The organism is Gluconacetobacter tumulicola (genome assembly GCF_014174215.1).
Lineage (GTDB): Bacteria > Pseudomonadota > Alphaproteobacteria > Acetobacterales > Acetobacteraceae > Gluconacetobacter > Gluconacetobacter tumulicola.
This window is the reverse complement of sequence record NZ_JABEQL010000006.1, coordinates 57672-115342: the sequence shown is the minus strand read 5'-3', so window position 1 is coordinate 115342 and position 57671 is coordinate 57672. Positions and strand designations below refer to the sequence as shown.

The 57671-nt window shown below is 63.4% G+C and carries 47 protein-coding genes and 2 pseudogenes (1 of these 49 only partly in view); 31 read left to right on the top strand and 18 right to left on the bottom strand.

Features of this window, described 5'->3' with window-relative positions; all coding sequences use genetic code 11:
• A protein-coding gene (locus HLH29_RS06500; protein ID WP_456305428.1) for a DUF6504 family protein crosses the window boundary here: on the bottom strand, positions 1-190 show its beginning. 1274 nt of this gene lie to the left of the window's left edge; the window shows 190 of its 1464 coding nt (coding positions 1-190); its start codon is at positions 188-190; its stop codon lies beyond the left edge, outside the window.
• Positions 165-956, bottom strand: coding sequence for an ImuA family protein (locus HLH29_RS06495; protein WP_182965133.1), 792 nt, complete (start codon positions 954-956; stop codon positions 165-167). The genes HLH29_RS06500 and HLH29_RS06495 overlap by 26 nt, the downstream gene beginning before the upstream one ends.
• Before the next feature lie 217 nt (positions 957-1173).
• On the opposite strand from HLH29_RS06495, the gene HLH29_RS06490 reads away from it, so the two are divergent.
• Positions 1174-3246: an ATP-dependent helicase gene (locus HLH29_RS06490; protein WP_338030188.1), complete on the top strand. Its 2073-nt coding sequence runs from the start codon at positions 1174-1176 to the stop codon at positions 3244-3246.
• 27 nt (positions 3247-3273) lie between these two features.
• Here HLH29_RS06490 and HLH29_RS06485 read toward each other — a convergent pair.
• The 10 genes and pseudogenes from HLH29_RS06485 to HLH29_RS06440 all read right to left on the bottom strand — a co-directional run.
• Positions 3274-3474 (bottom strand): annotated as a pseudogene (locus HLH29_RS06485) (TOBE domain-containing protein); the annotation flags it as partial.
• A gap of 35 nt (positions 3475-3509) precedes the next feature.
• Complete coding sequence (galE, locus tag HLH29_RS06480) at positions 3510-4508, bottom strand: UDP-glucose 4-epimerase GalE (RefSeq protein ID WP_182965131.1); 999 nt, start codon at positions 4506-4508, stop codon at positions 3510-3512.
• An 85-nt stretch (positions 4509-4593) separates the two neighbouring features.
• Entirely contained in the window at positions 4594-6057 is a 1464-nt protein-coding gene (locus tag HLH29_RS06475) for a mannose-1-phosphate guanylyltransferase/mannose-6-phosphate isomerase (RefSeq protein ID WP_182965130.1), read from the bottom strand.
• A 312-nt stretch (positions 6058-6369) separates the two neighbouring features.
• A complete protein-coding gene (locus tag HLH29_RS06470) occupies positions 6370-7437 on the bottom strand; it encodes a glycosyltransferase family 8 protein (protein WP_220791399.1) in 1068 nt (355 codons plus the stop codon).
• Between the two features lie 200 nt (positions 7438-7637).
• On the bottom strand, positions 7638-9221 hold the full coding sequence (locus HLH29_RS06465; RefSeq protein ID WP_182965129.1) for a lipopolysaccharide biosynthesis protein: 1584 nt from the start codon (positions 9219-9221) through the stop codon (positions 7638-7640).
• The gene (locus HLH29_RS06460; RefSeq protein ID WP_182965128.1) at positions 9209-10423 is read right to left on the bottom strand and encodes a glycosyltransferase family 4 protein; all 1215 of its coding nucleotides are present in this window, start codon (positions 10421-10423) and stop codon (positions 9209-9211) included. The genes HLH29_RS06465 and HLH29_RS06460 overlap by 13 nt, the downstream gene beginning before the upstream one ends.
• Positions 10420-11697, bottom strand: a complete 1278-nt coding sequence (locus HLH29_RS06455) for a glycosyltransferase (protein WP_338030187.1) — start codon at positions 11695-11697, stop codon at positions 10420-10422. The genes HLH29_RS06460 and HLH29_RS06455 overlap by 4 nt, the downstream gene beginning before the upstream one ends.
• A gap of 17 nt (positions 11698-11714) precedes the next feature.
• Entirely contained in the window at positions 11715-12863 is a 1149-nt protein-coding gene (locus HLH29_RS06450) for a glycosyltransferase family 4 protein (RefSeq protein WP_182965127.1), read from the bottom strand.
• A complete protein-coding gene (locus HLH29_RS06445; protein ID WP_182965126.1) occupies positions 12850-15081 on the bottom strand; it encodes a GumC family protein in 2232 nt (743 codons plus the stop codon). The genes HLH29_RS06450 and HLH29_RS06445 overlap by 14 nt, the downstream gene beginning before the upstream one ends.
• A gap of 8 nt (positions 15082-15089) precedes the next feature.
• A complete protein-coding gene (locus HLH29_RS06440) occupies positions 15090-15794 on the bottom strand; it encodes a sugar transferase (protein WP_246373872.1) in 705 nt (234 codons plus the stop codon).
• A gap of 1070 nt (positions 15795-16864) precedes the next feature.
• Here HLH29_RS06440 and HLH29_RS06435 point away from each other — a divergent pair.
• Positions 16865-18814, top strand: a complete 1950-nt coding sequence (locus HLH29_RS06435) for an AfsR/SARP family transcriptional regulator (RefSeq protein WP_182965125.1) — start codon at positions 16865-16867, stop codon at positions 18812-18814.
• Positions 18815-19153: 339 nt separating this feature from the next.
• Here HLH29_RS06435 and HLH29_RS06430 read toward each other — a convergent pair whose 3' ends face one another.
• Entirely contained in the window at positions 19154-20029 is an 876-nt protein-coding gene (locus HLH29_RS06430; RefSeq protein ID WP_182965124.1) for a glycosyltransferase family 2 protein, read from the bottom strand.
• A 19-nt stretch (positions 20030-20048) separates the two neighbouring features.
• Positions 20049-20918 carry a glycoside hydrolase family 16 protein gene (locus tag HLH29_RS06425; RefSeq protein ID WP_182965123.1) on the bottom strand — a complete coding sequence of 290 codons (870 nt, stop codon included), beginning with the start codon at positions 20916-20918 and terminating at the stop codon, positions 20049-20051.
• Between the two features lie 231 nt (positions 20919-21149).
• Here HLH29_RS06425 and HLH29_RS06420 point away from each other — a divergent pair, with 231 nt between their 5' ends.
• The 3 genes from HLH29_RS06420 to HLH29_RS06410 are packed head-to-tail and all read left to right on the top strand — an operon-like array spanning position 21150 to position 24649.
• Positions 21150-22643, top strand: coding sequence for an O-antigen ligase family protein (locus HLH29_RS06420; protein WP_182965122.1), 1494 nt, complete (start codon positions 21150-21152; stop codon positions 22641-22643).
• A gap of 53 nt (positions 22644-22696) precedes the next feature.
• Positions 22697-24013, top strand: a complete 1317-nt coding sequence (locus HLH29_RS06415; RefSeq protein ID WP_182965121.1) for an outer membrane beta-barrel protein — start codon at positions 22697-22699, stop codon at positions 24011-24013.
• A 45-nt stretch (positions 24014-24058) separates the two neighbouring features.
• The gene (locus HLH29_RS06410; protein WP_246373870.1) at positions 24059-24649 is read left to right on the top strand and encodes a polysaccharide biosynthesis/export family protein; all 591 of its coding nucleotides are present in this window, start codon (positions 24059-24061) and stop codon (positions 24647-24649) included.
• 145 nt (positions 24650-24794) lie between these two features.
• Here HLH29_RS06410 and HLH29_RS06405 read toward each other — a convergent pair whose 3' ends face one another.
• Both HLH29_RS06405 and HLH29_RS06400 read right to left on the bottom strand, forming a co-directional pair.
• On the bottom strand, positions 24795-25832 hold the full coding sequence (locus tag HLH29_RS06405) for an alpha/beta hydrolase (RefSeq protein WP_182965120.1): 1038 nt from the start codon (positions 25830-25832) through the stop codon (positions 24795-24797).
• A gap of 38 nt (positions 25833-25870) precedes the next feature.
• The gene (locus HLH29_RS06400) at positions 25871-26068 is read right to left on the bottom strand and encodes a hypothetical protein (protein WP_182965119.1); all 198 of its coding nucleotides are present in this window, start codon (positions 26066-26068) and stop codon (positions 25871-25873) included.
• An 89-nt stretch (positions 26069-26157) separates the two neighbouring features.
• On the opposite strand from HLH29_RS06400, the gene HLH29_RS06395 reads away from it, so the two are divergent.
• The 21 genes from HLH29_RS06395 (at position 26158) to HLH29_RS06295 (ending at position 52835) form a co-directional block, all read left to right on the top strand.
• Complete coding sequence (locus HLH29_RS06395; RefSeq protein ID WP_246373886.1) at positions 26158-26688, top strand: hypothetical protein; 531 nt, start codon at positions 26158-26160, stop codon at positions 26686-26688.
• Between the two features lie 475 nt (positions 26689-27163).
• On the top strand, positions 27164-30334 hold the full coding sequence (locus HLH29_RS06390) for an efflux RND transporter permease subunit (RefSeq protein ID WP_182965118.1): 3171 nt from the start codon (positions 27164-27166) through the stop codon (positions 30332-30334).
• Positions 30327-31526: an efflux RND transporter periplasmic adaptor subunit gene (locus HLH29_RS06385; RefSeq protein WP_182965117.1), complete on the top strand. Its 1200-nt coding sequence runs from the start codon at positions 30327-30329 to the stop codon at positions 31524-31526. The genes HLH29_RS06390 and HLH29_RS06385 overlap by 8 nt, the downstream gene beginning before the upstream one ends.
• Positions 31516-32928 carry an efflux transporter outer membrane subunit gene (locus tag HLH29_RS06380; protein WP_182965116.1) on the top strand — a complete coding sequence of 471 codons (1413 nt, stop codon included), beginning with the start codon at positions 31516-31518 and terminating at the stop codon, positions 32926-32928. Before HLH29_RS06385 ends, HLH29_RS06380 begins: the two co-directional genes overlap by 11 nt.
• Before the next feature lie 67 nt (positions 32929-32995).
• Positions 32996-33412, top strand: coding sequence for an NADH-quinone oxidoreductase subunit A (locus HLH29_RS06375; RefSeq protein ID WP_246373868.1), 417 nt, complete (start codon positions 32996-32998; stop codon positions 33410-33412).
• A gap of 2 nt (positions 33413-33414) precedes the next feature.
• Positions 33415-34056: an NADH-quinone oxidoreductase subunit B gene (locus HLH29_RS06370; protein WP_182965115.1), complete on the top strand. Its 642-nt coding sequence runs from the start codon at positions 33415-33417 to the stop codon at positions 34054-34056.
• A 12-nt stretch (positions 34057-34068) separates the two neighbouring features.
• Positions 34069-35850 carry an NADH-quinone oxidoreductase subunit C/D gene (gene nuoC / locus HLH29_RS06365; protein WP_182965114.1) on the top strand — a complete coding sequence of 594 codons (1782 nt, stop codon included), beginning with the start codon at positions 34069-34071 and terminating at the stop codon, positions 35848-35850.
• Positions 35837-36331 carry an NADH-quinone oxidoreductase subunit NuoE gene (gene nuoE, locus HLH29_RS06360; RefSeq protein WP_182965113.1) on the top strand — a complete coding sequence of 165 codons (495 nt, stop codon included), beginning with the start codon at positions 35837-35839 and terminating at the stop codon, positions 36329-36331. The genes nuoC and nuoE overlap by 14 nt, the downstream gene beginning before the upstream one ends.
• Positions 36328-37623, top strand: coding sequence for an NADH-quinone oxidoreductase subunit NuoF (gene nuoF, locus HLH29_RS06355; RefSeq protein ID WP_182965112.1), 1296 nt, complete (start codon positions 36328-36330; stop codon positions 37621-37623). Before nuoE ends, nuoF begins: the two co-directional genes overlap by 4 nt.
• Positions 37624-37636: 13 nt before the next feature.
• A complete protein-coding gene (gene nuoG / locus HLH29_RS06350; protein ID WP_182965111.1) occupies positions 37637-40342 on the top strand; it encodes an NADH-quinone oxidoreductase subunit NuoG in 2706 nt (901 codons plus the stop codon).
• A complete protein-coding gene (gene nuoH / locus HLH29_RS06345; protein ID WP_182965110.1) occupies positions 40339-41295 on the top strand; it encodes an NADH-quinone oxidoreductase subunit NuoH in 957 nt (318 codons plus the stop codon). Before nuoG ends, nuoH begins: the two co-directional genes overlap by 4 nt.
• A 14-nt stretch (positions 41296-41309) precedes the next feature.
• Positions 41310-41822 (top strand): NADH-quinone oxidoreductase subunit NuoI, encoded by a 513-nt coding sequence (nuoI, locus tag HLH29_RS06340; protein ID WP_182965109.1) that lies wholly within the window; start codon positions 41310-41312, stop codon positions 41820-41822.
• A 14-nt stretch (positions 41823-41836) separates the two neighbouring features.
• On the top strand, positions 41837-42364 hold the full coding sequence (gene nuoJ, locus HLH29_RS06335; RefSeq protein WP_182965108.1) for an NADH-quinone oxidoreductase subunit J: 528 nt from the start codon (positions 41837-41839) through the stop codon (positions 42362-42364).
• Between the two features lies 1 nt (position 42365).
• Positions 42366-42677, top strand: coding sequence for an NADH-quinone oxidoreductase subunit NuoK (gene nuoK, locus HLH29_RS06330; RefSeq protein ID WP_182965107.1), 312 nt, complete (start codon positions 42366-42368; stop codon positions 42675-42677).
• A 4-nt stretch (positions 42678-42681) separates the two neighbouring features.
• Entirely contained in the window at positions 42682-44532 is a 1851-nt protein-coding gene (nuoL, locus tag HLH29_RS06325) for an NADH-quinone oxidoreductase subunit L (RefSeq protein ID WP_182965106.1), read from the top strand.
• The gene (locus HLH29_RS06320) at positions 44529-46031 is read left to right on the top strand and encodes a complex I subunit 4 family protein (protein ID WP_182965105.1); all 1503 of its coding nucleotides are present in this window, start codon (positions 44529-44531) and stop codon (positions 46029-46031) included. The genes nuoL and HLH29_RS06320 overlap by 4 nt, the downstream gene beginning before the upstream one ends.
• Positions 46028-47488 carry an NADH-quinone oxidoreductase subunit N gene (locus HLH29_RS06315; protein WP_182965104.1) on the top strand — a complete coding sequence of 487 codons (1461 nt, stop codon included), beginning with the start codon at positions 46028-46030 and terminating at the stop codon, positions 47486-47488. Before HLH29_RS06320 ends, HLH29_RS06315 begins: the two co-directional genes overlap by 4 nt.
• A 113-nt stretch (positions 47489-47601) precedes the next feature.
• A complete protein-coding gene (locus tag HLH29_RS06310; RefSeq protein ID WP_182965103.1) occupies positions 47602-48060 on the top strand; it encodes a CBS domain-containing protein in 459 nt (152 codons plus the stop codon).
• A gap of 312 nt (positions 48061-48372) precedes the next feature.
• Positions 48373-51018 (top strand): TonB-dependent receptor plug domain-containing protein, encoded by a 2646-nt coding sequence (locus HLH29_RS06305; RefSeq protein ID WP_182965102.1) that lies wholly within the window; start codon positions 48373-48375, stop codon positions 51016-51018.
• 404 nt (positions 51019-51422) lie between these two features.
• A complete protein-coding gene (locus HLH29_RS06300) occupies positions 51423-52361 on the top strand; it encodes an FAD-dependent oxidoreductase (RefSeq protein WP_338030189.1) in 939 nt (312 codons plus the stop codon).
• Positions 52362-52364: 3 nt separating this feature from the next.
• The gene (locus HLH29_RS06295) at positions 52365-52835 is read left to right on the top strand and encodes a c-type cytochrome (protein ID WP_182965101.1); all 471 of its coding nucleotides are present in this window, start codon (positions 52365-52367) and stop codon (positions 52833-52835) included.
• A 114-nt stretch (positions 52836-52949) separates the two neighbouring features.
• Here the strand turns inward: HLH29_RS06295 and HLH29_RS06290 are convergent, their stop codons facing one another.
• Positions 52950-54140: a pyridoxal phosphate-dependent aminotransferase gene (locus HLH29_RS06290; RefSeq protein ID WP_182965100.1), complete on the bottom strand. Its 1191-nt coding sequence runs from the start codon at positions 54138-54140 to the stop codon at positions 52950-52952.
• A 282-nt stretch (positions 54141-54422) separates the two neighbouring features.
• On the opposite strand from HLH29_RS06290, the gene HLH29_RS06285 reads away from it, so the two are divergent.
• Both HLH29_RS06285 and HLH29_RS06280 read left to right on the top strand, forming a co-directional pair.
• On the top strand, positions 54423-54773 hold the full coding sequence (locus tag HLH29_RS06285) for a hypothetical protein (protein WP_246373864.1): 351 nt from the start codon (positions 54423-54425) through the stop codon (positions 54771-54773).
• A gap of 177 nt (positions 54774-54950) precedes the next feature.
• A complete protein-coding gene (locus HLH29_RS06280) occupies positions 54951-55130 on the top strand; it encodes a hypothetical protein (RefSeq protein WP_182965099.1) in 180 nt (59 codons plus the stop codon).
• A 354-nt stretch (positions 55131-55484) separates the two neighbouring features.
• On the opposite strand, the gene HLH29_RS06275 is transcribed toward HLH29_RS06280, so the two are convergent.
• Positions 55485-55829 carry a hypothetical protein gene (locus HLH29_RS06275; RefSeq protein ID WP_182965098.1) on the bottom strand — a complete coding sequence of 115 codons (345 nt, stop codon included), beginning with the start codon at positions 55827-55829 and terminating at the stop codon, positions 55485-55487.
• A 421-nt stretch (positions 55830-56250) separates the two neighbouring features.
• Here HLH29_RS06275 and HLH29_RS20040 point away from each other — a divergent pair, with 421 nt between their 5' ends.
• From HLH29_RS20040 to HLH29_RS19430, 3 genes and pseudogenes are all read left to right on the top strand, one after another.
• Entirely contained in the window at positions 56251-56715 is a 465-nt protein-coding gene (locus HLH29_RS20040) for a P-type ATPase (protein WP_408871946.1), read from the top strand.
• A pseudogene (locus tag HLH29_RS20035) lies at positions 56609-56953 on the top strand (hypothetical protein); the annotation flags it as partial. The gene HLH29_RS20040 and the pseudogene HLH29_RS20035, both read left to right, overlap by 107 nt.
• Positions 56901-57578 carry an HAD-IC family P-type ATPase gene (locus HLH29_RS19430; protein WP_220791398.1) on the top strand — a complete coding sequence of 226 codons (678 nt, stop codon included), beginning with the start codon at positions 56901-56903 and terminating at the stop codon, positions 57576-57578. The pseudogene HLH29_RS20035 and the gene HLH29_RS19430, both read left to right, overlap by 53 nt.
• Positions 57579-57671 lie beyond the last annotated feature (93 nt).

Genomic DNA, 57671 nt, shown 5'->3' with positions numbered 1-57671 from the left:
CACGGTCCCCCTGCGGATCGGCCTCCATGATGGTCAGGTCGGGATGAAACGCCTGCGCCTTGGCCACCAGCGTACCAGGACGCAACCCCGCCTTGCGGGCGGCAAGATCGACCGAGAGCACGACCCGGCTCCGCCCCTCGCGGCCAACCAGCGCCAGCGCCGCGTCAGGCGCGGGCGCGCCGTCGCCCAGCCTCTTCCTGACCCTGTCCGTCGGCCAGAATGGCAGGTAGAGCGAGACGATTCGCGACACGGGCGCTTTGGGCAAGCCTCCCTTCTCCATCGCAGGCCTCCACGTCGAAAACGGCTTCGTCCCCAGCCCGGGCCCGAATCAGCTCCAGCCTCCAGCGCGGCCGCCCCACGCCCGGCACCGGCAGGGCAACGGATGGCAGCACCGACACCCGCCAGCGCGTGACGCTGGCCGTCGGCTGGCCGAAATCGGCCGCCCCGGTCGGATGCCGCCACCGCCGGATCGCGATACCCAGCGCGCCCGACGTCTCGGCGGCCAGTTGCAGGCGGCGCGAGGCCGTCATCGACAGCCGCGCCACTTCGGCCACCACGGCCCCCAGCCCGCCATGCCGCAGCCCCTCTTCGAAACAGGCCAGCACATCGACCTCCGATCCCGCCTCGACATAGATGACCCGCCGCCCCGACAGCCCAACCTGCATCAGGGCCGGCGCGAAGACATCCTGTCGGCTGACGATCCACAGAATCCTGCCCCGCGTCCGGGCCGCGATCCCGGCCGAAAACTGGCCGGCGGCCGCGGCGTGCTGGGCATCGCACCCACCGCCCGCCACCTCATGCAGCGCCCCCAGCGTCAACCCGCCGCCCGGCAGGCGGCTGTCGATCTCCTCCAGGCCGAACGGCAGGACCGCCCGCCTGCGCCCGGCCCCGCCTTCCAGACGGCTGATCTGCTCCCGCAGCACCTCCAGCGCGGAACGGGGTTCGGGTGCGGGCATGCGGCAAGACAGTCCATCCATGATATCCCGACCGAGGCTTCCCAATCGGCGGCCAGGTAAATATGTTCCCTATTTGTTCCATATCAGGGGTCGGCGTCAACGACTTTCCAGACGGCCCCCGACATTTGATCCGCATTTGATCCGCGTCGCCCGATGGCGGAAACTATAGACACCCAACAGGGAACACCCTCATGTCCGGTGGGTTATGGGAGCAATCGTGGGCGACGGATATCTCGACAGGCTGAATGACGCGCAACGGGCCGCCGTAACGCATGGAGTCGCGCAGGGCGCGGCACCTCCGGCCGCCCCCCTGCTGGTCATCGCCGGGGCCGGCTCGGGCAAGACCAATACGCTGGCCCACCGCGTCGCGCATCTGGTCGTCAACGGCGCCGATCCCCGTCGCATCCTGCTGATGACCTTCTCCCGCCGCGCCAGTGCCGAGATGGCGCGGCGGGTGGAGCGTATCTGCGGCCAGGTGCTGGGCGACAGGGCCGGCGCAATGGCCGACGCACTGACCTGGGCCGGCACGTTCCACGGCATCGGCGCGCGGATCATCCGCGACCATGCCGAACAGCTCGGGATGGACCCGGCCTTCTCGATCCATGACCGCGAGGATTCCGCCGACCTGATGAACCTGACCCGGCACGAACTGGGTTTTTCCAAGACCGAAAGCCGCTTCCCGACCAAAAATACCTGCCTGGCGATCTATTCCCGCGTGATAAATGCCGAACAACCGCTGGGCGACGTGCTGCTGAAACATTACCCATGGTGCGCAGGCTGGCAGGAACAGCTTAAAACCCTGTTCGGCGCCTACGTGGCGGCCAAGCAGGCCCAGAACGTGCTGGATTATGACGATCTGCTGCTGGTCTGGGCACAGATGATGGGCGATCCGGTGCTGGCGGCCGAAATCGGCGGCACCTGGGACCATGTGCTGGTCGACGAATATCAGGACACCAACCGCTTGCAGGCCACGATCCTGCTGGGCATGAAGCCCGATGGCACAGGCATGACCGTCGTCGGCGACGACGCCCAGAGCATCTATGCCTTCCGGGCCGCGACGGTGCGCAACATCCTCGATTTCCCGTCCGCTTTTCCCATTCCGGCGACTGTCCTGACCCTCGACCGGAACTACCGCTCCACCCAGCCGATCCTCGCCGCCGCCAACGCGGTGATCGAACAGGCGTCCGAACGCTTTGCCAAGAACCTCTGGACCGACCGGGAATCCGACGCCCTGCCCCGCCTGGTCTGCGTGAAGGACGATGCCGACCAGGCCCGCTATATCGTCGAACGCGTGCTGGAAGAGCGGGAACAGGGTACGGCGCTGAAGCAGCAGGCGGTACTGTTCCGGACCTCGCACCATAGCGGGTCACTGGAAGTCGAACTGACCCGGCGCAACATCCCGTTCGTCAAGTTCGGCGGCCTGAAATTCCTCGACAGCGCGCATGTCAAGGACGTGCTGGCCATGCTCCGTTTCGCGGAAAACCCGCGCGACCGGATGGCCGGGTTCCGGGTGATGCAGCTTCTGCCGGCCGTCGGCCCGACCTCGGCCCGGCGGGTACTCGACGCCATGCAGGACGCGGCAGACCCGATCGCCGCCCTGATGCAGGCCAGGGCGCCGGCCCGTGCGGGCGAAGGCTGGGCCGGGTTTGTGGAAACGATGCACGGCCTGGGCAACCGATCCGCCGGCTGGCCGTCCGAAATCGGCCTGATCCGCCATTGGTACGAGCCGCATCTCGAACGGCTGCACGAGGACGCGACCACCCGCCTGGCCGACCTGCTGCAACTGGAACAGATCGCGGGCGGCTACCCCTCCCGCGAGCGGTTCCTGACCGACCTGACGCTGGACCCGCCGGATGCGACCTCGGATCAGGCCGGCGTGCCGCTGCTCGATGAGGATTATCTGATCCTCTCCACCATCCATTCCGCCAAGGGGCAGGAATGGAAGAGCGTCTTCGTGCTCAACACCGTCGATGGCTGCATCCCCTCCGACCTCGGCACCGGCGAGACCGAGGAAATCGACGAGGAACGCCGCCTGCTCTACGTCGCCATGACGCGGGCAAAGGATTCCCTCGACCTGATCGTGCCGCAGCGTTTCCATGTTCGCGGACAGCACGGCATGGGCGACCGCCATGTCTATGCCGCGCGAACCCGCTTCATCGACCGTGAAATGCTGCCGCTCTTCGAAACGCGCGCCTGGCCGCTCGTCACGCCAGAGGACGAAAAGCGCCAGGACGCGGCAAAACATGTCCGCATCGACATGGCCGCACGGCTGCGCGGCATGTGGGGGTAGAACCGGCCGACGCGCCGCGCCCCATTTGCCCACCATCACGTCCGATGCCTTGATGACGGCATAGGCTTCGTCACCCACGGCCAGGGCAAGCTCGTCGATCGCTTCGTTCGTGATGGCCGAGGTGATCACGACGCCTCCGCCGACATCGATCGTCACATGCCCGGTGGTCTGGCCCTTGGTCACAGCCGTGACCGTGCCCTTGATCTGGTTACGTGCGCTCAGTTTCATGCCGCCCCCCTTGCGCCCTGTCCGCGCCGCACCGATTACACGCCGCCATAACCATTGGGGTGGCTCAAACGCCAGCGATAGGCCGTCTCGACGATCTCGTCGAGCGCCACGAAACGCGGCGCCCAGCCGGTTTCCCGGCGCAGTCGCTCGGCCCCGGCAACCAGCCGCGCCGGGTCACCCGGGCGACGGGGGGCCAGATGCCAGGGGACGACGCGTCCGGTCACGCGCTCGACGCTGCGGATCACCTCCATGTTCGAATGGCCGCACCCGGTGCCGACATTATAGACCACACTCCGGTCCTGGATGGCATCCAGCGCCGCCAGATGGGCGTGAGCCAGATCCGTGACATGGATATAGTCGCGGATGCAGGTTCCATCCGGCGTCGGATAATCATCGCCGAACAGGTGCAGCGCGTCCCTGCGCCCCAGCGCCGCGTCGATCACCAGCGGGATCAGATGTGTTTCGGGGCGATGATCCTCACCGATCCGCCCATCCGGATCGGCCCCGGCGGCATTGAAATAGCGCAGGCACGCACTGCGCAATCCATGAATCCGGTCGGCCCAGAGCAACGCCCGCTCGACCATGTGCTTGCTTTCGCCGTAGGGAGAGCCGGGAATGATCGGCGTCTCCTCGGTAATCAGCGCATCATCGGTCTGGCCGAACAGGGCGGCGGTCGAGGAGAAAACGAAGCGTTTCACGCCATGGCGGATACAGGCATCGATCAGCGTAAAGCCCAATCCCGCATTGGCTTCCATGTAGCGTAGAGGGTGCTGCATGCTCTCGCCAACCAACGACAGCGCCGCGAAATGCAACACCCCATCCCACGGGCCGCTGGCCAGGATCGTATCGACCATGGCGCGGTCCGCCAGATCCCCTTCGACAAACGTCACGTCATCGGGGACCGACTCCCGATGGCCGGTACGCAGATTGTCGAAGACCAGCACATCATGCCCCGCGTCCCGCAAGGCAGCGACGACATGGCTGCCCACATAACCCGCCCCACCGGTAACCAGAAAACGGGATCGATTCGTCATGTCCCCAGCCTCAAACTGTCTCGCGGCCTGCAATCCGCGCGTGATTCTGGCCCCCGATGAGCCCTTTACAATCGCCTGATGATCCTCAGGTCCGGTTGTAAGTATCCTCGAAGCGGACGATATCATCCTCGCCCAGATAGGACCCGGTCTGGATCTCGATCAGCACCAGCGGAATCCTGCCCGGATTTTCCATCCGGTGGGTGCATTCCTGCGGCAGGTAGATGCTCTCGTTCTCATGGACAGTGATCTGCTCGGCATTGCGCGTCACCAATGCCACACCACTGACGACGACCCAATGTTCGGCGCGATGGTAATGCTTCTGCAGCGACAGTTTCTCGCCGGGCATCACAACAATGCGCTTCACCTGGAAGCGCGTGTCCTGGATCAGGCTCTCGTAGAATCCCCACGGGCGATAGCAGCGATTATGGGCTTCAGCTTCCTTCCGGCCCTGGGCCTGCAGACGGGCGACGATCTTCTTGACATCCTGCGCCCGGCTCCGCTGCGTGACCAGAACGGCATCCCGGGTCGCGACCACGACGACGTCGTCCACGCCCACAACGGCGGTCAGGATCTCGTCCGAACGAACATAGCTGCCATGGACCGATTCCAGGCAGACCTGACCCTGCGTCACATTGCCGTCGGCATCTTTCTCGCCGATATCCCACAGCGCGTCCCAGCTACCGATGTCGGTCCACCCGAAATCGCCGGCAATGACCGCGGCCTGGTCGGTATGCTCCATGACGGCATAATCGAAGGAAATATCCGGCGTCGAAAGGAAAGAGGCAGGATCGAGACGCTGGAAGATCAGATCACTGGTGCGGCGCTCCACAGCCTGCCGGACCGGCGCCAGCACCACCGGGGCATGGGTTTCCATTTCCTTGAGCAGCGTGCGGGCGGTAAAGACAAACATGCCCGAATTCCACATATATTTGCCCGACGCCACCAGTTCGGCGGCGGTTGCCGCATCCGGTTTCTCGATGAAGCCGGCAACCATGCTGGCCTCAGGCAGTCGCGACAGCGGCTTGCCGGCCTCGATATAGCCATACCCGGTTTCCGGCCGCGTCGGCTGCATGCCAAAGACAACGATATGGCCGCGCTGCGCTGCGGCGGCGGCGGCGGGCAGAAGCTGTTCAAGCGTTTCCGGCCGGGTGATGACGGCGTCGGCGGCCATGATCCACAGCACGGCATCCGGGTCGCTTTCAGCAGCCAGCAGGGCGGCCGCGGCGATGGCGGGCGCGGAGTTGCGGCCTGCGGGCTCCAGCACGATTCGCGCATTCTCGATCCCGGCCTCGCGCAGTTGCTCGGCGATCAGGAAGCGGTGGTCGTTGTTGCAGATCACGATCGGCGCGTCGAACATCGCGCCCACCCCGCGTCGGGCCGTTTCCTGCAGCATCGTCCTGGAGCCGACCAGCGACCAGAGCTGCTTCGGGTAGCTGGCCCGCGACAGCGGCCACAGCCGGCTGCCTGTTCCACCGGACAGAATGACCGGCACGATCCTGGTCGTGCTGGCAGCCTTGGCGCCAATCATCGGAAGAGTGGTGTCAGACATGGCATGGTCCCTCTGCTCTACTTGCCTGCAAAATCATGTCGCCCCCGGCCCCGCTCGCCGCATGGTTCCGGCACCTGCCGCCGCAGTATCTCCCGGCAAACTGGCCATGCTGGCCGGACCACGACGAAACCGTGTAACATAGCAGGTAACACATGCCATGCCGAGTGTCAGCCAAAGACGACGACATACCGTTCAATAGCTTTGTTTCGCCTTTATTATGGCAACCCAGTCGTCAGGGATTCACCCGACCATACGCCCCGTCCTTGCATGGCAGCCAGCCTCCGCCATCATCCGGCGGTCTCCTCGCTGGCTTCAAAAAGAAGCCCCGACGGAAGGCCTCAGCACAGACTGGACCGCCCCCACATCCCGACCGGGCGGCCCCTGAACAGCCTCATCCCGCTTCAAGCCGCTTTCATAAGCCAGGATACGCTGCCTTTTCGCGCCGAGTCCCCATGTGACCAGCGCATGCACGCGCTTGTAACGCTGATGGAGGTGATGGCGCAGCCACGTGGCGCGTTTCAGCCTGCGCCAATATCGCGCCGTTTGCGGAAAATCCCGCGCGACCTCGCCATATACCGCCGAGGTTTCGGCATTCCAGGGCGGAAACGTGCCCTCCCACGGCTTGGGGCGTGCCATGTAATGAACGATCCGCGGGCTGATCATGGAAGATACACGGACATTGTTCATAAAGACCGGAAAATTCCACGACAGCGACATGGAAAGGCAATACGGCAGGCCGACGAGGTTCAGAACATCCTGATCGGGAAAACGGGACGCCACCGGCTGGCTGGAGAAAATCCTCCATGCCTCCGCTCCGATGCGCGCCCACCCCCAACGCTCGGCATAGATCACGCCGGAATTGAAATACCGGCATGCATCGGCCGATGACAGACCGAGCGATGCAAGATGCGCCGCAATAGTGCGGCTCTGCCGGTCCGTATCGTCCCGCGCAAATGTCATCGGATCGGGAGCGCCGTAGAACATTCCATACGGAACGGGCTTCAGCAACAGATCGTCCAGCGGACCGCGAATCTGGGTATCACCATCCACATAGAGAAAATAATCATATTGCTGCGGAAGAAGCTCCGACAGAAACAGACGCGCCAGCATGGCCGGGGCACCCCGAATATCGGCCTCGCTTCGGCTCATGAACACGATATCAGCGCGTGCGCAAGCCTCGGCGAATATTGCTTCGGCAACAGTGTCGATTCCAAAGGCAATAATGACAATATCCGCCAGATCACGCCGCGTGAACCGGCGTGCCTGCAGCGCGCTGACGAAACTCGGGAACAGATAGGACATATCTGTGGTGTAGCAGACACAGCTCTTTGTCACACGCTCGGCCTTCTTTGCGATTTTCACGGATTCTTCAGTTCCCATAGACTCAGACTCCTGAAGGAGATCACCCAAGGCATTCCCTGAAACGATAACATAACATGCGCTATAGCCGGCCAACCCAGTGAAATACGCTGTGACAACACTCCGGATAAAGCAAGCATCGCTCAACGAACCCGGTTATGGGGCGCTCTCGTTCCTTCGACGTCCATGAACGCGATTTCTGTCCGACGTCCGGTAGACCTTCACTGAAAGGAGTCCTGCGAGACGGAATCGACGACGATTCGGTTGGCGGGAAACGTTACGGGCTTACGAAAGATGCCGATAATTTTTCCTCTTATCGCGGACAAGACCCGATAGCCACGATCGAAGACCAGTCGCTCGATACCATCAGGCCGACCGGACATGAACCAGAACATGAAAAGGGAACCTGTGTATGCAACCGCGCCACCGATGCCGCAGGCGGCCAGGTCAGCAGCGGCATGTCCAAACGTATCGACAGGCGGCAGCAGCCATTTCAGCATCTCGACCGCGAGCACCATGAACAGGGACGCCCCGACGCTGAATTTCCACTCCAGAATCTGCCGCCAGACGCCAAGGCCGATCAGGCCACGCACCAGGAAAAGACCGAAGATATCCGCGGCGAGTTCCGACACGAAACGCGCGGCGATAACGCCCGAGAATCCCGCCCACAGGACGCCGATGATCACCAGAGGAGATTTGACGAAAAATTCCAGAAGATTGCGCATCAGGACGGTCTTTGTCCGACCGAACGCCATCAGCAGCGGCAGGGTGGCGAGGGTGAACACGGCGGGCGTCAGGCTCAGGGCCAGCCAGCGGACCATCGGAGCCGCCCCCGACCAGGCCGGGCCAACGACGACACGGACCGTACTGTCCGCAACCAGGCTCTCCCCAATCAGCAGCGGCAACCCGATCGTCGCCATGGCCGCGGACGCCTTCTGGTAGCTGGCCGCCAGTCGCTCCTTATCATCCCCCAGATGAGAGAATGCCGCCAACAGGGGGCGCGCCATCGGCCCGAACAGCGCGAAGAAGGGAATGTTCGTGATGTCGCCCGCGGTCGCGAACAGGCCGAGAGAGGCCCGGCTCACCACCTTGCCCAACAGCAGGCGTTCAAACTGCCAGTTGAGCGCGCTGACGATCTGCGCCATCGTTATCCACCCGGCGAAGTCTATAAAGACATGTCTCTCGCGCAAGCTCAGCCGTGGGCGGTACGGCGCAAAACAGTATGACTGCATCATAATGGCGCCGGAATACATCACTGTATTGAGCGCAATGGCCCAATAGCTGTGCGTAAGGAGCGCGATCACCGTCCCGAGGACGAAGCTGATGCTCTTGCCGGAGAGTTCGATGGCAAAGTCGCGCCAGAAACTGAGCTGCTTCTGGAACGCGGCCATGCGCGGGCTCACGAGACCACGCATGAAGGGACTCAGCCCAAGAACACATATAAGCGGGAGCAGGCGCGCATCATTGTAGAAATGCGCGGCAGGCACCGCACTGGCCATAAGGATGGCCATCAGGACGGCACCGCGGATCAGACCGATGGTGAAGGCCGTATCGTAATGCACACGCTCGATGACCGGCAGACGCAGCAAGGCCTGATTGATCGGCAGCTCCAGGACTGATTCCATCAAGGCGCACAAGCTTGCGGCGATCGCCACCAGCCCGAAATCGGCCGGCAGCAGGATGCGCGTCAGAACCAGCATGCTTGCGAGATCAATGAACCGCGTCACCAGTCGGGCGCCAACCATCAGCGCCGCGCCGGTCGCCGCGCGCGCACCGATATTGGCCGGCTTCGCTATCTCAGACATGCATCCCCCTGCTGTCCGCTCGCAGAACGGGGGCTGACGGCTGCGTCATGTTCCGAAACAAGGACGCCACGAGACGATCCACGGGATGATCCCTGCCCGGCCCGACGCCTGACAATGATTTCTTCGTAGATATTCATATAATCCGGGACCAACCGCTTGGCATCGAAGATCTCGGCGCCCCGCCGCGCGGCTTGTCTCATCGCCTCCCGCTGGTCGGGATCGCGCATGATCTCGCCAAGTGCCTGCGCAAGAATGCCAGGCTGCCCCGGAGGAACCAGGCGCCCGGCCGCTCCGAACTCCAGCATCTCGGTCGTTCCACCGACCGATGTCGCGACAATGGCGCAACCGGCGGCACGGGCCTCGCCAATCGTCAGGCTACCGGGATCGGCATAGGACGCAAGGACAAATATATCCGCCTGACTATAGAGCAGTTGGGGAGTATCCACATAGCCCAGGAAGATGACCCGTTCCGACAGGCCGCACGCCGCGACCCGCGCTTCCAGGTCCGCCCGATCGGGGCCCTCCCCGGCGATATAGACGGTCCATTCAGGCATCGACGGCAGAAGGTGCGAAGCAGCTTCAATAACGTCGGCAACTCCCTTGCGTGCATGAAGACCGCAGATCAGCGTGATGTTGGGATGACGCAATGTCGGCACGATCCCGGCATCTCCCTTCATGGATACCATATCATGCCTGGCGGACCCGACCGGCGCATTCCACACCACACGCGTCCGCTCCGGCGGAAACCCGCGCTTGACAAGCGCCTGCCGCTCGGCCTCGCTGACGGCGACAATTCTGCCCCCCATGCGCATCAGGATCGAGTGCCGATCGAAGGAATTGTGAACTGTCGTCACCAGCGGAACGGAAGCGAGACGAGACGCAATGGCGCCGATCAGGGCACCACCCATCATATGGGCATGGATGATATCCGCCCGAATGGCGCGACACAGCCGCGTCAACGCCACCGCACTGCGCAACATCGCGAAAGGCTTCTTCTGGTCTTGCGGCAGCATCACGTGGCGGACGCCCTCGCTCTCCAGAAGTTCGACGAATGTGCCGCCTCCGCTGCAGAAATAGACGCTATGCCCGGCTCGGGCCTGCTCGCACGCCAGGTCAACGGCAACATGCACGTTGCCATTGGCACGGCCGCAATGCTTCGACAGATGAATGATCGTTTTACGGTATTCATAAAAAGCATTCATAACACTTCATCTTTCATACCGTTATGCTGCGATTCACGCGAGCGATCCGCCATGGCATCCCCCGCATCCCGCACGATCCCGATCCTGTCGGTCGTGCCGGACTGCTGAGAAGAGCGCGCGGCCATGGCTTCGTCGACGATTTCCATGAAACGCCGACGGAATGCCTCCTCCGAGAAACGCATGGAGTTTGCACGACACGTTTCGGCACGGATACGATGGTGATTTTCCTCGAACGTCCGCACGGCCGCGACAATCGCCTCCGCCGTCTGTTCTGGAAACAGCACGCCGGTGGGATCGGTTTCATTTTCTCCGATCACGATATCGCAGGCTCCCCCCACGCCGTAGGCGATGACCGGCGTGCCACAGGCCTGCGCCTCGGCCATAACGATGCCGAAATCCTCCGCTGCGGCAAAAACGAAAGCACGAGCCTTCCCCATCAGCGCAACGAGTTCGTCGATCCGCACGGGCTTGCGGATCTCGATATTCGCGCAACTGGCAGCAGCCGCCCTGATCGCCGCATCGCCCTCACCTTCCCCAATGATGACGAGCCTGCGATCGGGCATCCTGCTGAACGCCTCGGCGATCAGGTCGATCCGTTTGTAAGGAACGAAGCGCGAGACGACGAGATAGAAATCCTGCCTCTCGGACGAAAGACGAAATTTCTCTACGGCGACGGGTGGATTGAGAACCAGAGCCTCCCGGCGCCAGGCCTTCTGCACGCGCCGGGCGATATAGCGCGAATTGGCAATAAACAGATCCACCCCGGAAGCCGAACGCGCATCCCAGTTCCGAAGCCGATGGAGAAGCCACCGCGTGTAAAGACCCATCGCCCCCCATCGCAGCCCTCGTTCCTCCAGATAGCGCGCCTGAAGGTCCCACGCATAGCGCATCGGACTATGGACATAGCTGACATGAAGCTGGTCCGGTCCGGTAATGATCCCTTTCGCAACCGCATGATGGCTGGAAATCACGAGGTCGTAGCCGGTCAGGTCGAATTGCTCGACAGCCAGCGGCATCAGGCCAAGGAACTTGCGAAAATGACGTTTTGCAAAAGGAAGTTTCTGTATAAAGGAAGTCCGGACGATATGCCCCTTCAGAAACCCCCTCTGCTTCTCCGGCATGAAATCCGCGACCACGAAGACATCCGCCGAAGGATAGCAGAGCAGGACCTGCTCCAGAACCCGTTCCGATCCGGCATACTTCTCCAGCCACTCATGGATGACGGCAATCCTGGGGGACTGTTCCTTCGGTCTACCCCCCTCCTGCGCCGGCACGACATGCGAATTGCGCATCATCTGGACGGCTCCATGCTGGAGGAACGACGAACAGGGGTGGGAACGGCGTGCCGGGCGGCAGCGATAATGCCGGCCATGGCGGCACTGGCCTGCGCCCAATTGTAGCGCAGCAGACGCACCGCCCCGGCTTCGCGAAGCCGTCCTGCCAGACCGTCCTCGTCGAGGACACGCATGACCTGACGCACGAAAGCATCCTGGGAGAACGGATCTGCGAACAGCGCAGCCTCGCCGCAAACTTCGCGCAGGACCGGAATATCGCTCGCAACGACCGGACAGGCGCAAGCCATCGCCTCCACCGCCGGCAACCCGAACCCCTCGTAGCGCGAAGGAAACACAAAGCAGGCGGCATGCTCGTACAGCGCGCGCAGGGCGCCGTCGGATACCCGGCCCAGATAGCGGGCGACCCGTGGCATATCCTCACCACCCTGCTGCTGGAAGATCCCGTCCCGTCGTGCCCCCACAATGGCAAGCACCAGACCGCGTGCCGCCAGCGCCTCGCCAAGCTTCGCGAGAACACGCAGATTCTTGTGCGCAACAAGATTGCCGACCACGAGCACATAGCGCCCGGGTACCAGATCATTCGCGGCCAGAACCGTGGCGTCGGCCGGAACGGTCCGGACATGGTCCCCGCCCTCCGGAATGACGGAAACCTGCTCCGCCCGCGCACCCAGATGGTGCATGATCTCGCCCCGGGCGAATTCCGACACCGTGACGATCCTCACCCCCCTCGCAACCAGCCCGGCCTGCATCACGCGGTAAATCGTCCGGAAGCGCGCGGAATAGGCCTCCGGCACGCTCGCCCAGCCGCAATCATGGATCACGACGATCTGCCGGCGCGCCAGAAGCGGGGCGGTATTCCCAAGATTGACCAGAAGACCGTCGGACGTCGCCCACGGAAGCATGGCCTGCTCCCACAGATGCCCTTCCCCGACGCCGAATTTCCTGATCCGGACATTTCCGAAACGGCTCGCCCCCCGATCCTCTCCCTCCTTGCCCGAAGGCGGGACGACGATTTCCGAAATCACCCCCTGCCGCACAAGCCCTGCGGAAATTTCGGTTGCAAAACGCTGAACGCCGCTCAGCGTCTGCTTCAGGAAACGGCCGTTCAGATAAACGGGGAACTCCCGCGCCTCATGCGTTGTCATAGCCGTGCAGATCCTGCGCCAGATAGGCATGCATGCTGCTGTCCCGCCCGAGGTCGTTCATGTCCGCCTGGGTCAGAATCCCACCCAGCACGCGCACACCGCACGCGTGGAGCCGCCGCATGGTCGTCAGCACGGCATCCATCTCGGTCCGCTGCCACCGCACGGCGATGACCGCGCCATCCACCAATCGTCCGGCAGATGCAGCATCCGGAATGACCAGGACGGGCGGCATGTCGATCAGGATCAGATCGTAGAGCGTCCGCGCTTCCGCGATGATCGCCGCAAGCTGCTTCAGATCGAGCAGATACCGCCCACTCCCGTTGGAGCGCGTGCCCCGCAGCGTGATCAGGTCGACATTCTGCATGATGTCCCGCGTAAGCCCCGGCAGACGGGACGCGCCCGAACCTTCGCCCTGGGGAGGGCGGAAGGTGGGACGGATCGACAGGCCGACCTGGTTGCGGCGGATATCCGCATCAATGATAAGCGCCCGCGCCTGGCTGCGCGCCGTGCTCGCGGCGAGGGCGACGGAAAGGAACGTCTTGCCCTCTCCCGGCAATGCGGACGTCACCAGCACGACCTGCGCGCGAAACCGCTCGTCGCCATGACGCAGCATGTTGCAGATATGATCGACCGAAAGCGTATAGGACGATGTCCGGTATTCCAGCAGAGGCCGGCGCTCGCGCCCCGCGAAGGGAACGACACCGAGCGGAAACAATGTCGTCCTCTGTTCAAGCTGCTCCAGCGTGCGCACGCCCGGCCTCAGCCGTTCGAGCAGGATTGTACCGAAGCAGCCCACCGCGAGCGAAAGGAGGCCGGCCGCGCCAATCAATTGTCCCCGATGCGGACCCGACGGGGTGAGAGGCGCCTGCGCGTACGAGATGAGTACGGCATCCGGCTCCTGCATCGCCGCCTGGGCGGATGTCTGCTCAAACCGGGTCAGGTAATCGCGATAGACCGCCTGCGCCGCCTCTGCCTCGCTGACGAGCTGACGCAGTTGCACCTCGGCCACGTTCTCACCCGCGACAGCGCCCTTGAGATCACGCACCCGCGCCTCCAGCGTCGCGACCTCCGCGCGCGTCGCATCGAGCTGCGCGCGCAGGCTGCCGGCAATATGGCTCTCCTCCGCTCCAAGCTGGGCACGAAGCCCCGCGATCGCGGAATTAAGCTGGCGCAGACGCGGGCTTTCCGACATGTCCGTCGTCTGCAGATCAGCCCGCTGCTTTTCCAGCTGCGCGAGTTCGCCCGAAATCTGCTGGACGAGCGGAGACGCCACCACGGCGGGCAATGCCCCCAGCGATCCGCCGCGCCGCGCCGCCTGCACCTGGTCATAGATGCTCTGCTGCTCGGCGAGCTTGTTGGAGGCTTCCGTCAGCGCGATGTCGACGCGGCTCATCCGGCGGCCCGTCAGCGTCGTCTGGTCCCCATCGCGGGAAACTTCCTGACTCAGGACCAGGCCATGCGCCCGACGAAACTCTTCGACGCGCCCTTCCGCCTCGGCCACACGCGACTGAAGCGCGCCGATCTGCTCGTTCAGCCACTCATGGGCATGGGCAACAGTCGTGATCTTGAGATCGCGCATGAAGTCCAGATAGGTGGCGGCGTACGCATTCGCGATCCTCGCACTTAACGCCGCATCGTTCGTCTTGGCGCTGACCGCGATCGTGTACGAGCGGCCGTCATTCCCAACCGTCACATGCCGCAGCAACCAGTCAATCGCAACCTGACGCTGCTCGGTGCGCGAGAGCGGCTTGGGGGGCGCGGGATCGAGGCCCAATCGGTGACGGACAACATCCATCACCCCCCATGGCCCGGGTGACGGCGCAGACGGATAGATGATCTTCTGAAGCTCGGGCCGATGGACGAGATCGATACGGTCGACCACCTTTCCAGCCATGTCCCTCGACAGGAGGATGTCGGTCTGAGTGTGAATCATGAGCGTGTCGCCGCTGACGGCGCCGCCATGAGCCTGAAGATCGGTGAACTCCGTCTTTCCTGTATCGACAAGGAGCGAGGACTGGGTTTCGTAATAACGCGGGATGGAGAGGATCACGCCCGCCATGGGAATGAACAGCCCGGCTGTGATCAGCAGGACGGTCCATTTCCGACGCCGAACGATGACCAGCGCGTTTCCCAGCGGCACATGCTCCGCCGCCGTTGCCGCAAGCGGCATGGGCGGCGGACCGACGAATGATTCGTCGCGGACGGACAGCATTGTCATGGCGGGACCTATTGCGCACCGTCGTGCCGCAGCACGGCGGGAATCGTTTTCAGGAGAATCACGACGTCCTTCCAGAACGTCCAGTGGCGGACATAGGCGCTATCCAGCGCCACACGCCGTGCGTAGCTGGTATTGCTGCGCCCGCTGACCTGCCAGAGCCCCGTCAGGCCCGGGCGGGTCGCATAATAATAGGTGATATTGTCGCCATAGCGCTCGACCTCGGCCTGGATGATCGGGCGCGGCCCGACCAGGCTCATGTCACCGCGCAGGATGTTCAGCAACTGCGGAAGCTCGTCCAGGCTAGTCGCGCGCAGAAAGCGGCCCAGGGGCGTGATGCGTGGATCACGACACAGCTTCTGGGTCTCTACCCACTCCCGGCGTGCAGCCTCGTCCCGCTCCAGAAGATCCTTCAAGACCTGGTCCGCGTTGGAAACCATGCTCCTGAACTTGAGGCAGCGGAAGCTTCGCCCGTTCTCCCCGATCCGGCTATGACCGAACAAGGCCGCTCCGCCGTCACGACGAACCAGCACGGCAATCACCAGCATGACAGGCAACGCGAAGAACAGCATCGTCCCGGCGACCACGACATCCATCATGCGTTTGCGCGGATCGCGGATCGCCGCGGCGTTTTCGGGCCTGGCGACTTGCCCGCCGATAAGCCCAGCATAGGGGACAACAACCGTCGCGTCATCCGCGATAAAGGCGGTCCCCATGAATTTTTCTTGTTGCAGACCAGACATACTAGCACCTCGTCTTCTGCGAAGAATGAAGCTGACAGGCAAGTTGAACCGGCATGATCCCGATCAGATTGCTACCTCCCTGATATGATCGGAACGTTGCCTGTGCAGACGAGCACGGCGCAATAATAAAAGAAGCCCATAATGTGTTTTTAATCATTGACGAAAGTATTTATTACCCAGACCTACCGTTATTTACGTGTTAAAATATGGATTCTTCGTTGAAATTCTTACATTTCCTCATCAAGTCAGCTTCTCCGTCTTTTCAGGTTGCATAAATTACCGATCACATAATTGTGATCATTCATTTTGGACATAAAAATCGTCGTCAAGCGGAGAAAGCGATTTAACGCATAAATTGGCCATTTTTAACGTAATATTTCGTTACTCCGTGGAACGATAGATCTTCGTACTTCTTATGTTGCCGCGCGTTTATTTCTTGCGGTGTCTTCCTCTCCCGTCCGGTGTTGTTCTTCGTGCTGGGCAGCGAACGGATGCGCACAGCAATAAAGCATCGTGATTCTTTTCCTCGGTCAAGGAGTGTGGCCTCACGCAGGACTGATCGTGAAACGATGCACGAAGCAGGAGCAACGCTAAAACAGGGAAGAAAGCGATGCGGGGCGACAAGCTTGAAAAGACCGCGGGAATTCATGCCGGACTGTCAATGTCGGCATCCCCGGGACTGCACCGGGCCGATCCGGCGGATGCCCTTCTAACGCCATTGTTATTTGACGGGGGCAGAACGCGCCGGCGCATATATGACAATCGAACAGTTGGAAGGTCGTTCTCTTCTCCACGATCTCAATACCACTCTCGACCGATCCGGAGCCGCTCCGGGACACGGAACGTATGCGTTTGTCCTGCCTCCGGAGCACAGCCTCATTCTGATCCTCGCGCACAAGAAGGAATCTGGAACGACGACCGTTCGTTTTTCGTATCCGATCGGGATACGAGTTGGCGACACACGCTGCCCATCACGAGCGGGGAGTTAGCGTGACGTGCCGGCGCCGGGGGCAAACATCCTAAATATTCGACTGATCGGGCAGATGGTCGCCACGACCGCGACGGGGAAGAACGTCCTTCCCGCCGGCGCCCGAAGAACACGCGGATTGCTGGCCATTCTCGCCTTGTCCAACCGCAAGCCCGTCATGCGTCAACGCCTGACCGAACTTCTGTGGAGCAAACGTCCGACCGATCTCGCACGTGCCTCCCTGCGGCAGGAGATCCATCGCCTGCTCGACGTGCTTCAGCCTTTCGGCACCGAGATTATCGACATCGGGCGCCATACATTGACGCTCAAACCAGACCTGACATCGGTGGATGTCGAAGAAATCTACGCCGGCTGCCTGGATGCGCTGGACCGCACAGTCGAACCGGAGGAAATTTTGTTTCTGGATCTGAACGGTATCGACCCGGCCTTCGACCTCTGGCTTCAGACCCAGCGCGCACGGTTTTCCCGTCACATCCAGCGCCTCATGAAATCTGAACAGGCGCCTCCGAACGATCCTGGCAGCATCCTCTCCCCTATATCATCATTCAGTTGGAAAGGTCCCCCGCCCATCGAAAGCGCTTCCGGCGCCCCTTCATCGAACGCACAGACGGGCCAGTTCCATCCGCCGCCCAACTCCCCGCTGCCTTCCAGCCATTTCCCCTGGAAGGAGGCGGCTCCGGCACTCGAAACCTTGCGCCGCCTGTCCGATCCGCCCGGGAGCGGCTCACACCCGCAGAACGCGGAAGGCGAACCTGCGCCCCCCGCCCCGTCGCACACAGTACGCTCCCTCAGCCTCGCCCTTATACCGATTGAAACGAAAGAGCCGTCTTTGACGGCACTGGCGGACGAACTCGGGAGCCAGCTCAACGTGCTGTTCGTCGGGTCCGATGCCTTTACGCTTGTCATCCCGCGCCCCTCCCCCGAAGGCACGCATGCCGCAGCTGACTGGATCGAGGACCTTCGAAGCAAGAACATCGATTTTCTCTGCTCGGGCGTCCTGCATTCCGGTGCCGAAGGCCCGCAGGAATATTCCGTTCTGTTGCTGCGACTGATCGACGTGCAGAATGGCGCCGAGATGATCTGGACAGTGCGGGCTGCCTTGCCCCCAGGCGCCAGACAGAAGCCCGGCCTCGCCGTTCCCTTGCTCGCCCGGGCAGTATTGTCGGCGCAGTGGGCTAGCATCCTCCGCCATGCCAGGACCCTCCTCAAGCGCAGCATTCAGACCCTGGCCCCGGATCAACTGGCAGCCCGGGCGCTGGTCACACTGCTGCAAGCCAACCAGCACGCATTACACGAAGCTGAAACCCTTCTCAAATTCGCGGAATGGCTGGGTCCGACCCTGCCGCTCGTCGCCATTGCGCGCGCCGTAATGGAGATGACACGCGCCGGCGCGTTTCTCCAGGGCGACTACCCGGCAGGGGTGGCGCGTGCCCTGGCAGCCGCGCAGCATGCGGCCACTCTTTCGCAGCACAATATCAGCCGCAATTTCCTGCTCGCTTTCGTCTATTGTCATATTCCCGGCTACGCGGATACGGCCGACGCGCTTCTATCCGCATTCAGGATCGCCAACGAAGGCCCCGATCAGGCCTGGTTCGCCCCATACCGGACACTCCAGGCCCTGCTGGCCTTGGTAAACGGCCAGCAGGAAGCGGCCCGCGAGCTTCTGGGCCATTATCGCATTTCAGGAAATGCCCAGCCGCTCAGCGTGGCGATGGACCCTTGCGCGGCGCTCTATCTGTTCCTGGTCGATCTGCCCAAGGAAGCCAGCAAGATCGGACGGATGGTCGCTGCCCTCTATCCACAGCTTCCATCGGCCCTCGTGTATCATCTCGTGGCACTCACCACCGAGGAGAATAGCACCGAACGCGCCGACATCCTGGCCCGGCTTTCCGCACTCGACCCCACCCTCACGATCCGGCGCGTCATGGCGGCCCATCCCTACTTGCCCGCCGGAGCCCGCGCGAAACTCGCAGCCGCGCTGCGCCTGACAGGCCTTCCGGAATGACAAGGGGCCGCTCGCAAGACCGGCCTGCCGGCAAGCGGCTCGCCCAGTTTCATGTCCGGCATGGTACTCCCCTGTCGAGACGTCGAACGACGGGGAGCCCGCCGCCACAAAGCCCAGGACATCCGCGCCCGATCGTCGGCGGCCCAGGCTCCGTCAGCGGCCTGAAAAGAGGTATCTTCGATCCGCTGTCATTTCTTCCGCGAAATCCTGATCCAGCGGCCGATCAGCAGGGCAATCGGGAAACTGAGCGCAATATAGGCGCCAATGGCGGCAAGAATTGTCTGGATCATGCTTGTGCACGGCCATCCCGGAAATAAGCGTGTCAAAGAAAATCGTATATCATAAGGTTGCCGCCCGCTCCGGCGTCATCCGCCCGCGCACGAGATCGAAGAAAGCAAGCATATTTCCCACGAGGCGGCCACGTCTGTCTATATAGGGTTCGGGACGCAGAGCCTTCGCGATGTTGGAGAGCAGATTGCGGATAATATGCTCCCAGGCGCGGGTGCGGGGATACCCCTCCCCCTTTGCCGCGATATAAAGTGGATTGGCAACCTGCGAATATCCCAGCTTGATCCCGGAACTGCGACCCCGCTTTACGCCGAGATGAACGCCTCGCGCGCCTGGCAGAAGCAATATTTCGCCGTAGGCGGCAAGCCTACGCGACAGATCCACATCTTCCTGCCATCCATAGAGCGGCAGACGCTCGTCGAACGAAAGGCCGAAAGCCCGCATGGGCGCAAGACGAAGCGCCATGTTGCAGCCATATCCGGTAAAGACAGACTCGGGCGCCCCCGGGTCGTTCCTTTGCGCGCATGCCGCCAGAATGGCCCGGCCCTCGGCGACAGCCAGGCCCGGTCCCTTGATCCCATCGGCGAGAACGGCCCCGGTTACGACAACCGTACGATCGTTCGCTTCCATATGCGTCTCGACCGCCTCGAGATAATGCGCATCTGCAAGGAAATCGTCATCGAAGAACATCACGATTTCAGCATCGGGAACAGCGGCAATGATTGCATTGCGCTGCCGCGTCAGTCCGCGCGGGCCGGTCATCAGGCGTACCCCGGGAAACGCCTCCGCGGCACCCAGAATATCCTCTTCCGACGGCGCGCAGACCACCACTTCATCGGGCTGGCGGGTCTGGTATTTGAGATCACGAAGGGTTTCGGCAAGGACGGATGCCCGGCCGGCCGTGGCAATACCGATGACAATCTTCATCGCTCCTCCTCCCGCAACGTCATGGTGTCTTCCCGCTCTGATAAACGCGGACGTAATCAACTTCCATTATCGCCGGGCTAGGCGCCTTGTCGATCGGCCAGCCGCCGCCCAACCCCAGATCGACAAGCACATCGAGCCCCCCAAGCGGGCGCGACGGCGCAGGCGTACGCCAGATCTCACGACGGTCGAAATAGAAAATGACCCATTGCGGCGTCACTTCCGCGCCGTAAGTGTGGAATGCCTGCGAAAGGCTCCCACTCGGCACGGGCTGGATATGCATCTGAGAATGGTTTTCATGGCTGTTCTTCGGATTCCATTCCGTGACAGTCGTATTATAGGCTGCGGGAAAACGACCGTAATGCTCGATGATATCCACTTCCAGAGAATGTTTTCCAGACCCCGCCGGCGTCAGCTCATCAAGCCAGAAGGCGGGCCACACCCCATCCCCGGCGGGCAGACGTGCCCGCATCTCGAAATAGCCATAAGGCGCGGTAAAGCCGCGGCCGTAACCAGGCGAGGATGACAGAAGACCCGACTGCCATTTGCCGTCCGCCGTTTTCCGCATCTCGATCCGAAGGATTCCGTCTCGAACGCTGAACGGTAAACCCGGTTCCTTGTCGCGGAAGCCGGCATCACCGAAATCGCCCCCCCATGGCGTATGCGCGCTCCAAACCGTGTCGGGACCGTGCGGCGAGACGCTGAGACGGTCGAATTCCTCGTCAAAGATCACAGTGCGGCCCTTGAGGTCGATCATATCACCTGGAGAAGCCCCGAACGAGGTCCCCCAGAGACCACACCAGCCGATACCCAACATGACAAAACTGCCTCTCATGGCAGGGATGATACGCTGCCCCAGTCTTTCGATGATCGCTGAAATGGACCTGGTCATGGTGCCTCCTTGGACAAAGCCGGTTCCTTGCGAGGCAACGTCGCCGCCGACCAGAGGTTGTCCCCCGTCCCGCTTCCAGCAAGCAGATACATGCCTAAAAAAGAAACTTGATCTGCATTCGGACGTAGTTGATGATTAATACATCCAACGCATTCCGTCCATCTTTTCGATCCCGGTACGCTCGGGCGTCCAACACATAACGCCGCATAAAAGCGGCGGGAGGGGAGTCTCGTGGGCATCACGTTTTTCTTCCTGGTCCTGGCTCCTCTATGCCTTATATGGGCCACCCGTCCGGACCGGCTTATCCAGCTCATGGTCATCATGGGGATCTTCGAGGCCAGCGCCGCGATCACGATCGGCGGCTTCGGCATCGCCCCGAGCATATTGCCGGCCATGACAATGGTTGCCTATATAGGAACGCAGTTCCTGCTCGGTGCCCGCTATCCCGGCCGCGCGCGGGTCTGGCCGCTCGCCGCTCCCCTTATCGGCCTCGCGGGGTGGGCACTCCTGACATCCTGGCTAAGCCCCCGGCTCTTTGAGGGGCGCGCCTATGTCTGGCCGCAAAAATCCACGCCTCCTTTCGTCATCACTCCCCTCGCTCCGACTTCATCCAACCTCAATCAGGATCTTTACCTTCTTCTGAACATCATTCTGTTCGTAATGGTCGCGCTATATGCAACGCGGCAAGGGCCGGCGGGGCATCCCTTTCACCCTGTCCGCATCCTCCGCGCCTATTTTGCGAGCGTCCTGCTCGCCTTCGGCTTCGGCATCTGGCAGTTCGCCAGTCATGTCGCGCATGTTCCTTTCCCCTCCGACATACTCTATTCGAACCCCGGATGGTCTATCCTTACAGAACAAACCATCGGTTCTCTTCCACGGATCAATGCAACTTTCTCCGAGCCATCCGCGTTTGGCAGCTACATGGCGGCTGGCGCCTTCTGTTCAGGATGGCTGATCCTCAATGATTTTCCGGGCACACTGGTCAGAATTACTTTGGCCGTCGCCATTGCCGGCGTTCTGCTTTCCACATCAGCCACCGGGATTGTCTCCCTGGGAATCGGGGCTCTGATCGTGGTCTTCATGGGTCTCACAATCCATGCGAAACGATTCCTGCCCATCATCCGGCGGCGGGCCATCCAATTCCTGCTCTTCAGTGTCCTGCTGGCAGTCCTCGTGACCGTCATGGTCCCCGACCTCCTGACCAGTCTCAGCACGATCTTCGACAGCGTGACGAACAAGCAGGGCAGTGAATCCTATAACGAGCGCAGCTCTACCGATCTCGACAGCCTGCAGGCGGCAATTGATACATTTGGCTTCGGCGTCGGCTGGGGCAGCAACCGTTCGTCAAGCCTCATTCCCGGCCTGCTGGCGGCAATCGGCATCCCAGGCATGCTTGGCCTCCTATGGTTTGGATGGCGCCTCGTGTCGCGTGTCAGGTCGTTGGGAAAGATGGATCGCAAACTGCCCGACATCCAGCTTGTGAACGGGGCCAGCGCGATCGTCGTGAGCTACCTGGTCTCCGCATGCCTCTCCGGCCCGACGATTACCTCCGCCACTTTCTACGTCTTTCTTGCCCTGCTGATCTCCGGCATCGTCCGGGCGGAGAGCACGCAGGCAGGCAAGGCTTCCGCCCGCCTTTTTCCTCCGGCCGCACGACGTCAGCCCGAAAGCGGGACAGACATGCGGGACCGCCCCCTCCAGCACTCGTGGGTGATCACACCGTGACAATACGATTTCCCGTCACGCACGGGCCAGACCGATCATCGCGCAGAACGGGCATGTACCGTCTCGTGGGCGCCTTCGCCTGCGCCGCGCCGTTCTTTCCTGCTCATGCGTCCGCACAGGTGCTGAGCCAGTATTTTCCCGAGATCGGGCGCGGTGTCGGCGAAATCTGGGTCGATGAGGAACAGCTCCGGCTCAGCAAGGAATTCCAGCCGCAGGGGCTGCATCTCGGCGGGTTCAAGCTGAATGGAGACCTGAACGAGGGCGTCGGCTATATCGACAATGCCAATCGTCTGCCGGGCGGCGTGCAGAGCGCGATCATATCGACCATGGCGCAGATCGGCCTGACATCGGACTGGTCGGCGGACCGTCTCTATACCAACGCCTCGGTCTCCGACCTCCGTTATCCCAGCCAGGGGTCCCAGAACCAGACAACCTGGACGGCAGCGATCGGCGGATACCACGATATCGCCAATGACAGGCTGGGCTTCGACTATTCCCATCTCAGCCTGGTCCAGGTGCCCAACACGATCGGCAGCTTCGCGACGATCCAACCCGTCAAATACCGGGTCGACCGAGCAGCGCTGAGCTATACGATGGCGCGCGATGGACGCTTTTCCCTGATTCCGGAAGCGAACATTACGAATTTCGCGTTCGATCAAAGCGCCCGCCTCCCCTCGGCAATCGGCATTGCCGTTCCCCAGACCTATCGGAATCGGGCAGTGATCGTCGAAAGCCTCACGGGCCGTTACCGCTGGACCGAAGCAGCCAGCGCGCTGGTCATGCTGCGCGGAACCGAAATCCGCTATACGCATGGGCTTGTCGGCTATCCGGGCCGCGATTCCAACGGGTTGGCGCTTCTGGCGGGAATCGATTACAACGCCGTCCACCTGGTCGACCTGCGCGTCATGGCCGGATATCAGCACCGCTTCTACCGCAATGCCGCCTATCCCGATTATGCCACGCCGATCGTGGAAGCCCAGGCAAGGTGGGCCCCCACCCGCCTGACACGCCTCCAGTTGGACGTCCAGCACGGGATCGAAGACAGCGCCTTCGAAAACGTGGCCGGCTTTACCTACACAAACGTGCAGCTCGGCCTTACCCACCAATACCGGCGCGACGTCCTCCTGTCCGGGTATTTCACTTTTCAGAAAGGAGAATACCAAAACACGCCGACACACCTTGTCGGCAGCATCCTGACCCAGTCCGGCGGTAGCCAGACCATCTTCGGTGGGGGGCTTTCGGCTCAATGGCTCATTAGCCGACACCTCAGCCTGAACCTCGACTACACAATCTCCAATCAGAATGTCCTGGGTACGACAGGAAAATTTACCGTCAACACCGTCATGATACGGGTGGATCTGAATCTGTGACCTGACACGATCATTACCAACCAACCTCAGCAGGGAAGTTCCGACATGTCGCCGCTCCGTCATACTTTTGGTGTTCGTACCGCAAGACTCGGCTTCCCGCTCATGCTCACGGGGGCATGGCTCGCCGGGTGCGCGCCTGGAAGTGATCTGACACCAATCCCCCGGTATGATCCGGCGAGCTACACGATCGGCGTCGGCGACCGGATCAATATCTCGACGTTCGGTGAAAATCAGTTCCAGACCGACGCACGCGTGCCCGTCGACGGAAGCATCGCCTTTCCGCTGATCGGCATGGTCAAGGCCGAGGGGCTGACAGCCGGGGAGCTTGGCCAGAGTGTCGCCACCACACTCAAGGACCAGCATATTCTCAGCAACGCGAAGGTGACCGTGCAGGTCGTGGAATACCGGCCGGTTTCAGTCATCGGCGAGGTCGAACATGGCGGACAGTTCGCCTATCAGCCCGGCATGACCATGTTGAAGGCCGTAGCGGCCGCCGGAGGGTTCTCCTACCGCGCATTCCAGGACTACGCCTATGTCGTCCGTCAGGAGCCAGGCGGCGCGGTGGTCGGCCGCATCGAACCGCAGGATTACGTAAAGCCTGATGATGTCATCAAGGTTTACGAACGACACTTCTAATGCACCGTCGGTGACAACAGGCCCTGGAACGCCAGAATCTTTCCTCTCGCATGGCGGAAGATTCCGGGCTCCAGGCTCTGGCCGTACCCTGGCCTCGGAGACCATGCCTGTCGGCGCGTGATCCTTTCGAATGTCGTGCGCATTGTCATGATGCAACCGCACGAATGGCATCCGCGAAGGAAGCTGGCACCTCCTGCGGCAGATTATGGCCGACCCCACCCGAAATCAGGCGGTGTGCGTAGCGCCCGGCGAAGCGCGCCCGATAGGTCTCGGGCGCCGGGTGCGGCGCGCCGTTGGCATCCCCTTCCATCGTGATGGCAGGCACGGTAATAGGCGGAAAGGCCGCAAGCCGGGTCTCGATCGCATCATAGCGCGCCTCCCCTTCCGCAAGGCCGAGACGCCAGCGATAATTATGAATCACGACGGCAACATGGTCTGGATTCTCGAAGGCACGGGCCGAACGATCGTAGGTCGCGTCGTCGAAATTCCATTTCGGGGAAGCAAGCTGCCAGATCAGCCGGTTGAAGTCCTTCGTGTTGCGGGCATAGCCCAGCCGCCCGCGCTCGGTCGCGAAATAGAATTGATACCACCAGGACAGTTCGGCCTTCGGCGCCAACGGTACTGCGTTGGCCCTCTGGCTGCCGATCAGATAGCCGCTGACCGAGACAAGTCCGATGCACCGCTCCGGCCACAGGGCGGCAACACAGTCCGCTGTCCTGGCCCCCCAGTCGAACCCGGCGAAGATCGCCCTGCGAATAGCCAGGGCATCCATCAGCGCAATGGCATCGGTCGCAAGGGCTGCCTGCTGCGCGTTCCGAGGCGTGGCCGCCGAACGGAATATAGTCGTACCATATCCGCGCAAATACGGGACGACCACGCGATAACCATCTGCGGCGAGCATGGGCGCGACTTCCGCAAAACTGTGGATGTCATAGGGCCAGCCGTGCAGCAGCATGACAACGGGGCCGTCCGCCGGTCCCATTTCGACATAGCCGACGGACAGGGGGCCGGCATCGATCTGCCGAGGCGCCGGCAGAAGAGACATAGCCGCCGGCCGACTGGCCGATCGCGTCGCCGCACGCGCAGGGCGACCGAACATACCCAGATCGAACGCGGCGGTGGAAAGGGCCGCAAAGCCGAGAAAGCGGCGTCGCCCCCGATTGCACAAAGGCGTGCAGGACATGATAGGAACTCCCCGATATCAAGGGCCGGAAGACATGTTCACGGCGCCCGCCAGAACAACGATATGACGCTCTTGCGATCCAGCGGATGATCGTTCGCATCGCCAGCGTCATAAGAGGCTGGCGTGGCCAGACGGCCATACCGACCGCCACGCGCGTCCGCCCAGCGGGCGCTCAACGCCCCCGATGCATGCAAGGTCGAACTGTCGACCATATGCGGCGTTGAAGTCTGGCGCATGCCAGGGGGCGCTTCCCACATGTGAAGGCCAGCGGAAACGACCAGGAAGAGGCGGTTAACATCCAGCCGTCGATTCATCATTGAGCATGATGATGCAGATCATCCCAACAAGGTCGGGTCAGGAAATGTCGATCACCTACGAAGGCACATTAAAGAAAGTCTCCCGCGCCGCCTTCGGTACCGCAAGTGTCATGCTGATGATCCTGTCCCTGGGACTCATCTTCTACGGTGTATTCAATCTGCTGTTTACACTGCTGACCTCCTGGCACGAAGGACGCGATGCCCTTCTTCTTGCCATCAGCTATGTCGTTATCGCCATTGCCGTATTCGACGTGGCAAAATATTTCATGGAAGAGGAAGTCATTCAGAGCCGCGTCAAGGTCTCGCCTCTCGAAGCGCGCCTGAGCCTCACAAAATTCATCACAACGATCATCATCGCCGTTTTCATCGAGGGTCTGGTGGCAGTCTTCGAGGTAAGCAGGGAACATATCCAGCAGATTTTCTATCCCATTGGGCTTCTTGTGACAGCAACGATCGTCGTCCTGTCTCTGGCGGTTTACCAACGTATCAGCGTAGATACCGAAAATCAGGAATCACGAGCCGTCATCCGCTCAAAATAAAAATAAAGGCTCCTCGCCCCTCACCCCACATCGTCATTCTCATCATGCATGGACGGGGTCGACGACGGCCAGCCTCTGTGATCGTGTCGAATCCCATATTTCTTCCTTATCTGTGCTTTTTCGCCAAAAAAAAACGAGATCATGACGGCGGTGCCGGAGCACCGGCGATGCGGATCAGACGGCAGCGCGCTCCATTCCTCATTCCGCCGCAGACGACTCTTCAAACGGCCTGTAAAATTCATCGTGATCGCTCGTAATTGACGAACTTTCGTCCGCCGCCGGCAGCTATATCAACTGTTGGCGGCCAACCATGCCCGCATGCCAAGGCTTCCTTACGCCGGATCATGGAAAGATGCCGTTTGATGCAGGACCGGAGGACTAGCGGGCGGCACGATGCCGGGAAAGGGCACGCGCCGGAGAGGACACCCTGCGAGGCACTTCCGCCGGATCGGCCGCACGCCCGCACCGCGCGGTCATGAACGCGATCGTCCGGCTGGCGCTCGCCCGGCCCTACACATTCGTGGTCATGGCGATCCTGATCGTGATCGCCGGCGTGCTGTCGGCCATTCGCACGCCCAAGGACATCTTCCCCGATATCAGCGTCCCCGTCGTCGCGGTCGCCTGGACTTATACCAACCTTTCGCCGCAGGACATGTCGGGCCGCATCCAGCTCCCGTTCCAGCGTGCGCTGACGACGACGGTGAACGATATCGAGCATATCGAAGGCCAGGCCCTGACCGGGATCGGGGTCACCAAGATCTTCTTCCAGCCCGGTGCCGATGTGCGCCTCGCCAACGCCCAGGTCACGGCGATCGCCCAGACGCTGCTGCGCCAGCTTCCGGTCGGGACAACGCCGCCGCTCATCCTGAACTACAACGCCTCCACCGTGCCGATCCTCCAGCTCGGCTTGTCGGGAACGGGGCTGACCGAACAGCAGCTCTATGATTTCGGCTTCAACTTCATCCGCACCCGGCTCGTGATGGTGCCCGGTGCCGCCATTCCCTTCCCCACTGGCGGCCGGGTGCGGCAGATCCAGATCGACCTCGACCCCAGCCAGTTGCAGGCGCGCGGCGTCTCGGGCCTGGACGTGGCCAACGCCCTGTCCATCCAGACCCAGATCACCCCCGCCGGTTTCGTGAAAATCGGCGAATACCAGTATAATCTCCGGTTGAACAACGCGCCGCCGTCGGTCGAGCAGCTCAACATGCTGCCGGTCAGGACGGTGAACGGCGCCGTGGTCCGTGTCCGCGACGTGGCCCATGTGCGCGACGGCTCGCTGCCGCAGCAGAACATCGTCCATGTCGACGGCCAGCGTTCGGCCCTGCTGACGGTGCTGAAATCGGGGGCGACCTCCACCATCGCCATCGTCCAGGGCATCCGCGACACGATCCCCGACGCCAGGCGCGGCCTGCCGAAACAGCTTCAGATCACGCCCGTCAACGACCAGTCGCTGTTCGTCCGGGCCGCCGTCGGCGGCGTGCTGCGCGAAGGCGCGATCGCAGCCGGGCTGACCAGCCTGATGATCCTGCTCTTTCTCGGCTCGTGGCGCTCCACCCTGATCGTGGCCACCTCGATCCCGCTTTCGATCCTGGGCGCCGTCGCCATCCTGTCGGCCTTCGGCCAGACATTGAACGTCATGACGCTGGGCGGGCTGGCACTGGCCGTCGGCATCCTGGTGGACGAGGCGACGGTAACGATCGAAAATATCGAGCGCCATCTGGAGATGGGCAAGGACGTTCACCCCGCCATCATCGACGGCTCGGGCGAGATCATCGTGCCCGCCTTCCTGTCGCTGCTGTGCATCTGCATCGTCTTCGTGCCGATGTTCTACCTGCCGGGCGTGTCGGGCTTTCTCTTCGTGCCGATGGCACTGTCGGTGATGTTCGCGATGATGATGTCCTTCCTCCTCTCGCGCACATTGGTGCCCACCATGGCCATGTTCCTGCTCCGCCCCCACAACCATGGGGACGGCACGGAGGGCGGCATGTTCACCCGCTTCCAGCAAGGATTCGAACGGCGCTTCACGTCATTCCGGGAGCAGTACGGCAGGGTGCTGGAGGCCGTGCTGGCCCATCGCGGCCGCTTCATCTGCCTCTTTCTTGGCTTCGCCGTCCTCAGCCTGGCCTTCCTGCCCTTTCTCGGTCGCAATTTCTTTCCCCAGGTGGATGCAGGGGCGATAACCCTGCATGTGCGCGGACCGGTCGGCATGCGGATCGAGGAAACCGCCTCACTTTTCCTGGATGTCGAGAAGCAGATACGCGCGCGCATCCCGGCCGGCGAAGTACTGTCCATCGCCGACATGATCGGCCTGCCGAACAGCGCCATCAACGTGTCCTACAGCGCCTCCGGCACGATCGGGCCCGAGGACGGGGACATCCTGATCGCACTGAAGGAGGACCATCATCCCACCGCGCGCTATATCCGCCGCCTGCGCGCCGACCTCCCCCGGCTGTTCCCGCAGGCCACCTTCGCCTTCCTGCCATCGGACATCACCAGCCAGATCCTCAATTTCGGTGCCCCGGCCCCGATCGACATCCAGATCAGCGGGCCTCAGCCCGACGAGACACGGCAATTCGCCGAACGGGTGCTGCGCGACATCCGCCGCATCGACGGGCTGGTCGACGCCCGGATCCAGCAGCCCGCCAGCTATCCCGAACTGCGTTTCGAGGTCGACCGCACCCGCATCAACCAACTGGGCCTGACGGAAGGCGACGTCACCAGCAGCATCGCAACCTCGATTGCCGGCACATCGCAGACCGCCCCGCTCTACTGGCTGAACCCGCAGAACAACGTGACCTACCCGATCTCGGTCCAGATGCCGGAGTACCGGATCGGCGCGCTGTCGGACGTGATCGGCCTGCCGGTGACAGGCATGGGAGTCCTGGCAACACGGCCCCAGGTGCTGGGCGCACTGGGCACGATCACGCGCGGCACCACGTCCCCCGTGGAAGGGCAATACAATATCCGCCCGCTGATCGACATCTTCGCCGGCAGCGACGGGCGCGACCTGGGTGCCGTCGCCTCCGACGTGCAACGGGTGCTGGACCGGCTGGAGCCCCAGCGCCCGGCAACGGTCACGGTGACGCTGCGCGGGCAGTACGAGTCCATGACCACTGCCTTCTTCGGCCTCGGCGCGGGGCTGCTGGGGGCCATCGTGCTGATCTATCTGCTGATCGTGATCAATTTCCAAAGCTGGACCGATCCCTGCATCATCATCCTGGCCCTGCCGGCGGCGCTGGCCGGGATCTGCTGGATGCTGTTCGCGACAGGCACGCCGCTGTCGGTCCCGGCCCTGACCGGCGCGATCATGTGCATGGGGGTCGCCACCGCCAATTCCATCCTGGTCATCGCCTTCTGCCGCGAGCAGCTCGCCGAACATGGCGACGCGCTGCAAGCGGCGCTGGCGGCCGGCAAGACCCGCCTGCGACCGGTGCTGATGACCGCGCTGGCCATGGTCATCGGCATGCTGCCCATGGCGATGGGCTTCGGCGAGGGCGGCGAGCAGAACGCCCCGCTCGGCCGCGCCGTCGTCGGCGGACTGATCTTCGCCACCTGCGCCTCGCTGTTCTTCGTGCCGACCCTGTTCGCCATCATCTATCAACGCCGCGCACGGGCTGCCGCGCATGAAGCATCCGCCCATGCCTGACCCCGCCCCGACACAGACGGAGACACAGACACAAGGCGACAGGCCACCGCCCCGGCTCGGCCGGTTCGTCCTGATCGCCGCGTCGCTATTCGCGCTGGTCCTGGTGGCGGGCACGCTGTTGCGCCTGCATGCCCGCCACCAGCTTCATGCCGAAACACTGGCCGCCACAATCCCGACGGTGACCATCGTCCATCCGGGCGGCATGGTACCCGACAGGCTGGTCCTGCCCGGCCGGCTGCAAGCCTGGTACAGCGCGCCCGTCTATGCCCGGACCAACGGCTATCTGCGCCGCTGGTATGTCGATATCGGGCAAAAGGTGCAGCAGGGCCAGTTGCTGGCGGACATCGACACGCCCGATGTGGACCAGCAACTCGCCGCCGCCCGCGCCGCACTGGCAACCCGCACCGCCCAACGCGACCTCGCCCGCATCACCACCCGCCGCTGGGACCGCCTCAATGCGCAGAACGCGGTGTCCCAGCAGGAAACCGACGAACGAAGGGGCAATTTCGCCGCCAGCGAGGCCACGCGCCACGAAGCAGCGGCCGAGGTGGAGCGGCTGGAAACCCTTTCTGACTTCAAACACATCACGGCGCCATTCACCGGCATCGTGACCAGCCGCGCCACCGATATCGGCGCCTTGATCGTCGCCGGCACCGCGGCGGCCCAGCCGCTCTTCACCGTTTCCGATGTCGCCAGGCTGCGCCTCTATGTCAGCGTGCCCCAAGCCTATGCCGCCCGGATACAGGACGACATGGTGGTCGCTTTCACGGTACCCGATTACCCCGGCCGCACCTTTCAGGCCCACCTCATCCGCTCATCGAACGCCGTCGATCCCCAGTCCGGCGCCATGCTGGTGCAGCTTGTCTACGACAATGGCGAAAACCTGCTGAAACCGGGCGCCTATGCCCAGATCGCCTTCACCTTCCCCGGCACCGATGCCACTGCCGGCACCGCATCCTCCCCCGTCCGCGTGCCCGCCAGCAGCCTGTTGTTCCGGCGCGACGGCACCACTGTCGCGACGATGGATTCCAGCCACCATGTAAAGATCCAGCCCATCACCATCGTGACCGATTTCGGCACCGAGCTGGAGGTCACGGGTCTGCCACCGCAAAGCGCCGTCATCGACAATCCCAGGGACGATCTGCGCGACGGCGACGAAGTCCGGCCGCAGGACACCACGCATGGCACCTGATTCCCGTGGCAGAGCCTTGCTTCTCACCGTGACGCTGCTTTCTGCCTGCAACCTGGCGCCCGACTACCACAAACCCGCTCTCCCTACCGTGCCCGCCTTCAAGGAAAGCGGCCCCTGGACCCCGGCACAACCGGCAGACACGGCCGGCCGCCCGGACTGGTGGACAATCATGGCGGACGACAGGCTGAACGCGCTGGAAGCCCGGATCGCGCATAACAGTCCACAACTGGCGGCGGCGGTGGCGCGATACGATCAGGCCCGCGCTCTGGTGCGGCGCGCACGGGCCGAATTCTTCCCCCAGATCGACGCCTCCTCCAGCGCCGAGCGCGAACGCGCCGTGTTCGCCCAGACCGGCAACCGTTTCGATTATCGCACCTACGCAGCCGGCGGCACCATTTCATGGGAGCCCGATCTCTGGGGCCGCATCCGCAACCTCGTCGCCGCCGCACGCTCCGACGCCCAGGCCAGCGCCGCCGATCTCGCCGCCATGCGTCTCAGCCTGGAGGCCGAACTGGGCGAGGATTATTTCCAGCTTCGCGGGCTGGATGCGCGGATCGACGTCCTGCGCCGCACGATCGCCGCCTATCAGGCAGCGCTGGACCTGACGACGACCCGCTTTACCGGCGGCGCGGCAAGCGAACTCGATGTCGGCCGCGCCCGCACCCAACTGGCCTCGGTCCAATCCCAACTGGACCAGCAGGTGGCCGATCGCGCCCTGACCGAACACGCCATCGCCGTGCTGATCGGCGAGGAACCGTCCCTGTTCTCCCTCCCGCCGGCCAGCGCCATGGACCCGGTGCCGGTCATTCCCGTCACAGCCCCATCCGCGCTGCTGCAACGCCGCCCGGATATCGCCGCCGCCGAGCGGCGCATGGCCGCGGCGAACGCGCGGATCGGCATCGCACGCGCGGCCTTTTTTCCTACCATTACCCTCGGCGCATCGGGCGGATCGGCTACCACCACAGGCATGCTGCTATCGGCGGGGACGGGCGTGTGGGCCCTCGGCCCGGCACTGGCCACGCTGGCCGTTTTCGACGGCGGCCGCCGCTTCGCCGATCTGGCCGCCATGCACGCCGCCTATGCCGAAGCCGCGGCGAATGACCGCCAGACCACACTCAACGCCTTCCGCGAGGTCGAAGACCAGCTCGCCTTGCTCAACCACCTGGCCGACGCCTCCGCACGACAGGCCGAGGCCGTCTCCGCCGCCGCCCGCACCAACCAGTTGGCAACCATCCAGTATCGCGAAGGCGCGGTGGATTATCTCCAGGTCGTCATCGCCCAGACCGCAGAGCTACAGGCACGCCAGGACATGATCACCATCGCCACCCGCCGCCTGGTGGCGGGGATCGACCTCGTACGCGCCATGGGCGGCGGATGGGAACGACCCCCACAGAACCGTTAAATATTCGGCAAAGATTTCCCGTCCTGCAACCTGGCATCCGCGGCACACGTTCAGCGGCGACAACCCGATGGTGTTGTCCATGTGGAGCTTCTGTGCGCTGCATCCCCTGATGCTCTATGCCATCGCCATCGCAGCCCTGCTGTCGGTGATGCTGGCCCTGGCTTCCGTCACCGGCAACCGGCGTGTCGGCCCCGCCCGTGGCGCATCGATGAACCTGCCGTTCGAATCCGGCATCCTGCCCGTAGGCTCGGCCCATCTGCGCCTGCCCGTGCAATATTATCTGATCGCCGTGTTCTTCGTGATCTTCGATGCCGAGGCGGTCTTCCTGTTCTCGTGGGCCCCGATCGTGCGGCAGGCCGGGTGGCAGGGCTACGCCGCGGTGCTCCTGTTCACGGTCTACCTGGGGATCGCACTGGCCTATCTGTGGCGCAGCGGGGGCCTGGAATGGGGCCCCACGCAGCGGCTGGCCCGAAAGGTATCATAGGCATGCGCTGGTCCCTGACCTCGGCCTCGGCCACCCCAGCCTCCGCGCGACCGGAGAACCCGACCGTGACCGAGGCGGTCCGGCGCAACCTGGTCATGGGCCGCCTGCAGGATTTCGTGTCCTGGGGCCAGAAGAATTCGATCTGGCCGTTCAATTTCGGCCTCTCCTGCTGCTATGTCGAAATGGCGACGGCCTTCACCAGCAAATACGACATCGCCCGTTTCGGGTCCGAAGTGCTGCGCGCCACCCCGCGCGAGGCCGACCTGATCGTCATCTCCGGCACCGTATTCGTGAAGATGGCCCCGATCATCAAGTATCTCTACGATCAGATGCTGGAGCCGCGCTGGGTCATCTCGATGGGATCATGTGCCAATTCAGGCGGCATGTACGACATCTACAGCGTGGTGCAGGGCGTGGATTCCTTCCTGCCGGTCGATGTCTACGTGCCCGGCTGCCCGCCGCGCCCCGACGCGCTGCTGGAAGGGCTGATGCTGTTGCAGAACGCCATCGGCACCCAACGGCGTCCGCTGAGCTGGATGGTCGGCCCGCAAGGCATCGAATGCATGACACCACCCAGCATGCGCGACGCCAGGCGCGACATACGCCGCGCGGCGCGCGACCTCCGCTCTCCCGACGCGCTCTGAACGGGGGCGACGATGATCGTGGCCACCCCACCCCGGCCGGCCGATCTTCGCGCGCCCGACACCATGTTCGCGCAGGTGACGCACGCCTCCACGCCCGCGATCCTGGCCATCGAGCCAACACGCGACGCCGTGCCGACGGTCTGGATCGCGCGGCAGGCTGTGCATGATGCCCTCGCCCGCCTGAAACAGCCGGACACAGCACTGCGCATGCTCTTCGACCTGACGGTGATCGACGAGCGCGAACGCACGCATCGCCGCAACCAGCCCGCATCCGCCTTCACCCTGGTCTATCACCTGCTCTCCTTCGCCGACGCCGGCGACGAACTGCGCGTGAAGGTCCCCCTGCCGGAAGACCGCCCGCACGCCCCCACCATCACCGACCTGTGGCCGAACGCGAACTGGTACGAATGCGAGGCCTGGGACCTGTTCGGCATCGTCTTCGACGGGCACCCGTTCCAGCGCCGCATCCTGACGCCGCCAACATGGGTCGGCCACCCGCTGCGCAAGGACCATTACGCCCGCGCCACCGAAATGCCGCCCTATAGCCTGACCGAGGATCAGGAGAAACGCGAGCAGGAAGCCCTGCGCTTCGATCCCGGCCAGTGGGGCATGCGGCGCCATTCGGCGAACACCGATTTCATGTTCCTCAATCTCGGCCCCAACCATCCCAGCGTGCACGGCGTGTTCCGCATCGTGCTGCAACTGGAGGGCGAACGCATCGTCGATGCCGTGCCCGATATCGGCTTTCACCATCGCGGCGCCGAGAAAATGGGCGAGCGCCAATCCTGGCACAGCTACATCCCCTACACCGATCGCGTCGATTATCTGGGCGGCGTGATGAACAATTTCCCCTACGTCATGGCGGTGGAAACGCTGGCGGGCATTCAGGTGCCCCCCCGCGCGCAGATGATCCGCGTGATGCTGGCGGAACTGTTCCGCATCGCCAGCCACCTGGTGTTCTACGGCACCATGAGCCAGGATGTCGGCCAGCTTTCGCCCGTATTCTACATGTTCACCGACCGCGAGCGGGTATTCGAGATCATCGAAGCCATCTGCGGCTTTCGCATGCATCCGGCCTTCTTCCGTATCGGCGGCGTCGCGATGGATCTGCCGACCGGCTGGGACGGGCTGATCCGCACCTTTCTCGACTATCTGCCGAAACGCCTCGACGAATACGAGAAAATGGTGATGCGCAACGGCATTTTCCGCGCGCGCACCAAGGGCGTCGGCGCCTACTCGCTGCGCGAGGCCATCGAATGGGGCGTCACCGGCCCCGGCCTGCGCGCCTGCGGGCTAGAATGGGATTACCGCCGCCGCGCGCCCTATGCCTGCTACGACCAGCTCGAATTCGATATCCCGACAGCCACGAACGGCGATTGCTACGACCGCGTGGTGGTACACATCGCCGAAATCCGCCAGAGCCTGCGCATCGTCCGCCAGTGCGTCGACAACATGCCCGCCGGCCCGATCAAGGCGGACCATCCGCTTACCACCCCGCCGCCCAGGGCGCGGACGATGCACGACATCGAAACCCTGATCCATCATTTCCTGAATGTGAGCTGGGGCCCGGTCATTCCGCCCGGCGAGGCACGCGGCTGCGTCGAGGCCACCAAGGGGCTCAACCAGTATCACCTGATCAGCGACGGCGGCACGATGTCCTACCGCACACGCATCCGTACCCCCTCTTTCCCCCATCTGCAGATGATCCCGCTGATCAGCCGCGGCGCCATGATCGCCGACCTGATCGCCATCATCGGCAGCATCGATTTCGTGATGGCCGATGTCGACCGCTGACGCCCCGCTCCCCCCCGAATTGCGGACACGGATCACCGATCTCGCCCAGGCCGAGCACCGGCCCCGCGCAGCCTCGGTCTCCGCGCTGACGATGGTGCAGGACCATTTCGGCTGGGTCAGCGACGCACATCTGGCCGAAACTGCATCCCTGCTCGGCATGTCGCCAGCCGATCTCGACGGTATCGCCACCTATTTCAACCTGATCTTCCGCCGCCCGGTCGGGCGACACGTCATCCTGCTGTGCGACAGCGTCTCCTGCTGGATCATGGGCCGCGACGCCGTCTGCGCCCGCCTGCAAGCCCGGCTGGGCATCCGCCCGGGCGAAACCACGGCGGACGGTGCCGTCACGCTGCTGCCGATCGTCTGCCTCGGCCATTGCGACCACGCGCCTGCCATGCTGGTGGACCGGACCCTCCACGGCGACCTGACCGCCGAGACGGCGGAGCAACTGGCCGACACCCTGCGGGCCCCCACGCCATGACCATAACCGACCGCCCCCTCACCTCCATGATCGGCCTCCCCGACGGCCCGCCCGATTGCGCCGCCTATGGCCGCGCCGGCGGCTGGCAGGCGGTCCGCCGCGCCCTGCGCGACATGACGCCGGACGCGGTGATCGACATGGTCACCGCATCGAAACTGCGCGGCCGCGGCGGGGCGGGCTTCGGCACCGGCCAGAAATGGAGCTTCGTCCCCAAGGACCCCGCCGCCACCCGCCGCAAATACCTGATCGCCAACGCCGACGAGATGGAGCCCGGCACCTTCAAGGACCGAATGCTGCTGGAAGGGAATCCCTTACAGTTGATCGAAGGCATGATCATCGCCGGCTACGCGATCCAGGCCGGCCATGGCGTGATCTTCCTGCGCGGCGAATATCATCTGGCGCTGAACCGGCTAAACCGCGCGATCGCGGAAGCCCGGCAGGTCGGATGGCTGGGCGAGAACATCCTGGGCTCCGGCTTCGGGTTCGAGATCCACGTCCATGCCAGCGGCGGCCGCTATATCTGCGGCGAGGAAACCGCGCTGCTGACCGCGCTGGAAGGCCGCCGGGCGCAGCCGCGCAGCAAACCGCCCTTCCCGCAGGTTGGCGGGCTATGGGGCGCCCCCAGCGTCGTCAACAATGTCGAGACCCTGTGCAACCTGCCGCACATCGTCACCAACGGCGCAGAATGGTTCGTCTCACTCGGCCTAGGCCCGGACAGCGGCACCAAGCTCTACGGTGTCAGCGGCCGCGTGCGCCGGCCGGGCGCGTGGGAACTGCCGATGGGCACCCCCCTGCGCGCGATCATCGAGGACCATGCCGGCGGCATGCGCGACGGCTACCGGCTGCGCGCCCTGCTGCCCGGGGGCGCCTCCACGGCGTTCCTCGATGCCGGGCAGATCGACATACCGATGGACTATGGCGCGGTGGAAAAGGCCGGCAGCCGGCTAGGCACCGGCCTGGCCATCCTGCTTGACGACCGGACCTGCCCCATCGGCATGCTGCATAATCTGGAACATTTCTTCGCGCAGGAATCCTGCGGCTGGTGCACGCCCTGCCGCGACGGCCTGCCCTGGGTCGAGCGCCTGCTGAACGCCATCGAGAACGGCACCGGCGAGCCCGAGGATCTGGACCGGCTGCACGACCATGCCCGCATGATCGGCCCTATGGGCCGCACCTTCTGCGCGCACGCACCGGGCGCCATGGCCCCGCTGGCCAGCGGCCTGAAGCTGTTCCGCGAGGAATTCGACGCCCACATCCGCCAGCGGGCCTGCCCGCTGCGTCACGCCGCATAGAAGGAACGGGACCATGGCGACGATCCTGGTCGATGGCCGCGCCTGCCCCGCCCGCACGGACGAGAATCTGCTGCAAGCCTGCCTGGAGGCCGGTGCCGACCTGCCCTATTTCTGCTGGCACCCCGACCTCGGCTCGGTGGGCGCCTGCCGCCAGTGCGCCATCAAGCAGTTCAGCGGCCCCGACGACAAAACGGGCCGCATCATCATGGCCTGCATGACGCAGGTCACCGACGGCGCGATCCTGTCTATCGACGATCCCCAGGCGCGGGAATTCCGCGCCGGTGTCGTCGAATGGCTGATGACCAACCACCCGCATGACTGCCCGGTCTGCCCGGAGGGCGGCGAATGCCACCTCCAGGACATGACGGTGATGACCGGCCATGTTTCACGCCGCTACCGCTTCACCAAACGCACCCACCGCAACCAGAATCTGGGGCCGTTCATCAATCACGAAATGAATCGCTGCATCGGCTGCTATCGCTGCGTACGCTTCTATCGCGACTATGCCGGCGGCGAGGATCTGGCGGCCTTCGCAGCCCATAACGACCTCTATTTCGGCCGCCACGAAGATGGCGCGCTGGAAAGCGCCTTCAGCGGCAATCTCGTGGAAGTCTGCCCCACCGGCGTCTTCACCGACAAACCGTTCTCGGCGGTCTACAGCCGCAAATGGGACATGCGCGGCGCACCCTCGGTCTGCGCGCACTGCGCCGTGGGCTGCAACACCATCGTCAATGCTCGGCAAGGCACGGTCCGCCGGGTGATCAATCGCTATCACGAGGCGGTCAATCGCTATTTCCTGTGCGATCGCGGGCGCTACGGCCACGGATTCACCAGCGCCCCCACCCGCCTGCGCGCGCCCATCCTGCGCCAGGACGGCATCCCCGTTCCCATCTCGATGGCAACCGCACTGGAACGGTTCGCCGTCATGGCCAAGGACGGCCCAATCGTGGGCATCGGATCGACACGGGCGTCGCTGGAATCGAACTTCGCCCTGCGCTGCCTTACCGGCCCTGACCGGTTTTCGACCGGACTGACGCAGCTTGAGCATAACCTGACCATGCAGGTCCCAGCCCTCCTGCGCGCAACGCCGGCCCGCAACCCCAGCCTGCACGACATGGAATCCGCCGACGCCGTCCTGGTACTGGGCGAGGATGTCTGCGTCACCGCCCCGCGCCTGAGCCTGACCCTGCGCCAGACCCTGCGCCGGGCTGCTTTCCCCGCCGCCGACACGGCGAAAGTGCCGCACTGGATGGACGCCGCCGTGCGCATGCTGGGCTCCGACGCCCCCTCGCCGCTGATGGTGCTGACACCCGCCGCCACCGACCTCGATCCGATAGCGGCCACGGCTCACCGCGCGGCACCCGACGCCATCGCGCGCCTGGGCTTCGCCGTCGCCCACCGCCTCGACGGTTCGGCGCCCGATGCGCCGGACCTGTCGGAGACGGAATCCCGACTGGCGGACACGATCGCCACCGCCTTGCGCGCCGGCCGCCGCCCCTTGATCATCGCCGGCCTGCAATACGCCAACGCCGCTCTCATCCACGCCGCCGCCAACATCGCCACCGCCCTGCATGCCACCGGCGCGGACGCGGCGCTGTCACTGGTGGTTCCCGACTGCAACAGCATGGGCATGGCTCTGACAGGCGGTATCCCGCTCGACGCGGTGCGCACCATGGCCCGCACAGGGCACATCGGCACGCTGGTGGTGGTGGAAAACGACCTGACCCGCCGGCTGGATGCCGCAACACTGGACGAACTCCTGGCCGCCGTGCCCCACCTCGTGGTCATCGACCATATCGCCACAAGACTGGCCGAACGCGCGGACCTCGTACTGCCGGCCGCCAGTTTCGCCGAGAGCGGCGGCACGCTGGTCAACACCGAAGGCCGCGCCCAACGCTTCCTGCCGGCACTCACCCCCACCATGCCGGTTCAGGAAAGCTGGCGCTGGACCCAACAGTTCACCCAGGCCGCCACCCACGCGGATGCACCCGAATGGACGAACCTGGACCAGATCGTGGCCACAATAGCGCACGATATCCCGGCCCTGTCCCGCATCATCGACGCCGCGCCCGACGCCGGATACCGCCTCGACGGCCGCAGGCTCCGCAGCGAACCGGCACGCATCAGCGGTCGCACGGCTGTCCGGGCCAATATCAGCGTCCACGACCGCCCCTTGCCGCAATCGCCCGACACCCCGCTCTCGCCCTCTATGGAAGGCGCCTATTCCCCGGACATGCCCGGAGCCCTGGTGCCCTTCTATCACGCCCCCGGCTGGAACTCCGTCCAGTCCCTCAACCGCTTCCAGCAGGAAATCGGCGGCCCGATGCGGGGTGGCGATGCCGGCACGCGCCTGCTGGATGGCGGCATCCCTGCCCAGGTCCCCGAATGGCATCATGACATTCCCGTCCCCTTCGTCACCGCCCTCGACGACCTCCTGCTGCTGCCCGAACCCCGCCTGTTCGGCACCGAAGAACTCAGCGCCCTCTCGCCCCCCATCGCCGCGCGCGTAACGCCAGCCACCCTGCGCCTCGGCACGTTGCCCGCAGGACAGCAGGATGGCGGCATGGTCAGCCTGACGCTGGCCGGCGAACGCCTCACCCTGCCCATCCGGCACGATCCGGCACTGCCATCTGGCATCGCCCTGTGCCCGCCCCATCTGGCCGCCCGCGCTTTCACCGCCCCCGTCCGCGTGCAACTGCACAGGGACGATACGCCATGACCGCCCCAATGCCGCTGATCATCGGCGTGACCCTTGCAGTGCTGCTGGGGCTGGCCACCTTCCTGACCTGGTTCGAGCGACGGCTGCTGGGCCTGTGGCAGGACCGCTACGGCCCCAATCGCGTAGGGCCGGGCGGCATCCTTCAGGCCGTGGCCGACGGCGTCAAGATCCTGTTCAAACAGGACTGGATTCCTCCCTTCGCCGATCGGGGCGTGTTCGTGCTGGCGCCTGCGATCGGCATGATGACGGTGCTGCTGTCCTTCGGCGTCGTGCCCGTCACCGCGTTCTGGAGCATCGCCGGCAATCTGAATGTCGGGCTGCTGTTCGTGCTGGCGATGATGGGCATGGGCGTCTACGGCGTGGTGCTGGCCGGCTGGGCCTCCAACAGCAAATACGCGCTTCTGGGCGGCATGCGCGCGGCAGCGCAGATGATCAGCTACGAAGTGTTCATGGGCCTGTCGGTGCTGGGCGTCGTGATGCAGACCGGCTCGTTCAGCATGCGCGACATCGTAATGGCACAGTCCGGCCTGTGGTTCATCGTGCCGCAGGCGCTGGGCTGCGTGGTGTTCACGCTCGCCGGCGTGGCGGAGACGCACCGCCTGCCCTTCGACTTGCCGGAAGGCGAGAACGAACTGGGCGCCGGCTTCCACACCGAATATTCGGGCATGAAGTTCGGCATGTTCTTCCTGGCGGAATATGCCGGTGTAGTCCTGATTTCGGCCCTGCTGGCCACATTGTATCTGGGCGGCTGGCAGGGGCCGCTGCTGCCGCCCGCATTATGGTTCGGCCTGAAGACCGGGGCTCTGGTCTGCCTGTTCATCCTGCTGCGCGCGGCACTCCCCCGCCCGCGCTACGACCAGCTGATGGCCCTGGGCTGGAAGATCCTGCTGCCGCTCTCCCTGCTCAACATCGCCGCCACCGGCGCGATCCTGCTCCTGCATGCGCCGGGATAGAGGAAGACCATGCCATGTTCGGAATCCTGCGCACCCTCTGGCTGACCTTCCTGCATATGGGCCACCGCCGCGTGACGGTGGGCTATCCCGAGCACAAGCCTCCCCTGCCGCCGCGCTATCGCGGCCGCATCATCCTCTCGCGCGATCCGGACGGCATGGAACGGTGCGTGGCCTGCAATCTGTGCGCCGTGGCCTGCCCGGTGGACTGCATCAGCCTGCAAAAGGCCGAGCAGGACGGCAGATGGTATCCCGACTATTTCCGGATCAACTTCTCCCGCTGCATCTTCTGCGGCATGTGCGAGGAAGCCTGCCCGACCTACGCCATCCAGCTCACCCCCGATTTCGAGATGAGCGAATATCTGCGGCCGAACCTGATCTACGAAAAGGAAGATCTGCTGATCAGCGGCACCGGAAAATATCCCGACTACAGCTTCTTCCGCGTCGCCGGCGTGAAAATTCCCGGCAAGGACAAGGGCGAAGCCGAACGCGAGGCACCGCCCGTCGACATCCACACCCTGCTGCCATAGCCGGGAGAGGCACCATGTCGGACCTCCCCTTCATCCTCTTCTCGCTGGTCGCCGCCTGCGCCGCCATCATGGTCATCACGCGGGCGGTCCCGGTGCATGCGTTGCTGTATCTCGTCGTACTCCTGCTGTCGCTCGCCGGCGTGTTCCAGGCACTGGGCGCACCGTTCGCCGCGATGCTGGAAATCATCATCTATGCGGGCGCCGTTATAGTGCTGTTCGTCTTCGTGGTGATGATGCTCAATCTGGGCCGGACGGACCGCGACCGGGAACGGCACTGGATGGCACCCGGAATCTGGATTGGCCCTGCCATCCTCGCGTGCCTGCTGCTGGCCGCACTCTGTATCACGCTGCGCGCCTTGCCGCCCACGGCGGGTCCCGACACCCTGGTTCCGATCGGACCGCAGGCCGTCGGCATCATGCTCTACGGACCCTACGTGCTGAGCGTGGAGCTGGCCTCCTTCCTGCTTCTCACCGGTCTGGTCAGCGCCTTTCACATCGGCAGCAACATCCGCGGCACCGGCACCGCGACAGAAGAGGCGTGAGATGAGCGCCGCCTCTCCCACTCAGGCGCTGCTGCTGGCCACCATCCTGTTCGCCACCGGCCTGCTGGGCGTGCTGGCCCGGCGCAACCTGCTGCTGATGCTGATGTCCATCGAGATCATGCTGAACGCGGCGGCGCTGGCCTTCATCGCCGCCGGCGCGCGCTGGCACGCGGCACAGGGACAGGTGATGTTCCTGATGATCCTGTCGCTCGCCGCCGCCGAGGCCGCCGTCGGGCTGGCCATCATCCTGCGCCTGCATGCCGCCGGCCGCCCGACACTGGACGCCGATACCGGCAACCGACTGAAGGGATAGGGAAATGGACGCTCTGCTCCTGCCGTTGATCGTCGTCTTCCCCCTTCTCGCGGCTGGAATCCTGTTCGTTTCGGCCGGCCGCCTGTCTGCGCGCCCCTCCTGCGTGATCGGCGCCGGATCGGTCGGGCTCTCGGCCCTGCTGGCCGGCCGGCTCGCTACCGGTTTTCTGGCATCCCCTCCGCCCACCGGCGCCCTGCATGTGACACTCTGGTCGTGGATGCAGGTCGAAGGCTTTAGCACCCGGATCGCATTCGCCCTCGACCCGCTCTCGCTGGTCATGATGCTGGTGGTCACCGGCGTCGGCTTCCTGATCCTGCTTTACGCCTGCGGCTATATGCACGACGACCCTGACATCGCCCGCTTCTTCGGCTGCATGACCCTGTTCGTCGCGGCGATGCTGGTCCTGGTCTTCTCATCAGACCTGCTGAGCCTGTATATCGGCTGGGAAGGCGTGGGGATCTGCTCCTATCTCCTGATCGGCTTCTGGCATACCGACACCGCCAACGTCGTCGCCGCGCGCAAGGCCTTTATCGTCACCCGCATCGGCGACGCGGCGATGCTCTGCGGCCTCCTGCTGCTGGCCACCCAGGCCGGCACGCTGGATATCGCGGCCCTGCTGCACATCGTGGCCACCAGCCCGGCCCAACTGCTGCCGACAACGGCCGCTTTCCTGCTGCTGGGGGGCGCCCTCGCCAAATCCGCGCAAGTGCCGCTCCAGACCTGGCTACCCGACGCCATGGCCGGTCCCACCCCGGTCTCCGCCCTGATCCATGCCGCGACCATGGTCACCGCCGGCGTCTATCTGATCGCACGCCTGCACCCCCTGTTCATGGCGGTCCCCCCCGCGATGACGGCGGTAGCACTGGTTGGATTGATCACATTACTGCTGGCCGCCGGCAGTGCCCTGGTACAGACCGACATCAAGCGTATCCTCGCCTATTCGACCATGAGCCAGATCGGCTACATGTTCCTGGCCCTCGGCACCGGCGCCTGGCAGGCGGCGATCTTCCATCTGGTCACCCACGCCTTCTTCAAGGCCCTGCTGTTCATGGCGGCCGGCGCGGTCATCCTGCGCGTCCATCACCGGCAGGATATCTACCAGATGGGCGGACTGGCACCCGCCATGCCGGACGTGTTCGTCGCCTTCCTGGCAGGGGCTGCGGCATTGGCCGGCCTGCCGCTGCTGACGGCCGGATTCTACAGCAAGGAGATGATTCTCCAGGGCGCGTGGCACGCCAATCCCCTGCTCTGGGCCGGCGCCCTGCTCGGCGCCTTCGCAACGGCGATCTATATCTTCCGCTGCGTCTTCATCGTGTTCCTCGGAACCCGGCACACGGAACCCACGGGCCGCACCGGCGCGACAATGGCCATTCCCCTCGCCTGCCTCGCCATTCTCGCACTGGCGGGTGGATGGATGGAAATGCCCGACACCATCGCCCCGGTGCATCTATTGTCGCACCTCCTGTCGCCCCTGTTCGGCACACCGATGGCCGAGGGCCCCTCATGGCTATTGTGGGCGGGCTCACTGGTGCCGCTCGCCGGTGTCGGCGTGGCATGGCTATTGTGGCGACCCCGCACACAGGCGCGAAGGCCGCCAGAAGACGCAATCGCCCGCCTGGCACGCACCGGCTGGGGATTCGACACGCTCTATGACACGCTGCTCGTGCGCCCGTTCATCACACTCGGCCGACTGAACCAGAGCGATATATGCGACCGCCTGTCCGACGCCACGGCGGCGACCGCCCGCGCCGGCGGCCGGATGCTCAGCCACATGCAAAGCGGGCAGGTCCGCCGCTATGCCGGCTGGATCGCGGCGGGCACGGTCGTGGCCCTGTGCCTGGGCATCCGGCCATGATCGCGCTACCCGCCCTCATCCTGCTGCCGGCAGCCGGTGGCCTCGCCGCGTGGCTGTCCGACCGGAGCAGACAGGCATCGTCCCTGTCCTGGTGGGTTGCGATCACAACCATCCTGTTGCAGGCGCTGCTGTTGCTCGTCATCACCCGCACGGCCGATTGGGGCCACGGCCCATGGCTCGCCCATTTCTCCGCGCCCTGGATTCCGGCGCTGGGCATCGCCGCGCGCATGGATATGGACGGTCTGAGCCTCGTGATGCTGTGGCTGACGACCCTCCTGTCCTTTCCGTGCGTAATCCTGTCGGCACGCGACGTCGGTGAACGACCGGGCCTCTTCAACCTGCTGCTTCTGGCGACCATCGCCGGCATCAACGGTGTCTTCCTGGCCACCGACCTCTTCCTGTTCTTCTTCTTCTGGGAACTGATGCTGGTACCGATGTATGTGCTGATCCTGCAATGGGGGCATGAGGACCGGCGTCGCGCCGCCATCAAGTTCTTCCTGTTCACGCAGGGCAGCGGCCTGCTGATGCTGGTCGCCATCCTGGGCCTCGTCATCCTGCATCAGCACGCCACGGGCATCGTCACCTTCGATTACTTCGCCCTCGCCGACACGCCCCTGATGCCAACGGCCGCCATGGTGCTGATGCTGGGCTTCTTCATCGCCTTCGCCGTCAAGCTGCCGGTGGTGCCTCTGCATGTCTGGCTGCCCGATACCCATACCCAGGCCCCTACCGCCGGCAGCGTGCTGCTGGCCGGCATCCTGCTGAAAACCGGCGGCTACGGGTTGATCCGTTTCGTCGTTTTGCTGTTCCCCGAGGCTGCGACCCGGTTCGCGCCCGTGGCCCTGGCGCTGGGCGTGGCCGGCATTCTGTACGGCGCGTGGCTATCACTGGCACAGGACGACATGAAGCGGCTGATCGCCTACAGCAGCGTGAGCCATCTGGGCTTCGTGCTGCTGGGCATCTTCTCCGGCTCGCCCATGGGCATGCGCGGCGCGGTGGTGCAGATGGTGGCGCACGGGCTGAGCACCGGCGCCCTGTTCGTCATCGCCGGCTCACTGCAGGACCGGCTGCACACGCGCGACATGCGCCGCATGGGCGGCCTGTGGCAGGCCCTGCCGCATCTCTCCTCCGTTGGCCTGTTCTTCGCCATCGCATCGCTCGGCCTGCCGGGCATGGGCAATTTCGTCGGCGAATTCCTGACCCTGCTCGCCACCTGGCGCGTCAGCCCGCCGATGGCGATCCTCGGCACTGTCGGGCTGGTACTCTCGGCGGTCTATTCCCTCACCATGGTCGGCCGCGCCTTCCTGGGGCCGCCCCATGCAGGCCAGGGGACCACCCACACACCACCGCCGGCGGATTTCGGCCCCCGGCAGATGACGGTGCTGGGCCTGACTATGGCCCTTCTGCTGGTGCTGGGCACCTATCCCCAACCGGTCCTGGACCTGTCATTGCCGGCGCCCGCCCACGCCACGCCGCAGCCGGAAGGTCCCCACCCATGACCACCCTGCTTTCGGGTCTGCCACCCTCGCTACCGATCCTGGGCGGCGGCATCGCACTCCTGCTGCTGTGCAGCGCGTGGCGCCGATCCGAAGCACGCGCCATCCTCATTGCGCTGGCAACGCTGCTGCTGGCCTTTGCCAGCCTGTGGTGGCCCCTCCTCCCCTGGCCGGGCGATCCTACGGGCATGCTGTTCGTACCCGACGGATGGTTCACCTACATTGCCGCGCTCATCCTGCTTTCCTCGGCCGCCACCATGATCATGGCATGGCGGGAGACCGGCACGTCTTCCGACGAATTCTACCTGCTGCTACTGCTCGGCACGCTCGGCGCGCTGGTCATGGCCGGCAGCGCGGACATGGTGATCTTCTTCCTGGGGCTGGAGACACTGAGCCTGTCGCTGCTGGGCCTGATCGCCTGGCACCGCACCCATCCCACGGCCGACGAAGCCGCGATCAAATATCTGATCCTGGCCGGCCTCTCATCGGCGACCCTCCTGTTCGGCCTCGCACTCTCCTACGCCGACAGCGGCAGCCTGCACTTTGCAGCACCCTCTCTGGAGGGGCCGGAAGGGCCGGCGCTGCCCCTGGCGGCAACGGCTTTGGTGCTGACCGGTCTGTTCTTCAAGCTCTCGGCCGTGCCCTTCCACACCTGGCTCCCCGACGTCATGGAGGGCGCCCCCATACCGGTCGCGTCTTTTATCGCCGTCACTTCCAAGATTGCCCTCTTCGCGGCCCTGGCACGCTATTTCGCAGGGGCCGATCTGCTCCGTCCCGACGCAGCCGGCACGGAACTCGCCATCGTCGCCGTGCTGAGCATGTTCGGCGGAAACCTGCTGGCGCTGGGGCAAAGCAATCTCAAGCGCCTGCTGGCCGGGTCGTCCATCGCGCATGTCGGCTACCTGCTGCTCGCCCTTCTGTCTCCCGGGCCGTTCGGCCTCACCAGCGCCGCCGTCTACCTGGCGGCATACGCCGCCGCAACGTCCGGCGCATTCGCAGCACTCGGGGGGGCATCCGTCCCTGCGGACATCGCCGGTTGGCGCGGCATGTTCCGCCGTCGCCCCGCGCTGGCGCTCGCCATGGCCATCATGCTGATCTCATTGGCAGGCATCCCACCAGCCATCGGATTTTTCGCCAAGACCTATATCGTGATCGCCGGTGTGTCGGCGCGCCGGATCGTGCTGCTGGTCGCGCTCGTCGCAAGCAGCATCATCGGGCTCTATTATTACCTGAACATCGTACGCGCGATGATGGAACCAGCCCCGGAAGTGCACCGCGCGGCACGCGGCACACCCGCCAATGCCGGCCTGATCGCCATCCTGGCCATCATTACCGTCCTGGCCGGACTCTTTCCCGAAACGCTCGTCCGACAGACCCGCTCGCTCCTGCAGCCCGCGCCCATCATGCGTGAAGCCAGCCTGCGCCCCGCTGCGCCTCACGACATCCTGTACAGGGAATAAGCGGATGCCGCCCCCACGCCCTGTCTTTTTCCATGGCGGTTCCCATCTGAGCGATACGGACAGGTCCGCGACGCACACGCCACATCAATAATCCGAAAAAAGGAGAAGACGTCATGACCGCTACCGTTCTCCAGGCCCTGGAAAGCAAGGACCGCCATCTCTTCACCGTGCATGAAGACACACCAATCCGCGAAATCGCCAGCCTGATGACACGGAACCGGATCGGTGCCGTTCCCGTGCTCGACGAGCACGCCCATCTCCGCGGCCTGGTATCGGAACGCGACCTCGTCGCCGCACTGGCCGGCCACGGCATGGACGTGGCCCATCTGACGGCCCGCGACATCATGACCCGCAACGTGCCGACGACAACGCTGGATGAACAGATCCTGAAAGTCGGGCGCAAGATGACCGATTGCCGGGCACGTCATCTCCCCATTATCGACAACGGTACCGTCATCGCGATCGTGAGCATCGGCGACATCGTGAAATTCCGTGTGGACGAGGCCGAGCGCCTGGCATCTGCGATGCAGGATTACGTCTGGCGCAACGATCACGGCTCGGTCGGACATTGAAAGACTGAACGGCTATTTCAAACGGCTCGCTGGCGGCACCCCACCCCAACAGGGATAAAAACTCTAATTCTATATATAAAAAACAATAAAACAATCCAGATTCCCTGCACCATTGAATGTGACATTGCACGTCTTTTCTTTCATTTTATTTCAACATGACAACAACAAATGTCAGATGCGATATATATGCAACAATGCTTGTGCCCAGAACAAATTCGTTGCACGCAACATGATTTTGTATTGAAACGAAATCGCGATCCGCTTCACGTTATCTCGACCATGTAATAAATGGCGCGGGAGCACAGTAATTCTATGACCCTAAGGCGAAGCCTGATCGCAGCTACAATTCTTGCTATCCAGTGCGACGTCGCCAGCGCGATCGCTCAGACCGCCACGACATCCGCAGCCTCCACAACCGGCCATCGCCCTGCCACGAAGAGTCGGAAAGTGACCAGCACGCCGGCTGTCTCCGCCGGGGCGCCCCCTGCCCCCATTCCCGCTATAGCGCCCCCCGTCGCTCCCTATCAGGCACCGCCCGATGCGGGCGAAGCCGTGATCGTGACCGGCACCCACGACAGCAACCGCCACGCCCGCCAAAGCACCTCGCCGGTCTCGGTCGTCACCGCGGCCACCCTGACCCGTTCGGGACAATTGAACCTGGCGGACGCGCTGACGCGCACCTATGCCTCTATCAACATCCAGGCCAAAGGCAGCGACACCGCAGCCCTTACCTCCTCGATCCGCATGCGTGGCCTCAACCCCAATCAGGTTCTCGTCCTGGTGGATGGCAAGCGCCGTCACGTGACGGCCAACATCATCCAGAACTCCGGTCCGAGCTTCGGCGCAACCGGCGTCGACCTGAACATGATCCCTGCCAACATGATCGACCATATCGAGGTGCTGGAAGATGGCGCGGCAGCCATGTACGGTTCGGACGCCATTGCCGGCGTGGTCAATATCATCACCAAGAAGACCAGCCAAGGCCTCAACGTTTCGGCGCAGACCGGCGCGAACGCCTATAACGGCGACGGCTGGCAATATCAGGTCAACGCCGATGGCGGGTTCAAGCTCGGCAATGACGGCTACATGCATCTGAGCGGACAGGTCTACCATACCGACCATTTCGTTCCGAAAGGTACCAAGGACCACCGTCTTCTCGGCTACTGGCCGCAAGGGGCCACCACCAGCGGCTATTATAACGGCATCGTCGCCAACCCGCTCAAACTTCCCCTCGACTCGAACAAGATCATGAGCACGCCGGAGGAAACGCGCGAGAATCTGGGTATCGATTTCGGAAAACCGATCGGCAAGAAGGTCGATTTCTACGGGCAGATCACCTACGGTCACCGTCATGCGGAAGCGATCCAGAACTACCGTATTCCGACCATCGCACCGACGCTCTACCCCGCCGGCTTCTCGCCTCTGGAAACGATCGAGGAAAATGACTACGCGGCCATGCTCGGCATCAAGGGCCACGATTTCCTCGGGTTCGACTGGGACCTCAGCACCCAATATGGCGCGGATGAAGACAATATCGGCAACAAGCACACAGCCAATCCGGGGCTACTGAGCAGCCGATGCAACAACGGTAACGTCGCGAACATCTCAACCACCGGCTGCGGCTATTCGCCGACCACGGTACACACCCAGAGCTACCGCAACGCCCAGTGGACCAACAATCTGGACTTCCGGCGGCATATCGACATCTTCCACACCGTGCCGATGACCCTGGCCTTTGGCGGCGAACATCGCCTGGAAACCTACGAAATCGTGGCTGGTGAACCCGCTTCCTACCAGGTCGGCGGCACGCAGGGCTATGTCGGCATCGCACCGCAAAGCGCCGGCAACTGGAGTCGTGATATCTGGGCCGCCTATATCGATGGCGATTTCCGTCTCCTGAAGAACTGGGATCTCGATTTCGCGGGACGTTCCGAGCATTATACCGACGTCGGCAATACCCAGAACGGCAAGGTCTCGACCCGCTACGACATCACGAAGCGGATTGCCGTACGCGGCACCATCAGCACAGGCTTCCGCGCCCCCACGATGGCGGAGCAGCATTTCAGCACCATGAGCGTCAGCCCGACAGGTGCGGCCGGCCTGCTCCCCGTCAGCTCCGCCGCAGCCGCGCTTCTCGGCGCCCAGCCGCTGAAACCGGAATATTCGGTCAATGCCAGCGGCGGCCTCGTCGTCGAACCGGTTGATGGCTTCCATGTCGAAGCGGACGTCTATCAGATCAACCTCCGCAACCGTATCGGCCAGGGCGGCGTGACCAAGGGGCTGACCGCCATCAATGCCATCCAGGCGATGGGCTATGTCCTGCCGGTCAACGATATCGATCCGCAGAACGTGTCGGCCTATTATTTCGCCAATATCGGCAGCACACGGACCCAGGGCCTCGACATCAAGGCCGACTACACGTTCCACCTGCACCGTTACGGCAACCTGATGCTCTCCATGGCGCTGGACCTGAACCGCACGCGCCTGCATCATGCCGCCACAGACGCGAACGGCAGGTCCCTGCTCAATGCCCAGACCATAGGGTATCTCACGACCGCCTATCCGCGCAGCAAGATCATCCTAAATGCCTATTATACGATCGGGAAATGGGACATCAACGTGCGCCAGACCCGCTACGGCGAAACGACGGATATGATGACCTATCAGGACTGGACGAACGGCGCGCTCACCTGCGCAAGCGGCGGAGCCCTACGCTACTCCAATTCCTGCTTCGGCCAGTTCAAGAACACGCCGCGCTGGCTGACGGATCTCGAAATCGGCTATCGCTTCGACCGCCACTGGCACTTCGCGGTTGGCGCGAATAACGTCTTCAATGTGCGCCCGCGCCGGCTGCCTGACATCCTCAATAGCGGCGGCACCGCCGTGTATGACGCCAGCTCGTCGCAGGTCCCTATCACGGGTGGGTATTATTATGGGCGCGTGAATGCCACATTCTGACATCCGTTCTTGCGGATGCGGGGACGGGCATAATGCCCTTCCCCGGCGCTATTTTTCCACTAGGCTACGTGCATATGACCAATGGAAACAGAAATATCGGGCGGAGGCATCTTGTCGCAGGCGCCTCCGCCTGCAGTCTCGTCGGGGCCCTCGCAGGCAGCCGCCTCCATGCCCAGACCCCACCCGTCTCTCCCACTCAGGCGTTCACGCCGCGGAGGCAGAGTATCAGGCTTCAGCCATTCGACCTGCGTGCCGACCAGATCACCGATATCAAAGTCTGCCTACGCCCTTTCCGTCCGATGGGGCCGCGCTTTGATGTCGAACATGTGGGGAGCAAACTCGTTTTCCATAATTACGGGCACGGTGGCAGCGGGTGGTCCCTTTCCTAGGGATCGGCGAGCTTGGTGGTCGAAAAGGCCTCCACCACCCTGCAACGCAAAGTCGCGGTGATCGGCTGCGGCATCATAGGCCTCACCACCGCCCTGACGGCGCAACGCGCCGGATTCGACGTCACGATCTATACCAAGGACCTCCTGCCCCGGACCCGCTCGGTTCGCGCCAATGGTAGCTGGACACCGGATTCCCGCATTTCCCTGACGGCACCCGCAGGGCCGGACTTCGCCGATCTGTGGGAAAGGATGGCGCGGATATCATGGGCCACCTATCGCGACTATCTCGGCCTTCCCGGTAACCCTGTCGAATTCATCGAACATTTTGTGCTGTCCGACCGGCCGTTCAACACACCCCACGAGGAAAATCCGGATGGCCGCACAGGCGATTATGCATCCACCGGCATGCCCCAGCATGGCACGGAGTTCGCGCGCTACTCGGATCGCATCAAGGATATCGTGCCGGCGCCTGAAGAACTGCACCCGTCGGAAAATCCCTTTGCCGCCCCCTATGCCAAGCGCAACACCCTCATGCTCTACAATTTCGCCTCCTATGGGCATCTGCTGATGTCGGAATTCTTCCAGGCGGGCGGCCATGTCGTGATCCGGGAATTCCACGACCCCAGCGAACTGACATCCCTGCCGGAGAAGGTGATCATCAATTGCCCCGGCTATGCGGCACGCGACTGGTGGAACGACAAGAGCCTGATCCCCGTAAGGGGACAGACCGCCTGGCTGCCCCCCCGTCCGGACCTTCCATACGGCCTGCATTATCAGGGCGCCTCAGCAGTCTCAAAGACGGATGGGCTGATGGTTCAGGCATACGACCTGAATAACGAAGGCGAAATGGGCAGCGTCGGAAATTCCTTCGAACATCCAGACCGCTCCGAATCGGAACGGGCCATTAAGGTTCTGGCAGACCTGTTCGCCCGTTCGCCCCTTTCGGAAGGCTGACTCATGCCCCGCAAGCTTTTTTTTCGCCTCATGCCTTTAGGCACGTTGGGTGCAATGGCCCTGTACGTCGCCTCCGCCTCCCCACTTCACGCCGCCAGGCCTGTGGCCTCTTCGATTCCGTCATTCACCGCCGAGCAGGCGCAAAGTGGAGCGGATCTCTACCAGAGAGCCTGCACCATGTGCCATGGTGCCGATCTGAGTGGAAATTTCCAGACGCCGTCCCTCAAAGGACGGCTGGTGGCAAGCTGGGCCGGAACTCCCCTTTCTCGCCTGACGGGCTATATCCAGCGTGCCATGCCACTGATGGCCCCCGGCACGCTGTCGCCGGAAGACGCCACCGCCCTGGTCGCGTTTCTCATGCGTGAAAACGGCGCGTCTCCAGCCAAGACCGCATTGCCGGTCACGGAAAAACGTCAGGCATCCCTCAAATTTCCCGCATTGGCCATACAGCCCGACACATCGCCCTCAAAATAGACCACGCATAAAAACGGGGCTGTATCCGTAACCCACATGAACGGATACAGCCCCACCACATTCCGGCGAGGCGGCCGGATTGGCCCACCTCGCCCACGTCTCAACCGATGATAATCAGGCGAAGACCTTGTCGGTCGCCGCGCAGAACTTCTTCATCTCATCAGCCGATCCGACCGTAATACGCGACATATTGGGCCAGATCGGCCAGCTGCGACCGATATCGATCCCCTGCGCGGCGTACTGCTCCTTCACATGGTGGGCAGGCTGGTTCCAGTTCACCATGAACATGTTGGCGTTGCTGGGGATGAACGCGATCTTGCGCTTGCGCAGATAATCGAACGTCTCTTCGCGCGCGGCAACCATCTCCTTGCGGCGTGCCACGATATTTTCAGCCTGAGCCAGGCTCGACGCACCGATTGCCAGAGCGACGATCGACAGGGTACCGCTCTGGCTCTGCCCGTCATAGCGCATCATGCGCGCATGCAGGTCCGGCCGCGCGAAACTGAATCCCAGGCGCAGACCCGCCATCCCGAACAGCTTCGAGAATGTGCGCAGAACGACAACATCCTTGTTTTGGGCCACAAGATATGCCGCGCTCTTCGTCCCCGCAAAGTGCAGATAGGCTTCGTCCACAACAACCACGGCACCCGCTGGTTTGTTGTCCACCAGCCACGCAATATCCTCGATCGGGGTCAACGTGCCGGTCGGGTTATTGGGCGAGCAGATATAATACAGGCCAGCATTCGGATCTGCCTTGAGCATGGCTCGCACGTCGGCAGCATAATTGTTCCGCGCGCTCAGCGGCACCTTGGTCACCTTGACGTTCAGCCACGCCCCCGTCCGCCAGGCCGCCTCAAAAGTCGGATCGGCCGTGACCAATCCCCGCGTGGGCGAGCAGAATGTGACGACAACACGCGAAAGCGGATCGCTCGACCCCGGCCACGGCAAAATATGCGTGGCGGGCAGTCCCTCAACCTTGGCCGCCGTATCGATCAAATTGTCTCGAAGATGCGAGGGCTCATAACGGTTTCCCTCCTTGATCACCGCGGCACCGGCTTCAGCGGCGGACGGGAACGGCCCGGTCCAGCATTCGTTGGAGGCAATACGCACCATGCCGGATTTATCGGGCCGATGCATCTCGGGAATTGCAGGAGCGACAGCCCGCGCCTGTCCCATCAGGTGCGGCAGTGCAGCCGCCGCAGCCACCGGCATGCCAAGCAGGGCTGCGATCCGGCCGAACTGGCGACGGGAATAGCCGCGCTCCAGCAAATCTTCCCGGCCCTCCTTGGGGATCATCGTCGTCATTCGAAAACTCCGCGCTTGTCAGTCATTCCATACAGAGATCAATTACGATCACGATATTGTATGTTGGCCGGATGGAAGTCCACCTTCAATCTGCGCGGTCGGGCAACCCTTCCACGCGGCCCCCCCCTGGCCGTCGGCTTCACCAGGATGGACGGGCCCCTTATGTCAGCCCCACCCGAAATGCTCCCGCATTAGGGCCCCCTCGGCGTCCCCGCATCCGGCGAAAGGGTCGTCCTCGGCACGGTCGCCTCCCTGCGCGTCGGCAGGCGTTATGAAAACGCCATGCGACTGAACACTCCGGATCTCGAACAGAAGGTCGAGGCCATCGCAAATTCGATGAACGGCTTCCATTTTGGCCGCCTGAACGTACGTTTCAGCAGCGAAGACGCCCTGCGTCGGGGAGAATTCCAGATTATCGAGATCAACGGCGCCCGATCGGAAGCCATCGAATTCTGGGACCCGACGCTGAGCCTACGGGCCGCCTATCGCGGCGTCTTCGCCAAACAGAAAACCCTGTTCGCGCTGGCGGCCGAGATGCGCGCTGCCGGCCACATCCCAATCGGCATCGCTCCTCTCTTTCGCGCATGGCTACGGCAATTGAGATTGATACGGCACTACCCCCCGTCAAATTGAGGGGCAACCAAACAGATCGGACTTTGCCCGAACCCATCAGGGTCTGAAGCTCTGGGTCTCGATCAGGTTTTTCACGGCCAAACCACGCATGCGCGCGCCCGAAGAGTCATTCATGTGGCGCGTGAACAATCCGAACCATGAAGCGTTATCAGGACAACCACTCCCGGAGTCCCCACGATGCTGACCCTTCTCGTGATCATCCTCATCCTCTTCGCCATCGGCGGCGGCGGTTACGGCATTCGCTCCGGCTGGTATGGCGGCCCGCGAAGCACGGGGTTCAACGGGCTAGGCCTGTTGCCGATCATCGTAATCATCATCGCGCTGTTCCTGCTCTTCCGCGGCACAGGCGGCCCATGAACCCGCTGGAAGAAGCGGAGATTGATTTGATCAGATCACGGAACACGAAAACAAAAGAAAGCCCAGTTCTGCGTAATAGAACGGGCTTTTTTGGATTCCATGGTTGCCGGACAAGACAATCAACGATACTTGCAATTGCTGGCCCGCGAGATATCGCGCCTCGCACATGACAAGGATAAAGATGCCAGAACACACCCAATCAGAATCCATGCCGTAGGCACGTTGCCTCACACATGATCCGATAATAAGGCCAATATATGAGGCGGTCCGGCATGTCTGAGACCATATTCCTCTCCAAGGCTGTCGATCCGTCGGGACGGATCGCGGCGGAACGGCTGAGCAGCATGTTGCACATCACGAGGAGTTCAATGGGGGGGGCGAAAGGCCCATCCACTGGGGATGCCGCGCTTCGATCCAGCATAGAAGCCGACCGGTGAGGCGACGCACGGGCGGCGGGTCCTCGACCAGAAACAACAGCCCGAGCGGCAGCATCCAGAGCCCAAAGACCGGCAGCAGGGCAAGCACACTGCCCGCTATCAGCAGGATGCCCGTGGGAATGCGCACCCAACGCGCGGCCGGCCGACGCAACCAGCGAACGGTCGGCTGCAGCGCCAGGGGCAGACGTCGGATCAGAAGTTCGATCCGTCTTTCGCGGTCGCTGCCACAGCCCGAACCGCCCTCGATACTATAGCCATCCATAATTCCGCCTCCTTGCCGAACCCACGACGCTCATTCACCGATCGCCCCAGTGCAATGCCTGCTTCATAAAAGACATGAGCACATCGTGGATCATCCACAAGTCGGTCATGCGAGGAATAATTTCGGTCGGTTCGAAACCGGCCGGAAACGCCGCCGCGTCACAAGGACAGGAGGTGGACGGACCGGCAGCACGCCCCATGTCGGTCTGCCGTCCCCTTGAAGACCGGGCGGCTGGAGTGTCCGGACCATGAACCCACAGGCGCAAAGAACGAGCCATCCCGTGTCTTGGGAGTAATCCCTTAAAACCCTCCTCCTGCTCACAGTCCTGACCGTTCTGGTCGCAGGCATTGGCGCCCGGATAATCGGTCAGCCGCGCGGAGCCGCATGGCTATGGATCGGTGGAACCACGGCGGTCCTGGCCATGACCGGGGCGCTTGTTCTCGGCGCGCATCTGACCGGCATCATCGTCGCCCTGATGTTTACGGGCGGTCAGGCGCTGGAGGATTTTGCCCAGACAAGGGCGCGGCGCGAAATGACGGCGCTGCTGGACCGCATGCAGCGAAATGCCGCCCGACATTCCGACGGGCAGATTCGGGATGTCCCCCTCGCCGACCTGATGCCCGGAGACAGGATTCTGGTGCGCCGGGGCGAGATCGTGCCCGTGGATGGCGTGGTCACCCAGGGCATGGCCGTCCTGGATGAATCCGCCCTGACCAGCGACCGGCACCATCACCGACGGCCGCGCGCGCCTTCTCGAAACCAGATCGGCCAAGGGTCTCGATCCGCTCGAACTGCGGCGGCTCTCGGCATCCCTGGACCAGAGTTCGCACCATGTCGTGGCCCAGGCCCTGGTTGCGGCGACGCGGGAACGCGATCTACTGCTTGAAACACCCCAGGACGTTCGAGAACAATTCGGAGCTGGCGTCACGGGGCATGTCGGCCGGCACGCGATGGCTATCGGTGGCTGGGACTACGTGAAAACCCGGACGGACGCCTCGTCCTTCTCCGGCGAAATCGAGAGCTGGATCCGACGGGACGGGACGGTCGCGGTCGTGGTCGGGATCGACGAGCATGTCGCCGGGGCGTTTCTGCTGGCAGACCAGATTCGACCCGAGGCCGGTACCGTCTTGCGACAATTGCGCGACGCCGGGGTACGACGCATCGTACTCGCCACCGGGCGACCGGGCCGATCTGGCAGCCAGCGTTGCCGTTTTCCTGGGAGTCGATGCCGTGATCAGCGGCTTGAAACCGCAGGACAAGACCGCGATTGTCGAGGCCGAAAAAACCAACGGTCCCGTGCTGATGACAGGCGATGGCGTCAACGACGCGCCAGCATTGGCGGCGGCCGACCTCGGCGTCGCCATGGGCGCGCGTGGTGCTGCGGCATCCTCGGAAGTCGCGGACATCGTCATCCTCGTGGATCACCTCGACCGTCTGGTCAATGCGGTCCGTATCGCCCACCGGTCCCGGGCAATTGCCTTGCAGGGCGTCTATGCCGGCATGGGTCTGTCGACGGCCGCCATGATTGCCGCCGCCTCCTTCGGCTATATCGTCCCGGTAGAGGGTGCGCTGCTCCAGGAAGCCATCGACATAGCCGTTATCCTGAATGCCTTGCGCGCGTTGAAAGGACCAATCCGGAGACGCGGACAACGCGGCAGGTTGAGCACGGACGACCTGCGCGCCCTCGATGCCGAACACCATGCGCTGCTCGATGTGGTCGACATGATCCGCATCTCAGCGGATGTTTAGTCCCGGGATTTGATGGTGCATTATTTTCACGAGAGTGGCATGAAGCGCTATGGGCTAGGTTCACCACGGGAGCGCGACGACGACAGCGGCAGT

Bases quoted from the DNA above. Each gene is read 5' to 3' on its own strand.
- HLH29_RS06495 (WP_182965133.1), bottom strand. From the start codon at position 956: ATGCCCGCACCCGAACCCCGTTCCGCGCTGGAGGTGCTGCGGGAGCAG.
- galE (WP_182965131.1), bottom strand. From the start codon at position 4,508: ATGACGAATCGATCCCGTTTTCTGGTTACCGGTGGGGCGGGTTATGTG.
- HLH29_RS06475 (WP_182965130.1), bottom strand. From the start codon at position 6,057: ATGTCTGACACCACTCTTCCGATGATTGGCGCCAAGGCTGCCAGCACG.
- HLH29_RS06470 (WP_220791399.1), bottom strand. From the start codon at position 7,437: ATGGGAACTGAAGAATCCGTGAAAATCGCAAAGAAGGCCGAGCGTGTG.
- HLH29_RS06465 (WP_182965129.1), bottom strand. From the start codon at position 9,221: ATGTCTGAGATAGCGAAGCCGGCCAATATCGGTGCGCGCGCGGCGACC.
- HLH29_RS06460 (WP_182965128.1), bottom strand. From the start codon at position 10,423: ATGAATGCTTTTTATGAATACCGTAAAACGATCATTCATCTGTCGAAG.
- HLH29_RS06450 (WP_182965127.1), bottom strand. From the start codon at position 12,863: ATGACAACGCATGAGGCGCGGGAGTTCCCCGTTTATCTGAACGGCCGT.
- HLH29_RS06445 (WP_182965126.1), bottom strand. From the start codon at position 15,081: ATGACAATGCTGTCCGTCCGCGACGAATCATTCGTCGGTCCGCCGCCC.
- HLH29_RS06440 (WP_246373872.1), bottom strand. From the start codon at position 15,794: ATGGGGACCGCCTTTATCGCGGATGACGCGACGGTTGTTGTCCCCTAT.
- HLH29_RS06435 (WP_182965125.1), top strand. From the start codon at position 16,865: ATGGTCGCCACGACCGCGACGGGGAAGAACGTCCTTCCCGCCGGCGCC.
- HLH29_RS06430 (WP_182965124.1), bottom strand. From the start codon at position 20,029: ATGAAGATTGTCATCGGTATTGCCACGGCCGGCCGGGCATCCGTCCTT.
- HLH29_RS06425 (WP_182965123.1), bottom strand. From the start codon at position 20,918: ATGACCAGGTCCATTTCAGCGATCATCGAAAGACTGGGGCAGCGTATC.
- HLH29_RS06415 (WP_182965121.1), top strand. From the start codon at position 22,697: ATGTACCGTCTCGTGGGCGCCTTCGCCTGCGCCGCGCCGTTCTTTCCT.
- HLH29_RS06410 (WP_246373870.1), top strand. From the start codon at position 24,059: ATGTCGCCGCTCCGTCATACTTTTGGTGTTCGTACCGCAAGACTCGGC.
- HLH29_RS06405 (WP_182965120.1), bottom strand. From the start codon at position 25,832: ATGTCCTGCACGCCTTTGTGCAATCGGGGGCGACGCCGCTTTCTCGGC.
- HLH29_RS06400 (WP_182965119.1), bottom strand. From the start codon at position 26,068: ATGCGCCAGACTTCAACGCCGCATATGGTCGACAGTTCGACCTTGCAT.
- HLH29_RS06395 (WP_246373886.1), top strand. From the start codon at position 26,158: ATGATGCAGATCATCCCAACAAGGTCGGGTCAGGAAATGTCGATCACC.
- HLH29_RS06390 (WP_182965118.1), top strand. From the start codon at position 27,164: ATGAACGCGATCGTCCGGCTGGCGCTCGCCCGGCCCTACACATTCGTG.
- HLH29_RS06385 (WP_182965117.1), top strand. From the start codon at position 30,327: ATGCCTGACCCCGCCCCGACACAGACGGAGACACAGACACAAGGCGAC.
- HLH29_RS06380 (WP_182965116.1), top strand. From the start codon at position 31,516: ATGGCACCTGATTCCCGTGGCAGAGCCTTGCTTCTCACCGTGACGCTG.
- HLH29_RS06375 (WP_246373868.1), top strand. From the start codon at position 32,996: ATGGTGTTGTCCATGTGGAGCTTCTGTGCGCTGCATCCCCTGATGCTC.
- HLH29_RS06370 (WP_182965115.1), top strand. From the start codon at position 33,415: ATGCGCTGGTCCCTGACCTCGGCCTCGGCCACCCCAGCCTCCGCGCGA.
- nuoC (WP_182965114.1), top strand. From the start codon at position 34,069: ATGATCGTGGCCACCCCACCCCGGCCGGCCGATCTTCGCGCGCCCGAC.
- nuoE (WP_182965113.1), top strand. From the start codon at position 35,837: ATGTCGACCGCTGACGCCCCGCTCCCCCCCGAATTGCGGACACGGATC.
- nuoF (WP_182965112.1), top strand. From the start codon at position 36,328: ATGACCATAACCGACCGCCCCCTCACCTCCATGATCGGCCTCCCCGAC.
- nuoG (WP_182965111.1), top strand. From the start codon at position 37,637: ATGGCGACGATCCTGGTCGATGGCCGCGCCTGCCCCGCCCGCACGGAC.
- nuoH (WP_182965110.1), top strand. From the start codon at position 40,339: ATGACCGCCCCAATGCCGCTGATCATCGGCGTGACCCTTGCAGTGCTG.
- nuoI (WP_182965109.1), top strand. From the start codon at position 41,310: ATGTTCGGAATCCTGCGCACCCTCTGGCTGACCTTCCTGCATATGGGC.
- nuoJ (WP_182965108.1), top strand. From the start codon at position 41,837: ATGTCGGACCTCCCCTTCATCCTCTTCTCGCTGGTCGCCGCCTGCGCC.
- nuoK (WP_182965107.1), top strand. From the start codon at position 42,366: ATGAGCGCCGCCTCTCCCACTCAGGCGCTGCTGCTGGCCACCATCCTG.
- nuoL (WP_182965106.1), top strand. From the start codon at position 42,682: ATGGACGCTCTGCTCCTGCCGTTGATCGTCGTCTTCCCCCTTCTCGCG.
- HLH29_RS06320 (WP_182965105.1), top strand. From the start codon at position 44,529: ATGATCGCGCTACCCGCCCTCATCCTGCTGCCGGCAGCCGGTGGCCTC.
- HLH29_RS06315 (WP_182965104.1), top strand. From the start codon at position 46,028: ATGACCACCCTGCTTTCGGGTCTGCCACCCTCGCTACCGATCCTGGGC.
- HLH29_RS06310 (WP_182965103.1), top strand. From the start codon at position 47,602: ATGACCGCTACCGTTCTCCAGGCCCTGGAAAGCAAGGACCGCCATCTC.
- HLH29_RS06305 (WP_182965102.1), top strand. From the start codon at position 48,373: ATGACCCTAAGGCGAAGCCTGATCGCAGCTACAATTCTTGCTATCCAG.
- HLH29_RS06295 (WP_182965101.1), top strand. From the start codon at position 52,365: ATGCCCCGCAAGCTTTTTTTTCGCCTCATGCCTTTAGGCACGTTGGGT.
- HLH29_RS06290 (WP_182965100.1), bottom strand. From the start codon at position 54,140: ATGACGACGATGATCCCCAAGGAGGGCCGGGAAGATTTGCTGGAGCGC.
- HLH29_RS06285 (WP_246373864.1), top strand. From the start codon at position 54,423: ATGCGACTGAACACTCCGGATCTCGAACAGAAGGTCGAGGCCATCGCA.
- HLH29_RS06280 (WP_182965099.1), top strand. From the start codon at position 54,951: ATGCTGACCCTTCTCGTGATCATCCTCATCCTCTTCGCCATCGGCGGC.
- HLH29_RS06275 (WP_182965098.1), bottom strand. From the start codon at position 55,829: ATGGATGGCTATAGTATCGAGGGCGGTTCGGGCTGTGGCAGCGACCGC.
- HLH29_RS20040 (WP_408871946.1), top strand. From the start codon at position 56,251: ATGACCGGGGCGCTTGTTCTCGGCGCGCATCTGACCGGCATCATCGTC.
- HLH29_RS19430 (WP_220791398.1), top strand. From the start codon at position 56,901: ATGTCGCCGGGGCGTTTCTGCTGGCAGACCAGATTCGACCCGAGGCCG.